The organism is Mesorhizobium sp. P2_D6, from assembly GCF_056404315.1.
Window position 1 is genome coordinate 1 of record NZ_JBFUEG010000011.1, and the last position, 57671, is coordinate 57671.

Consider the following 57671-nt stretch of genomic DNA (forward strand, 5'->3'; position numbering starts at 1 on the left):
CGTCCAGCCAATCCTTAGAAACATCAACTCCACAAATGATCCTGTTCACGGTAACCTGCCTTGTGCGTACGGTTGGAACCAAGCGACTGTTCGGTCGTGCGTGACGAAGGCGAAGATCCCAAGCTCTCCCGCGGCTGTAACCTCAGGTGGTACGGGCGACTTCGCCAAGCCAAGGTCCGGGCGGCCGCCCGGACCTTGGCTCAATCGCTTCAATCCCACGAAATCTCTCTCGTGTAGATACAAGGTGGCGCTAGCGATCTCTTCTCCCCTCGGGGAGAAGGTGGCCGCGAAGCGGCCGGTTGAGGGGGCCTTCAGTCCGGCCCAAACCCCGGTGACGTCGCGCTCCCATCATCCAGCTTCGACAGCCATTCCACCAGCGTCGGCCTGTACCGCGTCAGGCCCTTGTAGGTGGCGAGCTCTTCCGGCAGGTCGCGGATGACGCGGTGCAGGCGCCGCGCCCATTTCGGCTGCGTCACCAGTTCGTCCATCTTGATGAGGTAGCAGCGGATCGGGAAGACGATGCCGTTGGAGCGCGGCAGGCGCCAGAAACTCTGCAGCTCGACGCGCAGATGCACCTTGTCGCCGACATTTTCGGGCGTCACCGTGGTGCGGTCCGGTCCCCATTTGTGATAGTTTTCCGGGCTGGTGTCGAGGCGCGGATTGATGGTCATCGTCCAGTTCAGCCGCCGCGCCGGCTTGCCCTGCTGGATGTTGGTGAGGAATTTCAGCGCCCTGACGAAAATCCCCTTTTCATGCGCCAGCGGCACCGGCGCGTGCCACTCGAAGAAGTTCATGCCGATGTCGAAATCGAGCGACCAGTCGGCCTGGGTGGTGACCATGCCGGCGTCCATCCACAGATTGCCGTCGCGCTGGTCGAGGATGCAGAAATCGCCCTGGCTCTGGCGGGTGATGTATTCCATCGGCCCGTAAGGCAGCGTCGAGGTGTCGCCGAAGGTGAAGGTGTCGTCGATGCCGAGCGGCCGGTTGATCCAGCGCCAGCGGTCGCCGTCGCGCTCAAGCGTGAAATGCTCGGGGTAGCCCAGCGCCTGCTGCTCCATCAGGAGTTCGAGCAGGTCCCAGCCGGCCAGCGTCATATGCGGCAGCGACTGACAGCGCAGCGGATCCTCGGCCAGCACCAAAGCGCGGTCCTGCATCTCGGCGACATAGTGCTCGTCGACGTCGATCAGGTTTTCCAGCACTGAGCCTTTGGGACCGACGACATGCGGCTCGATATTGACCGCATACATGTAGCTGTCTTCGTGGAACGGAAACGGAAACCGCCTGATGTGCTCCGGGCTGTTCTTGAAGGTGAAATCGTCGCGGAACGTTTCCTTGCGAAAGGTGATGCCCAAGCTCGCCTCCTATCTTTCCAGGACCAAAGACTTGCCTTCGAAGCGCGACACGCACGGCATGATCTTGCAGCCCGAACGGTGGTCTTCCTCGCTCAGCCAGTGGTCGTTGTGGATGAACTTGCCGTCATACGAGATGACATTGGTCTCGCATTGGCCGCAGACGCCGCCACGGCAGAGATAGGGCGGATCGACGCTGGCGGCTTCGATCGCTTCGAGCAGGCTCTGCTGCTCGCCGACGCGGATAGTCTTGCCGCTGACGGCAAGTGTGACGTCGAACGGCAGGCCGGGTTGGGGTGCCGCGAAATGTTCGTAATGCACAGTCTCCGGCGGCCAGCCCAGTTCTGCCGCGCGCTCGCGCACCCAGTTGATCATGCCGGCCGGGCCGCAGACATAGAGATGGGTGCCGAGCGGTTGCGACGACAACAGCCGGTCGAGTTCGATTCGCTGGTCCAGATCGTCGTGGTAGAGCCGGATGCGGCGGCCATAGCGTTCCTGCAGGACATCGGCATAGGTGCCGAGCGACGCGGTGCGGCACGTATAGTGTAACTCGAAATTGCCGCCGGAGCCCGCGAGCTGCGCGGTCTGCGCCATGAACGGTGTGATGCCGATGCCGCCCGCAAGCATCAGGTGCTTCTTTGCCCGGAGGTCAAGCGAGAACAGATTGACCGGATAGCTGATGACCATATCCAGGCCGGCGTGGACCCTGCTGTGCATGAACAGCGAGCCGCCCCGGCCGACATCGTCGCGGCGCACGCTGATCGTGTATTCGCGCGTGTCGAGCGGCGAGCCCATCAGCGAATAGGGATTGAGCCTGGTGCGGTCGCCGTCGCGCATCTCGACCACGACATGGGCGCCGCCGGAGAACGTCGGCAGCAGTTCGCCATCGCGCCGGCGGAAATGGAAGCGGGTGACCAGTTCGTTGACCGGAACGACATCGCTGACCACGACATCGAGCTTGGTGGTGCCAGTGCTCATGGGAAGGCCTCCTCCATCGGAGGAATTTCCGAGCGATCCTCGGCGTTGATGCAGACGCCCTGGAAGGCGGCGAGGCGCCTTGAATAGTGGTCGCGCACCAGAAGCAGCAGGCCGCAATGCGAACAGGTCGCCGGCTGCGTCGTCACGTTTTCGGTGATGCCCTTGCAGTGCACGCACTGCATGCGCCGCGCCAGCGACCCGCGATGCTCGGTCTGCATGGAGGTGTGGTCGATGCCGGCTTCGAGTGCCACCTGCATGGCTTGGCCGATCAGTCCTTCGGTGCCGGCGAGATAGAGGCGCAGGCCCATATGAGCGTTGGCCAGCGTCTGCTTCAGCCTCGGCAAGAGGCTGGCGAAGGACGGCGCGACGTGAAACTGCGCCGGCTTCAGGGTTTCGAGCGCGGCAATGTGCTTGCCGTCAGGTCCCGGAATGAAGACGATCTCGGCGCCGTCGAAGAAACCGGGCGGGGCCGTCCTTGCCATATCAACGATCGCCAGCGCGCCTTCCGCATCCGCCAGAAAAAGATGATGCTTGCCGGGCTGCGGAGACAGGGTTCCGTAAATGGGTCGGCTGATGATCGTCTTGGCTGCCATTCTCTCTTTGTGCCCTAAATCCCTCGCTGTCGATTGTGCCTCAACCCTTGGCGGTGCGCTTGGTTTTCTTCGGATCGTCGAAGGGCAGCGGCTGCGCCGTCGCCTTGATCGAACCGCTCGTGTTGCGGATTTCGAGCTTGGTGTCCTTGACCGCGCAGTCGACGTCGAGGCGAGCGATGCCCATCGATTTCTCGACCAGCGGCGAATACATGGCGCAGGTCACCACGCCGACCTTTTTGCCGTCGCGATAGACCGTCGCGCCCTCGTCGGCCGGCTCCTTGCCGTCGAGCAGAACGCCATAGATCTTGAAGCGTTCCTTGCCTTTCAGCCGATAGTGCTCCTCCGCACCGCGGAAGCCGGTTTTCCCTGGGCTGACGGTGAAGTCGAGGCCGAGTTCCCACAGCGTATCGCCGGGGCCTTCATTCTCGAACGGATACTTTTGGGAATTATCGTAGGGATAGAACAAAAGGTAGCTTTCGACGCGCAGCATATCCAGCGTGGTGAAGCGGCAGGGAATGATGCCGGCGCTCTTGCCCTCGTCGAGAATCCTGTCCCAGATCGTGCCGGCATCCTGGCCGCGGCAGAAGATTTCGTAGCCGCGCTCGCCGGTGTAGCCGGTGCGCGAGATCATCACCGGGAAACCGAACAGCTGCGTCTGCATGTGATGGAAATAGGGCAGATCGCGAATGCCCGGCACGTGCTTGGCGAGGTAATCGACCGCCGTCGGCCCCTGCAGTGACAGATCGTGCAGATTGTCGTCGAAGCGCAGCGAGACGTCGCGGCCGACGGAAGCGCGCTGCAATTCCTCATGGCCGGTGCCGGAGCCGTGCACCACCATCCAGGCGTTCGGGCCGGTGCGGTAGAGGATGCAGTCGTCGGTGAATTTGCCGGCCTCGTTCAGCATGCAGGCATAGGCCGACTTGCCGGGATAGATCTTTTCGACGTCGCGCGTTGTGGCGAGATCGATGAGGTGCGAGGCATGCGGCCCGGTGATGTGAACCTTCTTTAGGCCCGACACATCCATCAGCCCGGCTTTGGTGCGGATGGCGGTGTATTCCTCGTCGGCATCCTTGTCATAGGTCCAGGCGGTGCCCATGCCGCTCCAGTCTTCGAGCTTCGAGCCGAGCGCGCGATGGCGATCCGCCAGGGTCGAAAATCTCCAGGATGCCGTCATCCGCTAATCCTCCGTTCGAAAATTCAATTGTGTTCCCTGCCCCCTGCGCTGCGGCGGGAGCTTTGAGCGAATATTGATCGCAAACGTTCGGGCGCCGCAATACCCGTAAGCAAATAATTTCATTGTCAGGCAAAATTTGCCACGCCAAATGACCGGTTAACCAAACGTAAATTCGTCTTGACAATTTCGCAAATCGGATTGAATTTATGAAAAAAATTTCACTCTCTTGAAAGAGGGCAGCGACCGGCCAATTCGGAAGCCGGCGTTAGAATAAAGGGGAAAACCGATGTCAGACCTGCAGCAGCGCATCGAAGCGCTGTACCGTTCCGACGTGCGCGGATCCGCGCTCCTGATCGTCTGCCTGTGGGCGACGATCCTCTTCGTGCTCATCATGACATGGCCCTACATCCCAGACACCGGGATCAAGATCGTCGTCGCCATCGCGGCGGCCGCCGTGCTGATCTTCAACACGGCCGCCATTCTAGCGATGATCGATCACTACAAGGAAGACAAGGACTTCATCTACGGTCTCGACATCAAGAACGCCGACGCGGCCCGCAACCGCAAGTCCTGAAAATAGAACGTCCTGAGGGGTAGAAGACATGTCGCGCTACACGCCGCCGGAACAAGGCAAGGCCGGGCAGATTTTCGATATCGTCGTCGTCGTCGTCGCCATTTTTGTGGCGCTGTGGCTGCCGCTGAAACTCGGGCTCGCCGGTGCTGCGAAGTCCATCGACGCGCTCGATGCCAAGACCTGGGAGGCGCTCGGGCAGAACCCGACCATGGCCTCGATCTGGGAAAAGCTCGGCTACACGCCCGAGACCGCGCACGACATCATCCAGAACCGCTTCCACTACATCATCGACTGGCCGACGCTGATCATCATGGCGGCGGTGCTGATCGGCTATTTCGTCTTCCTGTTCCGCGCCTCCGACCGCGAATACCGCGACGTCATCAACGAAAAATTCGACGACAAATAACGCCAGAGATTTGGGGAAGCACCATGTGGACGGCTCTGTCTTATGCATGCTGGGGCATCTCGGTCGTGCTTGCGCTGTGGATGCTCTACGACTGGTTCAAGATCGACACGACCTACTCCGAGGAGGTGCTGACCTCCTCGCGCGAAGGCGAGCTTGAAGCCGTTTCCGAAAAGCATCGGGTCTAGGGGAAAACAATGGCGGTCGCGGCTGAAACGATAATTACGGCAATCCACGGCGACAGGGTTTCGCTGCTCAGGGTGCTCGGCCCGGCCCATGTCTGGGCGCTCGGCGTCGGCATCGTGCTGGTCGGCGAATTCACCGGCTGGAATTTCTCGGCCGACAAGGGCGGCGCGCTGGCAGCACTCATCGTCTGCTGGGTGGTCGGGTTGCTCTACACCTCGGTCGCCATGATCGATTCCGAAGTGACATCGACGGTCGCCGCCGCCGGCGGCCAGTATGCTCAGGCCAAGCACATTGTCGGGCCGCTGATGGCCTTCAATGTTGCGCTGTTCCTGGTCTTTGCCTACACCATGCTTGAGGTCTCGGACGCCATCCTGCTCGGCGACACCATCGTCGCCAAGGCCGGCGTCGAGGGGCTCACCCACAATTCCTTCATTGCCGCCACCATCGTCGTGTTGGCGTGGCTGAACTATCGCGGCGTGCTGATGACGCTCAACGTCAATTTCGTCATCACCGCCATCGCCTATGTCTCGATCGTCATCCTGTTCTTCTCGGTCAGCCCGTGGACGCAAGGCGCGGTGCTGAAGCTCAACGAGCTGGTCACCCCCGGCAATGCGCTGCCTTACGGCTGGATCGGCGTCATCGCCGCCTTCCAGTTCGGCATCTGGTATTATCTCGGCATCGAAGGCACCACGCAGGCAGCCGAGGAAGTCCGCTCGCCGGCCCGTTCGCTGCCCTACGGCACCATGGCCGGAATGATCACGCTTTTGATCGCCGCCGCCATGACCTGGTATGTCTGCGCCTCGCTGATGCCCTGGGAATATCTGGGGATCACCTATTATCCGCTTTGGGATGCCGGCAAGCTGACGGGGAGTGCGCTGCTCGAGAACCTTTTGTTCATCGCCACGCTGCTGGCCGCGCTCGCTTCCGCCAATGGCTGCATCAACGATGCGGCCCGCGCCTGGTTCTCGCTCGGACGCGACCGCTATCTGCCGACCTGGTTCTCGGCCGTGCATCCGAAATACCGCACGCCTTACCGCTCGATCCTGTTCCTGCTGCCGATCGCGCTCGCCTTTGCCTTCATCGCCGACCTCAACCAAGCGATCACCTTCTCGATCCTGTCGGGCGTGCTGCAATACACCTTCATGAGCATCAACATCATGATGTTCCGGAAGAAATGGCCGCTGGGAACCATCCGCCGCGGCTACACGCATCCGTTCCATCCGCTGCCGGCGATCGTTTTGTTTTGCCTGTGCGTGGTGACCTTCTTTGCGATCTTCCTCGGCTTCGGTTCGCAGTTGATCGCGATGACCATCTTCTATTTCCTGATCTCGCTGTGGTTCCATTTCTACCGCTACCGCTATGTGCGCCGCGGCGACCAGTTCACCATGCCGTGGCCGAAGCCACAGGGTTATTGACAGGAGAGGGCCTGCCGGTTTGGGCAGGCATTGCGTGACGAGTGTCTGACGTGACGACAGCATTGCTGGCCGGGGCGATAGCCTTGGCTCTCGTCTTGCACCTCGCCTGGCTTGCGCGCGCCAGCCGCAACAGGGCCAAGGCTGCTCTTGCCGCCGAGGTTGCTAGCATCCGCACCGTCATCGCAGATGCCGTCGACATTTCAGATGGCACGGTTGGCGTCGTCACCTGGGTGGGTTCGTGGAACGAAAGGCGCGTGCAAGTGCGCACCATCGTCGACACGCTGGCGACGCGAAAACTGCCGGCGCGCTGGCTCAGCGTTTCGGTCACCGAACCGGTTGCGGTGCCGGCGACCTTCGACATGATGATGCGGCCGGGTTCGCCGACCACCTTCTCCAATTTCGATCACCTTCAGCACACGCTGCCGAAAGCTCCGGGTTTTCCGGCCGAAGCCGTGTTGCGAACAGACTTAAGGGGCGCGCGCTTTCCGCAGAACCTGATCGCCAGTCATCTGGACATCTTTGCCGAAGGCCGCGCCAAGGAACTTTTGATCACGCCTAACGGTGTGCGCATCGTCTGGCTGCTGGCCGAGGCCGAACGCGCCCGCTACGGTGTGTTCCGGCAGGCTGCCTTCGGCACAAGACTCGAACCGGCGCTGGTCGAAAGGTTGCTCGCCTCGGCGTCGACGCTGCGCGATGCCATCAACCGACAGGAAAGGCAGGTGGCATGAGCGCACCGACAAATCCCTATCTGGTGCTCGGCGCCGCTATCGTCCTGCCGGCAAGTGGCCATGTCATTCTGGGCGTCCCTGTGCGCGGCCTGCAGTTCCTTTTCTTCATGGTCATCCTGGCCTGGGTGACGGCCAAGATCGCGCCGACCGACGCCAGCTTTATCGGCCGCCATGCCGGCGGCTTCCTGATCTATGCGCTGTCGATCCTGGATGCCTACAAAATCGCCCGTGTCCGCACCGCCACATGGGTTCACAGTGCCCGCGCGGGCAGCGATAGTGCACAAAGTGGCATTGAGCCGCATACGTAACTAGAGGAAAATTTTTTTCATATGATTGAATTCGGACAGCGCATTCGATACATCATCTCTTAGCTGCAAACGCCGGGAGGCTGACATGTGTGGAATCGTCGGACTTTTTTTGAAGGACAAGTCGCTTGAGCCGCAACTCGGCTCGATGCTGTCGCAGATGCTCATCTCGCTCAGCGATCGCGGCCCCGACAGCGCCGGCATCGCCATCTATGGCGCCACTTCCAAAAACGAAGCCAAGATCACCATCCAGTCGGCCAAGCCCGAGCGCGATTTTCACGGCCTGGACGCCGAACTTGCCAAGGCCATCGGCGCACCGGTGAGCATCGCGGTGAAGTCGACGCACGCCGTACTCAGGACCGCGCCCTACAAGGTCGACGCCGCGCGCGAAGCGTTGCAGTCGATCCGGCCCGACGTGCGCATCATGGGCGCTGGCGAAGCGGTGGAGATATACAAGGAAGTCGGCCTGCCGGAAGCGGTGGTCGACCGCTTCGACGTCCGCTCGATGACCGGCACGCATGGCATCGGCCACACCCGCATGGCGACGGAATCGGCTGTTACCACGATGGGCGCGCATCCGTTCTCGACCGGCGCCGACCAGTGCCTGGTGCACAATGGCTCGCTGTCCAACCACAACAATGTGCGGCGCGAATTGCGGCGTGAAGGCATGACCTTCGAGACCGAGAACGACACCGAGGTGGCGGCCGCCTACCTCTCTTCGCAGATGGCGCATGGCAAGAATCTCGGCGAGGCGCTGGAAGGCACGCTTTCCGACCTCGACGGCTTCTTCACCTTCGTCGTCGGCACCAAGAACGGCTTCGGCGTGGTGCGCGACCCGATCGCCTGCAAGCCCGCCGTCATGGCCGAGACCGACCAGTATGTCGCCTTCGGCTCGGAATATCGCGCGCTGACCAAGCTGCCCGGCATAGACAATGCGAGGGTCTGGGAGCCAGAGCCCGCAACCGTCTATTTCTGGGAGCATTGAGCCCATGCCGGCAACCAAACTTTCGAAGGTGGCGCAAGACCACGCCTCCCGGGTCTTCGATCTCGATGTGTCGTCGCTGCGCGAGCTCAACCAGGCGCTGCACAATCTGACGCCCGGCTCCAACGAGACGGCGTGGGAAGTGCTGCACCCGAAGGGCAGCCATTCGGTCGCCGTCGGCGTCGACCAGCCTGTCACCATCGATGTGCGCGGCAGCGTCGGCTACTATTGCGCCGGCATGAATGACGGCGCCACGATCACCGTGCACGGCTCGGCCGGCCCCGGCGTCGGCGAGAACATGATGTCGGGCTCGATCGTCATCAAGGGCGATGCCAGCCAGTATGCCGGCGCCACCGGCAGAGGCGGGCTGCTGGTCATCGAAGGCAATGCCTCGTCGCGCTGCGGCATCTCGATGAAGGGCATCGACATCGTCGTCCATGGCAATATCGGCCACATGTCGGCCTTCATGGCGCAGTCCGGCAATCTGGTGGTGCTGGGCGATGCCGGCGATGCACTGGGCGATTCCATCTACGAGGCGCGGCTGTTCGTGCGCGGCAAGGTCGAAAGCTTAGGGGCCGACTGCATCGCCAAGGAGATGCGGGCCGAGCACATCGACCTGTTGCAGGGCCTACTCGACCGCGCCGGCGTGACCGGCGTCAAGCCGTCGGAGTTCAAGCGCTACGGCTCGGCGCGCACGCTCTACAATTTCAATATCGACAACGCCGACGCGTATTGAGGCAGCATGACCTACAAGAACCCGCCGACGACGCCGCGCAAATCCGCGACCTTCGACGACTACACGCTCTCCGAAATCCGGCGCGCAGCGGCGACCGGCATCTATGACATCCGCGGCGCCGGGGCCAAGCGCAAGCTGCCGCATTTCGACGACCTCCTGTTTCTTGGCGCCTCGATCTCGCGCTATCCGCTGGAAGGCTATCGCGAGCGCTGCGACACCAGCGTGGTGCTCGGCTCACGCCATGCCAAGAAGCCGATCGAGCTGAAAATCCCGATCACCATTGCCGGCATGAGCTTTGGATCGCTCTCCGGTCCCGCCAAGGAAGCATTGGGCCGAGGTGCTTCGCTTTCCGGCACCTCGACGACCACCGGCGACGGCGGCATGACCGAGGAAGAGCGCGGCCATTCGAAGACGTTGGTCTATCAATACCTGCCGTCGCGCTATGGCATGAACCCGCGCGACCTTCGTCGCGCCGACGCCATCGAAGTGGTGGTCGGCCAGGGCGCCAAGCCCGGCGGCGGCGGCATGCTGCTGGGACAGAAAATCTCCGACCGCGTCGCCGAAATGCGCACGCTGCCGAAAGGCATCGACCAGCGCTCGGCCTCGCGTCATCCCGACTGGACCGGACCGGACGATCTCGAGATCAAGATTCTCGAGTTGCGCGAAATCACCGACTGGGAAAAGCCGATCTACGTCAAGGTCGGCGGCGCCCGCCCCTATTACGACACGGCACTTGCGGTGAAGGCCGGCGCCGATGTTGTCGTCGTCGACGGCATGCAGGGCGGCACCGCGGCGACCCAGGAAGTGTTCATCGAAAATGTCGGCCAGCCGACGCTTGCCTGCATCAGGCCTGCGGTGCAGGCGCTGCAGGATCTCGGCATGCACCGCAAGGTGCAGCTGATCGTTTCCGGTGGCATCCGCAACGGCGCCGACGTCGCCAAGGCGCTGGCACTCGGCGTTGACGCTGTCTCGATCGGCACGGCGGCGCTGGTCGCGCTCGGCGACAACGACCCGCGCTGGGAGGCGGAGTACAATGCGCTTGGCACCACGGCCGGCGCCTATGACGACTGGCATGAGGGCCACGACCCCGCGGGCATCACCACGCAGGACCCGGAACTGATGAAGCGGGTGGATCCGATCGCCGCCGGGCGGCGTCTGGCCAACTACCTCAAGGTGATGACGCTGGAGGCCCAAACGATCGCGCGTGCGTGCGGCAAGAACAGCCTGCACAATCTCGAGCCCGAGGATCTCGTGGCGCTCACCATCGAAGCCGCCGCCATGGCCGGTGTGCCGCTGGCCGGCACCAACTGGATACCGGGGAAGAACGGCTTCTAAAAAATCACATCAAAATATGCGAGGAACTATAATGGGGAACGATCTCGCCGCATTCGCCAAAGAGAACGGCGTCAAATATTTCATGATTTCCTACACCGACCTGTTCGGCGGCCAGCGCGCCAAGCTGGTGCCGGCGCAGGCGATATCAGACATGCAGAAGGACGGGGCCGGCTTTGCCGGTTTCGCCACTTGGCTCGACTTGACGCCGGCGCATCCCGACATGCTGGCGGTGCCGGATCCGGATTCGGTCATCCAGCTGCCGTGGAAGCCCGATGTCGCATGGGTCGCCGCCAACTGCATCATGGACGACAAGGAGGTCGGGCAGGCGCCGCGCAACACGCTGCGCCGTCTGATTGCGGAAGCCGCCACCGACGGCATGCATGTCAAGACCGGCGTCGAGGCCGAGTTCTTCCTGATCTCGCCGGACGGCAGCGTCATTTCCGACAAATACGATACGGCCTCGAAGCCCTGCTACGACCAGCAGGCGGTGATGCGTCGCTACGATGTCATCGCCGAGATCTGCGACCATATGCTGGCGCTGGGCTGGAGCCCGTACCAGAACGACCATGAGGACGCCAACGGCCAGTTCGAGATGAACTGGGCGTTCGACGATGTGCTGGCGACCGCCGACAAGCACTCCTTCTTCAAGTTCATGGTCAAGTCTGTCGCCGAAAAGCACGGCCTGCGCGCCACCTTCATGCCGAAGCCCTTCCAGGGCCTGACCGGCAATGGCTGCCACGCCCACATCTCTGTGTGGGACAAGGCCGGCAAGACCAATGTCTTTGCCGACAGTGCGATGGAGCTTGGCCTGTCGGCCAAGGGCAAGAATTTCCTCGGCGGCATCATGAAACATGCCTCGGCGCTGGCCGCGATCACCAATCCGACGGTCAATTCCTACAAGCGCATCAACGCGCCGCGCACCATTTCGGGCGCCACCTGGGCGCCGAACACGGTGACCTGGACCGGCAACAACCGCACCCACATGGTGCGCGTGCCCGGCCCCGGCCGCTTCGAATTGCGGCTGCCGGACGGTGCCGCAAACCCCTATCTGCTGCAGGCCGTCATCATTGCCGCCGGTCTCGACGGCATCCGCTCCAAGGCCGATCCCGGCAAGCGCTACGACATCGACATGTACCAGAACGGCCACACGGTGAAGGGCGCGCCGAAGCTGCCGCTCAACCTGCTCGACGCGCTGCGCGAGTTCGACAAGGACAAATCGCTCAAGGCGGCGCTGGGTGAGGAATTCTCGTCGGCTTACCTAAAGCTGAAGCACCAGGAATGGAATTCCTATGCTTCGCACTTCACGCAATGGGAGCGCGACCACACGCTGGACATCTGATGTTCGGCGTGAGGCGAGCGACCTCGGAATGACCTGATGAAATACTCGATCTTCTCGCTCGCCCGTGCCGCCCTTTCCGGCCACAAGAACTGGCAGCGCACATGGCGTGATGCCAGCCCGAAAGACCACTACGATGTGGTGATCATCGGCGGCGGCGGCCATGGGCTCGCCACCGCCTGGTTCCTGGCCAGCGAGTTCGGCATCAGAAACGTCGCGGTGCTGGAAAAGGGCTGGATCGGCTCCGGCAATGCCGGCCGCAACACCACCATCATCCGCTCCAATTACGGCCTGCCCGGCAATACCGGCTTCTACGAATTGTCGATGAAGCTGTGGGAGCGGATGGAGCAGGACCTCAACTACAATTCGATGGTCAGCCAGCGCGGCGTTCTCAACCTCTACCATTCCGACGCGCAGCGCGACGCCTATGCGCGGCGCGGCAACACCATGCGCATCAACGGCATCGACGCCGAACTGCTCGACCAGGCGGCGCTGAAGAAGATGCTGCCGTTCCTGAATTTCGACCATGCGCGTTTCCCCGTGCAAGGCGGGCTTTTGCAGCGACGCGGCGGTACGGCGCGGCATGACGCGGTGGTCTGGGGCTACGCCCATGCGGCGAGCGAACTCGGCGTCGACATCATCCAGAATTGCGAGGTCACCGGCTTTGTCCGGGACGGCAATGGCAAGGTCACCGGCGTCGAGACCTCGCGCGGCATGATCGGCGCCGGCAAGGTCGGCATGGCAGTTGCCGGTTCCTCCTCGCGCGTCGCCGCGATGGCCGGCCTGCGCCTGCCGATCGAAAGCCACGTCCTGCAGGCCTTCGTTTCCGAGGCGATCAAGCCGCTCATTCCCGGCGTCATGACCTTCGGCGCCGGGCATTTCTATGTAAGCCAGTCGGACAAGGGCGGGCTGGTCTTCGGCGGCGACATCGATGGCTACAATTCCTATGCGCAGCGCGGCAACATGCCTGTGATGGAAGATGTCTGCGAAGGCGGCATGGCGCTGATCCCGATGATCGGCCGCGTGCGGCTTCTGCGCCAGTGGGGCGGCATCATGGACATGTCGATGGACGGCTCGCCGATCATCGACAAGACGCCGGTCGAAGGGCTCTACCTCAATGCCGGCTGGTGCTATGGCGGCTTCAAGGCGACGCCCGGCTCCGGCTTCGTCTTTGCCCATCTGTTGGCGCGCGACGAGTCGCACAAGGAGGCGGCGCTGTTTCGCCTCGACCGCTTCCGGCGCGGCGCCATGATCGACGAAAAGGGCCAGGGCGCCCAACCGAACCTGCACTGAGGACGGCTCGATGCGTATTGTCTGTCCCTTCTGCGGCGAACGCGAACTCGGGGAGTTCAGCTATCTCGGCGACGCCAAGCCGGTGCGGCCCGCCGCGGACGCCGGCGAAGAGGCCATCTACGAGTATGTCTATCTGCGCGACAACGTCGCCGGCGTGATGAGTGAGAACTGGTACCATGGCGGCGGCTGCCGGGCCTGGCTGAAAGTCACCCGCAACACGCTGACGCATGAGATTTCGGCGGTGGAGCCGGCGGCCGGCGCCGGTGCCAGGCAGGTTGCGAAATGAGCTACTCTGGCCACGTCAGCGCTGCCCCTCACCTGCCTGCCAGCATCCTCTCCCCGTATAGAGACGGGGAGAGGGGCGCTCTTGCCAACGGTTTCGCCAATCATCGGCGTAGCAAGAAGGAGGGCGGCGTTGCGGCCAGCCCACTTCTCCCCGTCACTATACGGGGAGAAGTGCCCGGCAGAGCGATGAGGGGCAGCGCTACCCTTCGCGATGACATCAAATCGAGAGGCTGGACATCGTGACCTCTCAATCCCATCGCCTCACCTCAGGCGGCCTCATCGACCGGTCCACGCCGCTCAACTTCCGCTTCGACGGCAAGACATTCTCCGGCTTCCAGGGCGACACGCTAGCGTCGGCGCTGGTCGCCAATGGCGTCAAGCTGGTCGGCCGCTCGTTCAAATATCATCGCCCGCGCGGCATTCTCACCGCAGGCTCGGAAGAACCCAACGCGTTGGTCGAACTGCGCACCGGCGCACGGCGCGAGGCCAACACCAAGGCGACGACGGCCGAACTCTATGAGGGGCTCGAAGCGGCCAGCCAGAACCGCTGGCCGTCGCTGCGCCACGATGTGATGTCGGTCAACCAGCTGTTCGCGCCGATCTTCGTCGCCGGCTTCTACTACAAGACCTTCATGTGGCCGGCGAAATTCTGGGAGATGATCTACGAGCCGGCGATCCGCCGCGCCGCCGGTCTCGGCCGCGCGGCGGTTACCGCCGATCCCGATCACTACGACAAGGCCTGGGCGCATTGCGATGTGGTGATCGCCGGCTCAGGTCCGGCAGGCTTGGCGGCTGCTTTAGCCGCCGGCCGCAGCGGTGCCCGCGTCATCCTGTGCGAAGAGGATTTTGTCCCTGGCGGCCGGCTGCTGGCTGATGGCGGCACGATCGACGGGCTGCCGGCAGCGGAGTGGACCCAGCGCACGCTGGCCGAACTCGGTTCGATGCCCGATGTCCGCCTCATGACGCGCACGACGCTGTTCGGCGTCTATGATGGCGGCACCTATGGCGCGATCGAACGCGTCAACGACCATCTGCCGACGCCGCCCGAGCATCAGGTGCGGCAGCGGCTGTGGCGGATCGTGGCCAAGCGTTGCGTCGTCGCCGCCGGCGCGATCGAACGACCCATCGTCTTTGCCGGCAACGACACGCCCGGCGTGATGATGGCCTCGGCCATGCGGACCTATGTCGCACGCTATGCCGCCACCCCGGCAAAACGGATCGCACTGTTCACCAACAATGAGGATGGCTGGCGCACAGTCGAGACCGCACTCGGCGCCGGATTGCAGGTCGCGGCGGTGATCGACGCGCGGCCGGATGTCTCCCCTGATCATCGCTCGCTGGCATCCCAAAACGGCTTCACCGTGCTGCATGGCTCCGTCAGCGGCGTCGACGGCGGCAAGGACGGCGTGCGCAAGATTTCGGTGTCGCTGACCGGCGGTGCACGCGCCGAAGTCGAAGCCGACGGGCTCGCCGTTTCCGGCGGCTGGAACCCGGCGGTCGGGCTCACCTCCTATCATCGCGGCCGGCCGAAATGGCGCGACAACATCGCCGCCTTCGTGCCGGATGGCGCGCCTCCCGGCATGGTTGCCGCAGGTGCGGCCAATGGCGATTTCGGTCTTGGCGCCTGCCTGCGTGACGGTTTTGAAGCGGGTGCGGCAGCCGCGCGTGATGCAGGGCGGATCGGCAATGCAGGATCGACGCCTGTCGCCGATAACGAGGCCTTTTCGCTGACCCCGCTCTGGCATGTCGTCGGCAAGGGCAAAGCCTTTGTCGACCAACAGCACGACGTCACCGCTTCCGACATCGAGCTGGCGCAGCGCGAGGGCTTTGAATCGGTCGAGCATCTGAAGCGCTACACCACGCTCGGCATGGCGACCGACCAGGGCAAGACCTCCAACGTTGCCGGCCTCGCCATCATGGCGGCTGTGACCGGCAAATCCATCCCCGAGACCGGCACGACGATCTACCGGCCGCCTTACGTGCCCGTCGCCATCGGCGCCTTTGCCGGCCATCATCGCGACGAGAATTTTCACTCGACGCGGCTGACGCCGTCGCATCACTGGGCCGCCGAACAGGGCGCGATCTTTGTCGACACCGGCCTGTGGAAGCGCGCGCAGTGGTATCCACGCGTCGGCGAGAAGGACTGGCTGGAATCCGTGACGCGCGAGGTCAAGGCGGTGCGCGGCGGCGTCGGCTTCTGCGATGTCTCGACGCTCGGCAAGATCGACGTGCATGGCCCGGATGCCGGCGCCTTCCTCGACCGCGTCTACATCAACACCTTTTCCAACCTCGCCGTCGGCAAGGCGCGCTACGGTCTGATGCTGCGCGAGGACGGCCTGGTCTATGATGACGGCACGACGTCGCGACTGGCCGAAGACCATTATTTCCTCACCACCACCACCGCCAAGGCCGGGCTGGTGATGCAGCATCTCGAATTCTGCCGGCAAGTGCTGTTCCCGGAACTCGATGTGCAGCTGACCTCGGTCTCCGACCAGTGGGCGCAGTTCTCCATCGCCGGGCCGAAGACACGCGATCTGCTGAAGGAAATCGTCGATCCGGCCGAGGACCTGTCCAACGAAGGTTTTCCGTTCATGGGGGCGCGCGAAGTAGCGCTGCGCGGCGGCATCAGGGCGCGGCTGTTCCGCATCTCCTTCTCCGGCGAGATGGCGTTCGAGATTTCGGTGCCGGCCCGCTACGGCGAGGCGATGGCGCGCAATCTGATGATTGCGGGAAAACCTTTCGGCGTGACGCCTTATGGCACCGAGGCGCTCGGCGTGATGCGCGTCGAAAAAGGCCATGTCGCCGGTCCGGAGCTGAGCGGCACCACGACGGCCGCCGATCTCGGCCTCGGCAAGATGATGTCGACCAAGAAGGATTTTATCGGTCGCGTCATGGCCGGCCGCGAGGCGCTGGTGGCGCCGGACCGGCAGGTCGTGGTCGGCATCAAGCCGGTCGACAAGGCAAGGCGCCTGCGCTCCGGCGCGCACATCATTCCGAAAGGGCAGACACCCGGCCCCGACAATGATCAGGGCTACGTCACCTCGGTCTGCTTCTCGCCGACACTCGACCAATGGATCGGGCTTGGCCTGATCGAACGTGGCCGCGAGCGCATCGGCGAGATCGTGCATGCGCACGACCCGCTGCGCGGCGAGGACTATGATGTCGAGCTCTGCAATCCCGTCTTCTACGATCCGGATGGAGGGCGCCAGCGTGGCTGAGTTTTCCTGGGATGTTCGAAGCCCGCTCGACCGGGCGCTTGTTGCCGGCGCTTATGGTGCACGGGGCGATGCCGGCGTGTCACTGACCGAGATCCGCAACTTCGACCTCGTCCAGGTGATGGCGCGACACGGCAAGGCGGCCGACATGGCCAAGGCGGCGAAGGCACGCTTCGGTGTGGCGGCTCCGCAAACACCGAAGGCGGTCGGCACGGCCGACGCGACGCTGATCTGGTCGGGACCGGATCAGTTCTTCGTGCTGTCGAAGGGTGGCAAGCATGGGACGGAGGCGCTCGCTCAGACGTTTGCATCTTCCGCGTCATTATCGGACCAGTCGCATGCGCGGGTGCTGATCAGCATCTCCGGCGCCAAGGCGCGGACGATGCTGGCGAAACTGTCGTCGATCGATTTGCATCCCGATGCGTTTCCGATTGGCGCGGCGGCCGCCACCTCGATGGATCACACCAGCGTCACGCTCTGGCGCGGGAAAGACCGTGACCGACAGGCGGTGTTCAACGTTCTGGTGTTTGCGACCTTTGCCGAGAGCCTGTGGCACACGATGCTGGATTCGGCTGCAGAGTACGGCGTGGCGATCGGGCATTCAGAGGAACTTTAGCGCGCCAATCGTAGATCTCAGCGCTGCCCCTCATTGCCCTGCCGGGCATTTCTCCCCGTAAACGGGGAGAAAGAAGCTGGCCGCAACCTTGGAGCTCGTTCAGCAACGTTGGCGATTGGCGAAACCGGCGAAGACAGCGTCCTTCGCCCCGTTTACGGGGAGAAGATGGCGGCAGCCAGATGAGGGGCGGTGCTGACGTTCGTGAGACAAGGCTGGTCAGCCACTTCAATCCGAAGCGACGCGTCCGAAACGTCACCTCCGCCTTGCCAAACGCAACCGCGCTGCTATTCTTACAGCTAAAATAATTTCACACACAGGCAAACTTGTTTCTCGAACCGCAAGCTGAGATGAGCCAGTCGCCCTACCCCACTATCGCAGCCGGACCGCCCCGACCGAGCCTCATCCTGCGGCCCGGCCAGATCGTGCTGCCGCCGGGCATGGAGCGGTATACGATCCAGGGCAACGGCGCGGTGCTGATCGAGGTCGAGGCTGGGGACACGTTCACCGTCCGCAATGTCGAGGGCGGACAGGCTTGCGAGCTTTTGGCCTGGGACACGTCGGGCGCCACCGACCCTTCCATCTTCGGCGAAAAATCCAACAGCAATGCTGCCGGCATCAAGGCGCTATTGGCCGAGGGCGATGACAGCCTCGCTTCCGTGCGCCGCGGCCTCGAGCGCCGCCAGGTGCAGCTTGACCAGGCGAAGGCCGTGCGCGTGTTCGGCGGCGCGACGCCTGCCGGCACCGAGCAGGCGTTCACTATCGCGCGTGACGGCGCGATGCTGATTGCCGCTCCGGGTGGTCCGATGCTGGTCGATGGCCATGACACGGCCACGCCGCTCACTGTCATCGTCCGCCGCGCCACGGTGCGCCTGAAGTCGAAGTCTGAGCTGGCCGATCCGCTCGCCGATCCGGTGCTCGATCTCAGGGTGCATTCGGCAACCGCCGAATCCTACTTCGTCAAGGCCGGCGACTATCTCCAGATCATCGATGTCGACGGTCGCCAGTGCACCGACTTCCAGTGCTTTTCGGCGCGCAAGCTGGACAAGGGCTACGACCACCCGCTCGACGTGACGACGACGCGCACGCTGATGGGGTCGAGCTATCCGATGCCCGGCCTGCATTCGAAATATTATGACCAGGACATGGAGCCGCTGGTCGAAGTGGTGCAGGACACGTGCGGCCGGCACGATGCCTTTGCGCTGGCGTGTGCGGCCAAATATTACGACGACATCGGCTATCCCGGCCACACCAACTGCTCGGAGAACTTCAATCGCGCGCTGGCCGACAAGGGCGTGACGCCTCGCGCGGGCTGGATGGCGATCAACTTCTTCTTCAACACGGCGATCGACGCGCATGGCGTCATGGTGTCCGATGAGCCATGGTCGCGGGCCGGCGACTATGTGCTGCTCAGGGCGCTGACCGACATCGTCTGTGTTTCCTCCGCCTGCCCCGACGACACCACGCCGGCCAATGGCTGGGATCTCACCGACATCCATGTGCGGACCTATTCCGGCCAGCACAAATTCTCGCGAGCGATCGCCAGACGCATGACGCCCGATTCGGAACCGAAAATGACCCGCGAGACCGCCTTTCATTCGAGCTTCGCCAAGCACAACCGCAACTTCGCCGAATACAGGGGCTATTGGCTCGCCAATTCCTTCGCCAAGGAGGGGCCGATTGCCGAGTACTGGGCCTGCCGGCAGGACGCGGTGATCATGGACTTGTCGCCGCTGCGCAAGTTCGAGGTTACCGGCCCGGACTCCGAAGCGCTGCTGCAATACACGCTGACCCGCGACGTCAAGAAACTCGGCGTCGGTCAAGTCGTCTACTCCGCCATGTGCTACGAGCATGGCGGTATGATCGACGACGGCACGCTGCTGCGGCTCGGCAAGGACAATTTTCGCTGGGTCGGCGGCGACGATCTGTCCGGCGAATGGCTGCGCGAGACGGCGAAGAAACTTGGCCTCAACGTGCTGGTGCGCTCCTCCACCGACCAGATGCACAATGTCGCCGTGCAGGGGCCGAAGAGCCGTGACATCTTGCGGGAAGTCATTTGGACCTCGCCGCTGCAGCCCTCCATCGACGAGCTCGAATGGTTCCGCTTTGCGGTGGCGCGCATCGGCGGCGGCAACGGCATCCCGGTCGTGGTGTCACGCACCGGCTACACCGGCGAGCTCGGCTATGAGGTCTGGTGCCATCCGCGCGACGCCGAGAAAGTGTTCGACGCCATCTGGGAAGCCGGCCAGCCGCATGGGCTGAAACCGATGGGCCTGCAGGCGCTCGACATGGTGCGCATCGAGGCCGGGCTGATCTTCGCCGGTTACGAGTTCTCCGACCAGACCGATCCGTTCGAGGCGGGCATCGGTTTCACCGTGCCTTTGAAGACCAAGACCGACGACTTCATCGGCCGCGAGGCCCTGATCCGGCGCAAGGAACATCCGCAGCACAAACTGGTCGGCCTCGACATCGACAGCAATGTCGCCGTCGGCCATGGCGACTGCGTCCATGTCGGCCGCGCCCAGATCGGCGTCGTCACTTCGGGCATGCGCTCGCCGGTGCTGAACAAGAACATCGCGCTGGCGAGACTCGACGTCACCCATGCCGCTGTCGGCACAGAGGTCGAGATCGGCAAGCTCGACGGCCACGCCAAGCGCCTGCCGGCGCGGGTGGTGGCCTTCGCCCATTACGATCCGCAGAAGACCAAACCGCGTTCCTGACGAGAGGCAATCGCTCCAGGTTTCGATTTTCCAAGCGTTTGCGCTGCCCCTCACCTGCCTGCCGGCATCCTCTCCCCGTATAGTGACGGGGAGAGGGGCGCTGTCTCGCCGATTTCGTCAACCATCGGCGTCGCAAGAAGAGTGCCAGCGTTGCGGCCAGCCCCCTTCTCCCCGTCACTATACGGGGAGAAGTGCCCGGCAGGGCGATGAGGGGCGGCGCCGACTTTCGATAATTAGTGGCCTCCAACACTGGCCGGAATCTCACCTTCGTCTGATGCGATGCCTTGGCTCATGACGGCGGCCTCAAAGTGATGCTGATACTGGGCCTGGCGCACACGCGCGCAAGCGTGATGTGCACGACATCACAAATCGCTTGACGTGAAAGCGCGCCGGATCAATCTTCACTGTTAAGAAAAAAATACGACTGAGTGGAAACACCGGAGTCGTGAAGGTCATTTGCCGGGGAACAAGCTTCGCGCAGTCGAGGCATCGCCGGCGGGAACAGCGAAAAAGGGGAATTCACAGACATGAGCTCCATTAGCACGGCCCTCGAGCAGCCTGCCGAAAGCAAGCTGCTCAGGCATATCGACTGGCGCGGCGCCTTCTGGGTGGCGAGCGGCGTTCCGGCCCTGGTCCTGTTTTCGATCGGCGGCATTGCCGGCACGACCGGAACGCTGGCCTTCCTCATCTGGACGGTGTCCATGATCATGGGCTTCCTGCAATCCTTCACCTATGCCGAGATCGCCGGCCTGTTCCCGAACAAGTCGGGCGGCGCCTCGATCTACGGCGCCACTGCCTGGCTGCGCTACTCCAAGCTCATCGCGCCGCTGTCGGTGTGGTGCAACTGGTTCGCCTGGTCGCCGGTGCTGTCGCTCGGCTGCTCGATCGCCGCCGCCTACATCCTCAACGCGCTGGCGCCGGTGCCGCTCGTCACCGAGGCGTCGCCCGATGTCGTCGCCTATATCGCAGCGCATGCCGGGACGGCGCCTGCCGATGCGATTGCCGCAGTGACCGCGGCGGCCACGCCGGCGATCCGCACCTGGACGCTGTGGAGCCACACGCTAGGCCCCGTCTCCTTCACCCTCAACGCAACCTTCTTCATCGGCGCGGTGCTGATGCTGATCATCTTCTCGATCCAGCATCGCGGCATTCTGGGCACCGCCAATGTGCAGAAGTATATCGGCCTGCTGGTCATCATCCCGATGCTTATCGTCGGCGTCGTGCCGATCGTCACTGGCCAGATCAACTGGGCGAATTTCTCGCCGCTGGTGCCGCTGGCCGCAGCCTACGCGCCGGAGCCTGGCTCATGGAACATCCCGGGCTGGACGCTGGTGCTGGGCGGCATGTTCATCGCCGCATGGTCGACCTACGGCTTTGAGACCGCGGTCTGCTACACCTCCGAGTTCAAGAACCCCGGCACCGACACCTTCAAGGCGATCTTCTATTCCGGCCTGCTCTGCATGCTTTTGTTCATCCTGGTGCCCTTCACCTTCCAGGGCGTACTGGGTTTGAACGGCATGCTGGCGACGCCGATCGTCGACGGCTCCGGCGTCGCCGATGCACTGGCCGGCATGGTCGGCGGCGGCGCGCTGATCCACAGCCTCCTGGTGATGCTGATGATCCTGGCGCTGGTGCTGTGCATCATGACGGCGATGGCCGGCTCCTCGCGCACGCTCTACCAGGGCTCGGTCGACGGCTGGCTGCCGCGCTATCTCAGCCACGTCAACGAGCATGGCGCGCCGACGCGGGCGATGTGGACCGACCTCGTCTTCAACCTGATCGTGCTGGCCATCGCTTCGGCCGACGCGACGAGCTTCTTCTTCATCCTCGCCGTGTCGAATTGCGGCTACATCATCTTCAACTTCCTCAACCTCAATGCCGGCTGGATCCACCGCATCGACAACGGCCACATCAACAGGCCTTGGAAGGCCCCGAGTTGGCTGCTCGGCGTCGGCGCCATCTTCGCCTATGTCAATGCCATCTTCATGGGCGCCGGCGCCAAGGTGTGGAACCCGATGGCGCTGTGGGCCGGCTTGATCACGGCTGCCTTGATCATCCCGGTGTTCTGCTACCGGCACTATGTCCAGGACAAGGGCAAGTTCCCCGACCACATGCTGGCCGATCTCGGCATGGCGGGCGCCGACCTCTCGGTCAAAAAGGCCGGCATGCTGCCCTACCTGACGCTGGTCGCCGGCGTGATCGTGATGCTGCTCGCCAACTGGTACTTCGTCATCTGAAAATGACGGTTTGAGAAGGAATGGGCGCGCTTCGGCGCGCCCATTCCTTTTTTGCACAAATGCATCGCATCTGAGAGTGTCTCGGCCAGCCTTGTCAGCCAGCCTTGCGGAAGCCTTCGAAGAACCGGTTCGGCGGCCGCTTCAGGCCGAGATTCTCGCGCAAGGTCGTGCCCTCATATTCGCGCCGGAAGAGCCTTCGACGCTGCAGTTCGGGCACCACCTTCTCGGCGAAGTCGTCGAGCCCGGCGGGAAGGTAGGGGAACATGACGTTGAAGCCGTCGGATCCCTCGGCAAGCAGCCATTCCTCCATCGCGTCGGCGATGGTCTTCGGCGTGCCGACAAAGGCAAGACCGGAGTAACCGCCGAGCCGCTGGGCCAGCTGGCGGACGGTCAGGTTTTCCCGGCGCGCCAATTCGATGACGCGCTCGCGGCTGCTCTTCGAGGCGTTGGTCTCGGGGATTTCAGGCAAGGGCGCATCGGGATCGAAGTGGGCCGCGTCATGGCCGAGCGCGATCGACAGCGAGGCGATGCCGCTCTCGTAATAGACCAGGCTGTCGAGCTTCGCCCGCTTGGCCTGCGCTTCCTCGATGCTGTCACCGACGATGACGAAAGCGCCGGGCAGGATCTTGATGTCGTCACGCGAACGGCCGAGCTTTTCAGCCCTGCCTTTGACATCGGCAAAGAAACGCTGTCCTGCCACGAGATCGGAATGCGCGGCGAAAATCACTTCCGCCGTTTCGGCCGCCAGTTGCCGTCCCGCCTCCGAGGCGCCGGCCTGGACGATAACCGGCCAGCCTTGCACCGGGCGGGCAATGTTGAGCGGGCCGCGCACCGAGAGGTTTTCGCCCTTGTGGTCCAGCACATGCAATTTGGCGGGGTCGAAATAGAGCCCGCTTTCGGCATCGCGGATGAAGGCATCATCGGCAAAGCTGTCCCACAGGCCGGTGACGACATCGTAGAATTCCCGTGCCTTGTGATAGCGCTCGTCATGCTCGACATGCTCGTCGAGGCCGAAATTCAGCGCGGCATCGGGATTGGATGTGGTGACGATGTTCCAGCCGGAGCGGCCGCCGCTGATATGGTCGAGCGAGGCGAAGCGCCGGGCGATGTGATAGGGCGCATCGAAGGTCGTCGACGCCGTGGCGACCAGGCCGATATGGTCGGTGACGGCAGCCAGCGCCGACAGCAGCGTGAACGGCTCGAATGAGGTCACCGTGTGGCTGCGCCGCAGCGCCTCGATCGGCATGTTGAGCACGGCCAGATGGTCGGCCATAAAGAAGGCATCGAACTTCGCCGCCTCCAGCGTCTGCGCGAAGCGCTTCAGATGGGCGAAGTTGAAATTGGCGTCGGGATAAGAACCGGGATAGCGCCAGGCGCCGGTGTGAAGACTGACCGGACGCATGAAGGCGCCGAGCCGCAATTGCTTGTTGTCTGCCATGGGATGATCACCTGAGGTGGACGAGCGCGATCCTTTGTTGGAGCATGATCTTTTCCAAAAACCGGTGCCCACTTTTTGGGATCATGCCCGCGCTCCGATATATCGCCAAGATCGGACGGCTTTGCCGTCCTGGAAAGGAATCCTGTTTTGCGAAACCCGCGTCGCGGAGCATTTTTGTGTGGGCTGCCGTTCAATCTATTTTGATGAACACGCCCTTGGTGTTGAGATATTCGCCGAGATGCTCTGCGCCGCCCTCGCGGCCGTAACCGCTCATCTTGTAGCCGCCGAAGGGCACCGCCGGATCAATGGCGTGATAGGTGTTGACCCAGACCGAGCCGGCGCGGATCTTTCGCGACAGCTGGTGCGCGGTGGCGACGTTCTGGGTGAAGACCCCGGAGGCAAGGCCGTAGGGTGTGTTGTTGGCGCGCTCGACGGCTTCGTCCAGCGTGTCGAAAGGCAGCGCCGAGATGACCGGACCGAAGATTTCCTCGCGGGCGATTTTCATCTCGTCGGAGACGCCGGCAAAGACGGTCGGCGCGACGAAATTGCCGGAGGCGAGCGCGCCCTGCGTCAGGCGGGTACCACCTGTGACCAGCTTGGCACCCTCGGCTGCTCCGGCTTCGAGATAACCCGTCACACGTTCGAGCTGCCGCACCGAAACCAGCGGGCCGATCTCGGTCGCCGGATCGATCCCGTCGCCGATCCTCAGCCCGTCCGCGTAAGCGGCGAGCCGCGCGACGAACTCGTCATGGATGGAGCGCTCGACGAACAGGCGCGAGCCGGCAATGCAGATCTGGCCGGAATTGGCGAAGACCGACATCGCCGCCACCGGCACGGCCTTGTCGAGGTCGGCATCGGCGCAGACGATGACCGGCGACTTGCCGCCAAGCTCCAGCGAGACACGTTTCAGATTGCCGGCCGAGGCGCGGACGATCGACCGGCCGGTCGCGGTCGAGCCGGTGAAGACGATCTTGTCGACGCCCATATGTTCGGCAAGTGGGGCACCCGCCTCAGCGCCGGTGCCGGTGACGATGTTGACGACGCCTGCCGGCACGCCGGCCTCGTTCATGATGTCGGCGATCAACAGCGGCGTCAGCGGCGCCTCTTCCGACGGTTTCAGCACAATGGTGCAGCCGGTCGCCAAGGCCGGGCCGATCTTCCAGATCGAGGCCGCGGTCGGCGCGTTCCACGGGATAATGGCGCCGACGACGCCGACCGGCTCCTTGCGCGTGAAGGAGACGATTTCGCCCGCCAGCGAATTGTCGATGGTCTCGCCATGCAGCACTGTGGCCATGCCGGCGTAGTAACGCAGCATGCCGATGACACGGTTGCGGTTGGCGCGGGTGCGCATGATCGGCATGCCCATATCTGTGGTGTCGGAGCGGCTGATTTCTTCCCAGTGCTTTTCGAAGAGATCGGCGATCTTCAGCAGCAGCACCTGCCGCTCATAGGGCTTGAACCGGCTCCAAGGACCGTCGAAGGCTTTTCGCGCCGCGGCCACCGCAATGTCTATGTCCTGACGGTCGCCGCGCGGCACCGTGGCGATGACCGCGCCGGTCGCCGGATTGCTGGTTTCCATGGTCTGGCCCGAGGCAGCATCGACCCAGGCGCCGTCGATGAACATCTGCCGATGGCGTCCGTCGATCGGCAGGCGCAGGGCGATCGAGGTCTGGGCCAGGGTCATGATCATCCTCCGCGCAACACACGGGGCATCATGGCCATCAGGACGCCACAACGCCGCACGTCAAACGTACGGCGTTGTAGCATTTTTCCAAGGGCGCATCCTATGCGCCAGCAGCGCTCACTCGGCTGCCAGGGCCAGTTGCGGCTGTTCATTGTCCTGGACCGCCTCGCCAGCCGGCTCCTTGGCCTTCTTCGGCTCACGACCGAAGAACAGCGCATAGCCTGCCGGCAGCACCAGGATGGTGAGCACGGTGGCGACCAGGATGCCGCCCATCATGGCGTAGGCAAGCGGGCCCCAGAACACGGCGCGCGAGATCGGGATCAGCGCCAGCACCGCCGTCATCGCCGTCAGCACGATCGGCCGGAAACGACGCACGGCCGAGCCGATGATGGCCTCCGATCGGTCCATGCCTCTCGCGATGTCCTGGTCGATCTGGTCGACCAGGATGATCGAGTTGCGCATGATGATGCCGAGGAGCGCGATGACGCCCAAGATAGCGACGAAGCCGAAGGGCGCACCGCTGATCAGCAATGCCGCCGCCGCACCGATGATGCCGAGCGGGCCGGTGGCCAGCACCAGCATCGCCTTGCCGAAATGCTGCAGCTGGATCATCAAAAGCACGACGATGACGGCCAGCATGACCGGCGCCTTGGCGGCGATCGAAGCCTGGCTCTCGGCAGAATCCTCAGCACCGCCCTGGATCTCGATCTTGTAGCCGGGCGCCAGGCTGGCGCGCATGCCCTGCATGTCGTTGTAGAGCTTGGTGACGACATCGTTCGACTGCACGCCGTCCGGAAGTGTGGCGCGCACCGAGATGGTCGGCAGGCGGTCGCGGCGCCATTCGACGCCCTGCTCGAGCACGGGCACCACCTTGGCCACCTGCGACAGCGGCACGAAGCCGCCGAAGTCGGTCGGGATATAGACCGAGTCGACCGAGGACAGCAGGTTGCGGCTGGCGTCCGGTTCGCGGGCGACGATGGACACCGTCTCCTCACCATCGCGGAAGTCGTCCAATGACGTGCCGGACATCGATGCCTGCAGCATCTGGCGGATGCGCTGCGAGGTGACCCCGAGCGCACGCGCCCGATCCTGGTCGATGACCAGCTTCATCGCCGGCACCGGCTCCAGCCAGTCGTCGTGGATGGCGCCGAGCAGCGGATTTTCGGCGAACTTCGCCTTCACCTGATCGGCGATGCGGCGCACCTCCTGGCGGTCCGGGCCCATGATGCGCAACTGCACCGGCCAGCCGGTCGGCGGCCCGAGGAACAGGCGGTCGACCTTGGAACGGATCGAGGGGAAATCCTGCGCCAGGATTGAGCGCAGCTTGAGGATCAGCCGCTCGCGCGCCGGCTCGTCATTGGCCATCACCAGCAGCTGGGCAAAGTTGGGATTGCGCAATTGCTGGTCGAGCGGCAGGAAGAAGCGCGGCGCGCCCTCGCCGATATAGGTGGCGATGAACCGCTTGTCCTTGTCGTCCATCATCCTCGATTCAAGCGCCTTGGCCTGGGTCTCGACCTCCTTGATCGAGGTTCCCTCAGGCAGCCAGAGATCGACCAGAATTTCGGGACGCGACGACTGCGGGAAGAAGTTCTGCGGGATGAACTGGAACGCCCACAGGCTGGTGGCGAAGGTGACCAGCGTCATCACCAGCACGATGATGCGGTGGCGTACCGCCCAGCCGACCGTGGCGCGCAGCCGCCGGTAGAAACTGGTGTCGAAGGCATCGTGATGATTGCCGGCATGCTTGCGCTGCTTGAGAATCATGTAGCCGAGCCACGGCGTGAAATAGACCGCAACGAACCAGGACACGACCAGCGCGATGCCGACGACGTAAAACAGCGTGCGCACATATTCGCCGGCCGTGGAGGCGGCGAAGCCGACCGGGATGAAGCCGGCGGTGGTGATCAGCGTTCCGGTCAGCATCGGAAAGGCGGTCGAGGAATAGGCGAAGCTCGCCGCTTCGATCTTGACCAGCCCCTCCTCCAGCTTGCGCTCCATCATCTCGACGACGATCATGGCGTCGTCGACGAGCAGGCCGAGCGCGATGATCAAGGCGCCGAGCGAAATGCGCTGCAGGTCGATGCCGAGCTCGTACATGATGGCGAAGGTTGCGGCCAGCACAAGCGGAATGGCGATGGCGATGACCAGGCCGGAGCGCCAGCCGATCGACAGCAGCGAGACGGCAAGCACGATCAGCAGCGCTTCGCCCAGTGCCTCCATGAACTCCTTCACTGCATCGCGCACGACCTCCGGCTGGTCGGAGATCTGGTCGACCGAAACACCGTAAGGCAGCGCGTCTTCGAAGCGCTTGTAGGTTGCTTCGACATCCTTGCCGACATCGGTGACGTTGAAGCCCTTGGCCATGACAACGCCGACCTGGACGCTTTCGTGACCGTTGAAGCGGTATTTGCGCTGATAGGGATCCTCAAGGCCGGAGGACACGGTGGCGATGTCGCCGAGACGCGTCACCTGGCCGCCGGCGCGCAGACGCAATTCCCTGATGTCGGCTGCCTTGGTGACGTCGCCTTCGACCGAGATGCGCACCGAGCGCAGGCCGGTGTCGACGGAGCCTGCCGGATCGACATTGTTCTGGCCCTTGATGGCGTTCTGCAGGTCGGTCAGCGTCAGGCCGCGTTCGGCCAGCGCCTTGGACGAAATGTCGATATAGATCTTCTCCGCCTGGTCGCCGATGATGACGGCCTTCTCGACACCCGGCGTCGTCAACAGCATGTCGCGCGCCTGGATGGCGAACTTCTTCAGCTCGGGATAGGAGTAGCCATCGCCGCTGATCGAATGCAGCGTGATGAAGGTGTCGCCGAACTCGTCGTTGAAGTAGGGGCCGAGCAGGCCTTGCGGCAGGTCGCCTGAGATGTCGCCGACCTTCTTGCGCACCTGATAGAAGGCGTCCTTCACCTCCTCGGCATTGGCGTCGCCCTTGATCTGGACGGTGATGATGGCGCTGCCGGCGCGCGTGTAGGAGCGGACGAAATCGAGATGCGGCGTTTCCTGCAGCTTGCGCTCGATCTTGTTGACGACCTGGTCCTCCATCTCCTGGATCGAGGAGCCCGGCCAGATCGCCTGGACGACCATGACGCGGAAGGTGAAATCGGGATCTTCCTTCTGGCCCATGCGCATCAGCCCGAGCCCGCCGGCGATGATGATCAGGCCGAACAGGAAGCGCGCAATGGAAGGATGGCCAATGGCCCAGCGCGAAAGATTGAAAGGCCGCTTTTCACTGCTGTCGTTGGTGGTGGTCATCGGCGTCAGTCCAATTCGTTGATCGTGAGCGCATACCCTTGGCATGCGGCTTCAGGGAATTCCGATGCTGGCTTCCGGGCGGCGAGGCTTTCCGAGCGGGAGAGACTCTCATCGCGGTGGGACGCGTGGATCGATGCGGGGGAACTCGACCTTGGCGTCTCGACCATCGGGCGCTCGCCGCCCGGAAACCATGAATGCTTCGCCAGCCTTTTCGCCAAAGCGACGATCAAGCCGGCTTCATGCGTCTGCCTTCAGCGCAGGGCCTTTGCGGCGTCGCCTTCCGCAGAGGCGGCCTGCACCGCGTCGCCGGTCAGCTTGACCTTGAGATTCTCGCTCATGAACTGAGTGCCGGCGGCAACGACGACATCACCCGGCTTGAGCCCGTCGGCGACACTGACGCCGTCGGCGGTAAATTCCGCAACCTTGACCGGGCGCTCGTGCACCGTCTCGCCGGCGCGGTCGACGGTCCAGACAATCTTGCGGCCATCCTTTTCCGCCAGCGCGCTGAGTGGGATCGACACCATCTCCTGCTTCTTGGCCACCGAAGCCTCGATGTTGGCGGTCATGCCGAGCAGCACGCGCGGATCGTCGGGCAGCGAGACACGCACGGCAAAGGTGCGCGACTGCTGGTCGGCGCTGCCGGCCACTTCGCGAACCTTGCCGGAGAGCTTCAGCGCATCGTCGGACCAGAAGCTGGCCGTGACGTCCTTGCCTGGCTTGAAGGCGGCTATGTCCATTTCAGGAACCGCGATTAGCACTTCCTTTTCGCCATCGACAGCAACCGTCATGACCGGCGTTCCGGCGCCGACCACCTGGCCGACATCAGCGGAAACCGCCGTGACGATGCCGTTCTCGCTTGCCTTGAGATCGGTGTAGACGACCTGGTTCTGCGCCTGTGAAAGGGTCGAACGGGCGGCATCGCGGCTCGCCACCGCCTGGTTGTAGCTCAGCGTCGCTTGCTCGAGTTGCGACTTGGAGGTGAAATTCTTGGCATAGAGCTGCTCGGCGCGCTTTCTGGTCAGGTCAACCGTCTCGACCTGCCGCTCAGCGGCATCGAGACTGGCCTTCGCGCTCTTGACCGAAAGCTCGTAGTCGGTGGGATCGATGCGGGCGAGCACATCGCCCGTGGTCACATGCTGGCCGATGTCGACCAGGCGCTCAGTGACCTTGCCATTGATCCGAAAGCCGAGATTCATTTCGGTGCGGGCGCGCACCGAGCCGGAATAGGCGAGTTCGCGGCTGTTTTGCGCCTGGCCGATCTCGACCACCTTGACCGGGCGGATAATGTCCTGGACTTCGGCCTTTTCCTGGCTGCAGGCGGCGAGCCCGAGCGTGGCGACGATCAGGCCGGCGACCGGCAGCTTGCGGAGGATGGAACTGGACAAAGACACTTTCTTACTCCCGACTGGAGATGAACGGTCGACACCGGCGCCCGGCGGGCGGTTATTTCAGGGCTTTGATTGCGTAATCGATGAGGTCGTCGGGCATCGCCCGGTTGGTCTTGGCAAGGCACTGTGCCACCATTTGCGGGTGGCACAGAATGACGGTGGCGGCGCCGAAGCAGCGCGATGCGATGACCGGATCCTGTTCTCTGAACTCACCGGCGGCGATGCCTTCGCGGATCACCTCGGCAAACAGGTCGTGAATGCTGTCGACATGCTTGTCGATGACACCCCAGTCGCGCTCGAGTGCGACGATCACCATCTCGTGCACCTTCTGGTCGTCGAGCATGACTTCCAGCGTCATCTTGTACTGCGCATGGATATAGCGACGCAGCCGCTCCTCGGCGCTGATCGGCAGGCGGCATATCGCGTAGGCCATATTGTAGCTAGCGAGGAGCATGCGGCCGCAAACGGCCTGGTGGATTTCGACCTTGGAGGCGAAGAAACGGTAGATGTTGGCCGGCGACATGCCGAGTTCGCGGGCGATATCGGCAACATTGGTCTTGCCGTACCCGTAGTGGCGGAAGAGGCGCTCGGCGCAGTCGAGAATGCGCGTGACATTCTCCTGGCGGGCGGCGTCGACCATGATGCTGGCGGCTTCGGACATTAGCTCTTTGTCAATTAACGAGTGACGAATTTCAATTTTTGTCAGTCGTAAATCCAAAAGAGCGGACTGTCAACGCTGAATCGACGTACGCGTATAATTGGTGACAGATGGTGACATGGGTTGCGGAGGCGGTGATGCCGGAGATTGGCGAATGACGCCCGTCCCGTCGTCATCCTAGGGCGAAGCAAGGAGCGAAGCGACGCGGCGCAGACCCCAGGATCCATGCCGTTATGCATGTCAAAGAATGAGGCGGATCAATAATTTATACTGGTAAGCGAGCTGTAGCCGCTCTCAGCCGCCAGAGCACTGCCGCAAAGTCACGGCATGGATTCCTAGGGTTTCCGCGACGTCGCTTCGCGACTGCTCCACCCTAGGATGACGAGTCGCGGACGGCACAGGCTAACCACGAATGTCGAAGCCAGAAGAGAGCCCCAATGCTGTTGGTCAAGCCCCCTTCGCCATTTCCCGCAGCCGAAACTTCTGGATCTTCCCCGTCGACGTCTTCGGGATCTCCGCAAAAATCACCGCCTTCGGCACCTTGAAGCGGGCGAGCAAGGCGCGGCAGTGCTCGATGATCTCGGCCTCGCTCGCCGCTTTGCCGGGCTTGAGCTCGACATAGGCGACCGGAACCTCGCCCCATTTGTCGTCGGCCCTGGCAACGACACCGCAGGACGCTACGGACGGGTGCTTGTAGAGCGCATCCTCGACCTCGATCGACGAAATATTCTCCCCGCCGGAGATGATGATGTCCTTGGAGCGGTCCTTGAGCTGGATGTAGCCGTCGGGATGCATGACGCCGAGGTCGCCGGAATGGAACCAGCCGCCGGCAAAGGCCTCGTCGGTTGCCTTCCTGTTTTTCAGATAGCCTTTCATGACGATGTTGCCGCGGAACATGACCTCGCCGATGGTCTCGCCGTCGGCCGGTGTCTCCTGCATTGTTTCCGGGTCCATGACCGTCAGGCCTTCGAGTGCGGCATAGCGCACGCCTTGCCTGGCCTTCTTCTGCGCCTTCGCTCCCTTGTCGAGATCGTCCCACGCGCCATGCCATTCGTTGACGACCGCCGGGCCATAGGTCTCGGTCAGGCCGTAGAGATGGGTGACGGCAAAGCCGGCATCGGCCATGCCCGACAGCACCGCTTCCGGCGGTGGTGCGGCCGCGGTGTTGAAGGTGACCGTCTGCGGGAAGTGGCGCTTGTCCTCATCCCTGGCGTTGATCAACACCGACATGACGACCGGCGCGCCACAAAGGTGGGTGACGCCGTGATCGGCGATGGCATCGTAGATCGCCTTCGGCCGCACCCAGCGCAGGCAGACATGGGTGCCGGCCTGGACGGCGAGCGTCCACGGAAAACACCAGCCATTGCAGTGGAACATCGGCAGCGTCCAGAGATAGACGGCGTGCTTGGCCATGCCGGCATGGATGGTGTTGGTGTAGGCCATCAGGGCGGCGCCGCGATGATGGTAGACGACGCCCTTCGGATTGCCGGTCGTGCCTGAGGTGTAGTTGAGCGAGATGGCGTCCCATTCGTCGTCGGGCATCGACCAGGCATAGTTCTCGTCGCCGCCGGCGACGAAATCCTCATAGTCGATCGAGCCGATGCGCTCGCCCTTCGGATAGGGTGCGTCGGCGGCATAGTCGGGATCGTCATAGTCGATGACCAGCGGCTTGACCTTTGCCAGCGCCAGCGCCTGTTTGACGACGGCGGCAAATTCGCGGTCGACGATCAGCACCTTGGTCTCGGCATGGTCGATCTGGAAGGCGATGACGGCGGCGTCGAGGCGGGTGTTGAGCGAATGCAGCACCGCCTTGGTCATCGGCGCGCCGAAATGCGCCTCCAGCATCGGCGGCGTGTTGGACAGCATGACGGTCACCGTATCGCCCTTGCCGATGCCGCGCTTCGACAGCGCCGAGGCGAGCTTCAGCGAGCGCAGCCAGAAGGTGCGATAGGTGCTGCGCTGGCTGCCATGGATGATGGCGACATGGTCGGGATAGGTGCTTGCCGCCCGCTCCAGATAGGTGAGCGGCGTCAGCGGCTGGTGGTTGGCGGCGTTCTTGCCGAGATCCTGATCGTAGGGATTGCCCATCCCACTCCTCCCCGAATGTTCTTTTGAGAACTTCTAACCACAGGTTCCCGCCCCGTCACCATCAGCAAATCCCGACCGGGCACATTTGGCGCAAAGATTATCCAGATTCGACGGGCAAGAAGGCATCGTGTACCCATGCCGGTTTGACTTTTGTCGAGAGCCGTGACTAATGTCAGCCGAGGAGACGGCATGGCGATCCGACCGGCAGAACAGCTAATTCACAAGGCCGCGTGGCTCTATTATGCCCATGGCCTGCGCCAGGACCAAGTGGCCAGCCAGCTTAACATTTCCCGCGCCTCGGTCGCCATGTATCTGCGCAAGGCGCGCGAGACCGGCATCGTCAATATCTCGACCTCGACGCAGCTGTTCACCGACGACGTGCTGGCGCGCCAGCTCGAGGACGCGCTCAAGCTCGACGCCGTCTGGATCGCGCCGGAGAACGACTATGTCCTCGATCCGTCAACCGACATTGCAGTGCTGGCGGCGAGCGTCTTTCTCGAACTGGTGAAGAAGGGCGACCGCATCGGCGTCGCCTGGGGCCGCACCGTCTACACCATCGCCGACGTCATGTCCTATGCCGATCTGCAGGACGTCACTGTGGTGCAGCTCTGCGGCAATCTCGGCGCGCCCTATTCCTACCGTCCCGACCAGTGCACGATGGAGATCGCCCGCCGACTCAACGCCAAGGGCCTGAATTTCTACGCGCCGCTGGTGCTGACGACGGAATTGCTGGCGCATGGGCTGCGCGCCGAGCCGGTGATCCGCGAGCAATTGGCCGATATCGGCAATTGCGATCTGGCGCTCTATTCGGTCGGCACCGTCGACGCCGACAGCCATGTCGTCAAATGCGGCGCGCTAAGCCCCGGCGAGATGGGGGTGTTGCGCGAGGCGGGGGCCGCCGGCGTCATCGCCGGCCAGATCATCGATGCCGCCGGCAAGGCGCTCGATTGCAGCTATAACCGCCGCGTCATCTCAGCCTCGCTGTCGTCGCTGCGCCAAATCGAAAAGCGCCTGATGGTGGTGCAGGAGGACAGCAAGTTCGAACCGCTGTTGGCCGCGCTCGCCGGCGGGCTCTGCACGCATCTGGTGGTCGGCGCGCGCATGGCGCAGCGGCTTCTCGACCATGCCGGAGCCAGTGCGGGGGCAAAAAAGGCTTCCTGACAAACGAAATCCTGCAGCCGGCGCATTGTCATCAAGGCGTCGTGGCATTCCTGTTCACAGCAACATCAAAGACAGCAAAGCGGACATAGCGACATGAAGAACCTTTGGAATGATGGCGAGGCGGAAAAGCTCGTTGCCGACTATGCGAAAAAGGGCGTTGCCCGCGACCTCGCGCTGCGCGTCTACACGACCCGGCTGCTCGGCGGCGAGCCGCGGCTGGTGCTGCATGGTGGCGGCAACACCTCCTGCAAGACCAAGGCGACCGACCTTGTCGGCGACGAGTGGGATGTGCTGTGCGTCAAGGGCAGCGGTTGGGACATGGGCGTCATCGAGCCGCAAGGACTGCCGGCGGTGAAGATGGGCGCGCTCTTGAAGGCGCGCTCTCTCGCCAGCCTCGCCGACGAGGACATGGTGGCGCTGCAGCGGGCGAACCTGATCGATCCTGCCTCGCCCAACCCTTCGGTCGAGACGCTGCTGCACGCCTTCCTGCCACACAAATTCGTCGACCACACCCATTCGACCGCGATCCTCGCCATCGTCGACCAGGAAGACAGCAAGGCTCTGATCAAGACGGTGTTCGGCGACAGAATGGGCTACGTGCCCTACATCAAGCCGGGCTTCGACCTCGCCAAGGTGGCGGCCGATGTCTACGACGCCGACCCGAGCGTCGAGGGCCTGATCCTCGACAAGCACGGCATCTTCACCTTCGGCGACGATGCGAAGCAGGCCTATGACCGCATGATCCACTATGTGAACGTCGCCGAGGATTATGTGGCGAAGAACGGCAAGCCGCAGCCTGCGAAGGCAGCGCTGCCGGCAAAGCTCGCAACGCCGGCTGCCATCGCACCGACGCTGCGCGGCGCGGTGGCGGTATCGCGTGGCGAAGGCCGCTTCGATCGCATGATCAGCGATTTCCGCACCTCGGACGCGATCGTCGATTTCATCAACTCGGCCGGCATTGCAGACTTCGCCGCGCGCGGTGTGTCGACCCCCGATCTGTCGATCCGCATCAAGACCGGGCCGATGGCGGTGCCGGCGCCGGACGCCGACAAGGCCGGCGACTACAAGGCCGTCATCAAGAGCCATGTCGACGCCTTCGCCAAGGAGTATCGCGCCTATTTCGAAACCAATGACGCGCTGGACGATGTCAAGCGCACCATGCTCGACCCGATGCCGCGGCTGACGCTGGTGCCGGGCCTCGGCATGTTCGGCCATGGCCGAACGCTGAAGGATGCGAAGATCGCGTCCGATGTCGGCGAGATGTGGATCGAGGCGGTGCGCGGCGCCGAGGCCGTAGGCAGCTTCCATCCGCTGTCCAAGGCCGACCTCTTCCCGCTCGAATACTGGTCGCTGGAACAAGCCAAGCTTGCCTCGAACAAACCGAAGCCGCTGACCGGCCAAGTGGTGCTGATCACCGGCGGCGCCGGCGCGATTGGCGCAGCGACGGCCAAGCTTTTCGCCGCCAATGGCGCGCATGCGGTCGTCGTCGATCTCGACGCGGCAAAGGCTGCAGAAGCTGCCAAGGCGGCCGGCAACAATTCGATCGGCGTCGGTGCCGACATCACCAACCCAGCCCAGATGCGCGCGGCCTTCGACAGAGCGGTCGCCGTCTATGGCGGCGTCGACATTCTGGTCTCCAACGCCGGCGCCGCCTGGGAAGGCCGCATCGGCGAACTCGACGATGCCCTGCTGCGCAAGAGCTTTGAGCTCAACTTCTTCGCCCACCAGTCGGCTGCGCAAAACGCGGTGCGCATCATGCTGGAACAGGGCACCGGCGGCGTGCTGCTGTTCAACACCTCCAAGCAGGCGGTCAATCCCGGCCCGAAATTCGGTGCCTATGGCGTGCCGAAGGCGGCGACGCTGTTCCTGTCCAGGCAGTATGCGCTCGACTATGGCGCCTACGGCATTCGGTCCAATGCGGTGAATGCCGACCGCATCCGCTCCGGCCTGTTGACCGACGCCATGATCGCCAGCCGTTCGGGCGCGCGCGGCGTGTCGGAGAAGGAATACATGTCCGGCAATCTGCTCGGACAGGAAGTGACGGCTGACGACGTGGCGCAAGCCTTCCTGCATCACGCGCTGGCCGAGCGCACCACCGCCGATGTGACGACGGTGGACGGCGGCAACATCGCGGCGGCTCTGCGCTGAACTTAGCCTTGGGGCGGTTCATCGTTTCCCCAAAACGGCGAACCGCTCCACCTTCCGGTCTTGACGGACGCGGAAAACCGCTTTCGCATTTCGTGCTGAAAAACTGCTTGAGCCGGTCAAAATCCCACTCCAATCCTTTGCTTATTGCTCAACCAGTTTAAGGGGCATTTCGTGTTTCGCACACGAGTTCCAACCCTGACCCTTGTGGAGATATCGATGGCAGCGAAAAGACTTCGTATCGGCGTGCTCTTTGGCGGGCGCTCCGCCGAACATGAGGTTTCGCTGCTTTCGGCAACCAATGTCATGCGTTCGCTGGAGCCGGCGAAATACGACGCCGTTCCCATCTTCGTCACCCGCGAAGGCCAATGGCTGCTGAGCGAATTCAAGGACGGCGCGCTGGCGACGCCGTCTGACGGCACAGAGCTCTGCCTGGTGCCCGGAGGACAAGGACGGATGCTGGCTATCCCTGCCAAGGACGCACCGCACGACCTGCCTGATATTGATATCCTGTTTCCCGTCCTGCACGGACTGCACGGCGAGGACGGCGCCGTGCAGGGGCTGGCCGAGGTGGCGCGCGTGCCGCTCGCCGGCTGCGGCATCTTCGGCTCGGCCGCCGCGCTCGACAAGGATGTCGCCAAGCGACTGCTGAAGGCGGCCGGCGTGCCTGTCGCGCGCTCGGTGACGATCGAGGACGGTGCAGTCCCTCCGCTCACGGCGCTTGAAGACCAACTCGGGCTGCCACTGTTCATCAAGCCGGCACGGCAGGGCTCGTCCGTCGGCGTCGCAAAGGTCAATGGTAGCCAGGAATTCGAGCGGGCGCTTGACGAAGCCTTCCAGCACGATCGTAAGCTGCTGGCGGAGGAATTCATTCGCGGCCGAGAGATTGAATTCAGCGTTCTGGAGAGCCTTGAAGGCGAGCTCTTCGTCTCCCGTCCGGGCGAGATCGTGCCGGCGGACAGCCACGGCTTCTACAACTACAATGCCAAATACCTCGACGAGAATGGCGCGGCATTGATGGTGCCGGCGCAGCTGCCGCCGGAGGTCGAGGCCGCCATGCGCGACATGGCGGCAAAGGCGTTCAGGGCCGTCGGCTGCGACGCGATGGCGCGCGTCGACTTTTTCCTGATGCCGGACATGACGTTCGTGATCAACGAACTCAACACCATCCCCGGCTTCACCGACATCAGCATGTACGCCAAGGCAATGGCGGCAAGCGGCGTCAGCTATGCCGAAGTCATCGACCGGCTGGTGGCGCACGGCCTGGCGCGCGCCAAGCGGACATGATGAAGGTCAGCTTTCAGTCCCGCTTGCAGTTGCCAAACTTTGTAGCTACATTGTGGCCTCATAAAAGGAGTCACGACATGGCTACTGATTCAGTAGTTCGCGCTCGGATAGATGCCGCGACAAAAGATCAGGCGACTGAGGCGTTGGCGGCGATGGGATTGTCCGTCTCCGATGCCATTCGCCTGCTTCTGGTGCGCGTAGCCGCTGACAAGGAATTTCCCTTTCCCGTGAAAGTGCCCAATGCAACCACGCGAAAGGCCATGGCCGAGTTGGAAAAAGGCAAAGGCAAGCGCTTCTCCTCAGCTGACGAGTTGTTCAAGGATCTTGGACTTTAGGTATGCCAGTTCCCATTCACTCCGGGCAATTTCGCCGGGATGTGAAGCGCATGGAAAAGCGCGGCAAGAACCTTGGCAAGTTGCGCGATCTGTTAGGGCTGCTCATCGCCGGGCATGACCTGCCCGCGGCGTATAAGGACCATCCTCTGAAAGGCGACTGGAAAGCCTTTCGGGACGCGCATATCGAACCGGACTGGCTGCTGATTTACCGCGTTGTCGGCGACGAATTGCAACTTGCTCGTACAGGTTCGCATTCCGACCTGTTCAACGAGTGAACCCTGCGGAAAAGCCGCCCGCAGCGTGCTGCTGCAAAGCGGCTTCGTATCAATCCCACCAGACGTAGAATGCCGAACGCTACTTCGCGTTCGGGTTCGGCATCCAGGCGGGCATCGCGACATCGGCATGGGCGAACTGCGGCAGCTTGGCCGACAGGTCTTCCATGTTCTTGATGTCCTTGTCGATCAGGTCCTTCTGGGTGATCAGCGTCGGCGGCACGATGACGTTGTGGCCGGGATCTTCACCGGCCAGCAGCTGCGCCAGCGCACGCACCGAGACCTGGCCGACGACGGCCGGGTTGGTGGCGGCGGTGGCGGCCCAGGCACTGTCGGTCTCGCGCATGGCGACAATATCCGAGGTCGAAATGTCGGCCGAGTAGATCTTGATCTTCTTGTTCAGCCCCGCCTCGTCGACGGCGATCTTCACACCCTTGGCGAATTCGTCATAAGGCGCGAACATCACATTGATATCGGGATGCGCCTGCAGCACCGAGCGCGCCTGGTTGGCGACCGAGTTGGCGATCGGATTGTCGAGCGTGCCGAACATCGCGACTTCCTTGATGCCGGCATACTTCTTCTTGACGTCGACCCAGGTCTCGTTGCGGCGGTCGAGCGGCGCGATGCCGGCGACATAGACGTAGCCGGCGTTCCAGCTCTCGCTATTGTCCTTGACCGCCTGTTCGAGCGCGAGCCTCGCAAGGTCCTTGTCGGACTGTTCGACTTGCGGGATTTTCGGGTTTTCGACATTGACGTCGAAGGCGACAACCTTGATGCCGGCATCGACCGCGCGCTGGGCGGCATCCTTCATCGATTCCGTCAGGCCGTGCTGGATGATGATGCCCTGCACGCCAAGCGCGATGGCCTGGTCGACCATGTCGGACTGAAGGGCGGCATCCTGGCGGCTGTCGAGCACGCGCAAATCGATGCCGAGCGCCTTCGACTGCGCCTCGACGCCCGAGAGATAGGCCTGGAAGAAATCGCCGGTCGAGAGATAGCGCACCAGCGCGATCTTGACGCCCGGCTTGTCGAACGGCGCCGGCTTGTCGGCGGCAAACGCCGGGACCTGCATCAGCATTGTTGCACCGGCGAGCCCGAGTGCGACCTTCCCCAGAAGTCTTCTTGTGATGTTCACTTTGTTTCCTCCACTTGTTGAACCCAAAACTGTTCCGGCCGCCGTTCTATCTCCTGCCCCGGCCGGAAAGGGCGAAGGTGAAGACAAGGGCGACGACGAGAACCACGCCCTTGACGAAATCCTGCGTGTAGTAAGGCGCGTTCATCATCGTCAGGCCTTGCAGCAAGATGCCGACGAACAGCGCGCCGACGGCGGTGCCGAAGGCGTTCGGCTTGGCGGCGCCGAGCACCGCGTAGCCGATCAGCGCCGCGGCAACCGCATCGAGCAGCAGATTATTACCCGAAGCGATGTCGCCGCGTCCAAGCCGTGCGGCGAGCAAAATACCGCCGATCGAGGCAAAAACTCCTGAAATGACGTAGGCCCAGATTTTGTATGCCTTGACAGGCGCGCCGGCGAGTTCGGCGGCGCGTTCATTGGAGCCGACGGCATACATCATGCGGCCGAAACGCGTGTATCCGAGGAAGAACCAGATCAGCACGGCAAGCACGATGAGCACGACCACCGAGACCGGGATGAGGTTCGGAATGAAGAAGTCGAAGCGGTGGCGGCCAAGCGCTAGGAAGGCGTCGGCAAATTTGCCGTTGGCGACGGAGCCGTCGGGCATGGTCATGCCGGTGGCAATGGAGCGGCCTTCGGTCGGGATGCGCTGCAGGCCGACGAGCAGGAACATCATGCCGAGCGTCGCCAGGAGATCGGGCACGCGCATATAGACGATCAGCCAGCCATTGATCAGGCCGACAATGGCGCCAATGAGCAGACAGACGACGACGGCGACGACGACGTTCTGCTCCAGCACGACCATGACATAGGCGGCCGCCATCATGGCTGAGGTCGCAACCGAGCCGATCGAGAGATCAAAGCCGCCGACAACCAGCGTGGCGGTAACGCCGAGCGCCAGCACGCCGGTGATGGCAACCGACTGGAAAATGAAGACAGCACTTTGCGGCGAGACGAACCCGTCGGCGGCGATGGCGAAATACGCGATCAACCCGAACAAAAGCACGATGAAACCATAGCGGATGGCGTAGTCGCGCAACGTCATTCAGCGCCCGCCGTCTTTACCCAACTCAAACCCATGCGCTCCATTCCAATTCCCATGGTTCTTTGCTCAGGCCGCGCTGTGCAGCGGCCCGCCCGCGACCTCGGCCAGCAGGCGATCGAGATCGACATCGGCGTTGCGGTGTTCACCGACGATAGTCTGCTCCGACATCACCAGGATACGGTCGGCGGTCTCCAACGCCTCGTCGAGCTCGGTGACAAACAACAGCGTGGCGCGGCCATTGGCGCTTGCCCGCAGCTTGGCAGCAATGTCGCGCCTGGCCGAGATATCGACACCCTGGAACGGCTCGTCGAGGATGAACAGTCTCGCGTCCTGCGCCATCCAGCGCGCCACCATCACCTTCTGCTGGTTGCCGCCCGACAGCGTGGTCATTTCATCCTTCTCGGAACGGCAGACGATGCCGAGGTCCTCGATCTGGCGGCGGGCCGTGGCACGCTCGAGGCCACGCTTGAGAACGGCGAAACGCGACATGCGTTTGTGGAAGGGCAGGCTGATGTTTTCCTGGATATTGAAGCCACCGACAATGCCGTTTTCGCCGCGATCCTTGGCGACCAGGAACACGCCCGCCGCGATGGCCTCGCCTGTCGACACCGGCGCGTAGGGCTTGCCGTTCAAATTCATAGTGCCGGCGAGCGGCTTGCGCAGGCCGAACAGCGTCTCGGCCAGTGCGGTCTTGCCGACGCCGACGAGGCCGGTGACGGCAACGACCTCGCCATCGCCAAGCGTCAGCGAGAATGGCCGGGCGCTCGGCGCGATGCGCAGGCCCTCGATGGTCAGGATCGGTTTGGCCGAATTCCTCGCTTCGATCCGGTCGAGATGGATCTTGCGGCCGAGCATGGCGTTGACCGCGCCTTCATAGTCGAGCGGCTTGGTATCGAAGACGCCGGAGATGACGCCATCGCGCATCGAGACGATGCGGTCGGCCAGCCGCCTGATATCCGACATGCGGTGCGAGATGTAGAGGATGGCGACGCCCTGCTCGCGCAGCCGATCGAGCAGCGAAAACAGCCTGTCGGCCTCGGCGCTGGACAGCGACGAGGTCGGCTCGTCGAGGATCAGCACTTTCGGCTGGTGCGCCATGGCGCGCGCGATCGCCACCATTTGGCGGTCGGCCAGCGACAGATCGCTGACGCGGGCCCTGAGGTCGATGGCGAGTCCCATGCGGTCGGCGACCGCCCTCGCCTCCCGGCGCACGCGGCCAGGGTTGAACAGCAGCGGCGCGCCTTTGCCACTCAACCGGTCGAGCGTCAGATTGGTGGCGACATCGAGATCGGCGACAACGCCGTCATTGATATTCTGGTGCACGGTGACGACACCGGCGCGGATCGCTTCGGCCGGCGTGTTCGGCGCGAAGTTATCGCCGGCAAGGTGCATGGTGCCGCCGGCATGGTCGTAGACGCCGCTGATGATTTTCACGAGGGTGGACTTACCGGCGCCGTTGGCGCCCATCAGCACGGTGATCTCACCGGCATGCAATTCGAGCGAGACGCCGCCAAGCACCTCGATATGGCCGAAGGACTTCCTCAGGCCGTCCACGCGGAACACGGCATCATTGCCCATTCGTTCCTCCCTGACGATGACGCTATGGGCTATGTCATCAATTGTCAACTCGATTGACAATTGCCAGACAGCTTCCTAGCTTGGCCCCACCGCCATCACTCCACTATGATCGGAGCGACCAAGCGCGAGGGTGAGGAATGACTGGGAAATTGCCGTTCGAAGCACTGTCGGTGGAGACGCTTGCCACGCGCCTCGGCACGAACGAAGCGCTGTGCGCCAGGATTGGCAAAGGCCCCTGGAAGGTGCGCGAGGTCGGCGACGGCAATCTGAACCTCGTCTTCATCGTCGAGGGCGCCTCGGGGGCGGCCGTGGTCAAGCAGGCCCTGCCCTATGTTCGCCTCGTCGGCGACAGCTGGCCATTGCCGCTGAAACGCTCTTTCTTCGAATACCACGCTCTGACTCGCCAGGAGGCGCGCGCGCCGGGCTCGGTGCCGGCGATCTACCATTTCGATGAAGGCCAGGCGCTGATCATCATGGAATATCTGGCGCCGCCACACATCATTCTGCGCCGCGCCCTGATCGATGGCCGCCAGCTTCCGAACATTGCCAAGGATATCGGCCTGTTCATGGCCCGCACTTTGTTCCGCGGCTCCGATCTCTCCATGCCGACCAAGGACCGCAAGGCCGATCTGGCGCTGTTCGCCGACAATGTCGAGCTCTGCGGCATCACCGAGGATCTGGTGTTTTCCGACCCCTATTTCGACGCCAAGCTGAACCGGCATACGTCACCGCAGCTTGATGGCCTGGTCACCGAGTTGCGCACCGACCGCGACTTGAAGGTCGAAGCGCAGCGGCTGAAGCATATCTTCGCCGCCAATGCCGAGACGCTGCTGCATGGCGATCTGCATTCCGGCTCGATCATGGTCACCGACACCGAGACAAGGATGATCGATCCGGAGTTCGCCTTCTATGGTCCGATGGCCTTCGATGTCGGCATGCTGCTCGCCAATTTCTGGATGTCCTTCTTCTCGCAGCGCGGCCACGAACAGAACGGCAAGCGCGATGCCATGCGCGCCTATCTGCTCGGGGTGACGGCAGAGACCTGGACGGTGTTCCGCGGCGAGTTCTCAGCTTTGTGGCGCACGGAGCGCACCGGCATGCTCTATCAGAAGAGCCTGTTCGAGGATCAGGGCGACATTCTCGCCTCGGAGCAGGCGCTCGACCATGTGCTGCACCAGATCTGGACCGACCTGCTCGGCTTTGCCGGCATCGAGGTGCACAGGCGCATCCTCGGCCTCGCCCACAATGCCGATTTCGAGACCATCGAAGACGAGGATCTGCGCGCCTCCTGCGAGGCCAAGGCGCTGAAATTCGGCCGCCACATCGCCGTCAACCGGCGCCAGATCCTAGGCATGGACGAGGTCAACAATTTGGCCGCGCTGATCGAACGGGAGAGCAGGATTTGAACGTTGGCGAGCGCCATTACCGCACCATCTGGCTGAGCGACGACAAGCGTTCGGTCGAGATCATCGACCAGCGCTGGCTGCCGCATGAGTTCCGCGTGGAGACGATCGGCACGGTCGACGGCATCGCCACCGCGATCCGTGACATGTGGGTGCGCGGTGCGCCGCTGATCGGCGTCACGGCGGCCTATGGCGTCGCCATCCAGATGGCGGACGATCCTTCGGACGCAGCGCTCGACACTGTGTGGGAGACGCTGCACAAGACGCGGCCGACGGCGATCAACCTGCGCTGGGCGCTGGACGAAATGCGGCGCTCCCTCAGGCCGATCGCACCCGAGCAACGCGCCGAAGCCGCCTACAAGCGCGCCGCCGAAATCGCCGATGAAGATGTCGGGCTGAACCGGGCCATTGGTGAGAACGGTCTGAAAATCATCAAGGAGATCGCGGCGCGCAAGAAGCCGGGCGAGCCGGTGAACATCCTCACCCATTGCAATGCCGGTTGGCTGGCGACGGTCGACTACGGCACCGCCACGTCACCGATCTATCTCGCCGTCGAGGCCGGCATTCCGGTCCACGTCTATGTCGACGAAACCAGGCCGCGCAACCAGGGCGCCCAACTCACTGCCTGGGAGATGGCCGGCCACGGCGTGCCGCACACGCTGATCGTCGACAATGCCGGCGGCCATCTGATGCAGCACGGCGAAGTCGACATAGTGATCGTCGGCACCGACCGCACCACGGCCAATGGCGATGTCTGCAACAAGATCGGCACCTACCTCAAGGCGCTTGCCGCCGCCGACAATGATGTTCCCTTCTATGTCGCCCTGCCGTCGCCCACCATCGACTGGACGGTGGGGGACGGGCTGGCCGAAATCCCGATCGAGGAACGTTCGGGCGACGAGGTGTCGCTGGTCTGGGGCAAGACGGCGGATGGCAAGATTGCGCAGGTGCGCGTGTCGCCGGAAGCGACGCCGGCGGCCAACCCGGCTTTCGATGTAACGCCGGCGAGGCTGGTGACAGGGCTGATTACCGAGCGCGGCGTGGCGAAAGCCTCGCGCGAGGGACTGAAGGCGATGTTTCCAGAACGTGGGTAATCTCCCCCCTCGAGGGGGAGATGTCGCCAAAGGCGACAGAGGGGGTCGGTGCGTCCTGACGCGACCTCCCAGCACCGACAGATGACGCTAGCACTCCACGCGAAACGACCCCCTCTGGCCTGCCGGCCATCTCCCCCTCAAGGGGGGAGATTAGCGCTCCGACGAATTGACAACACCACCCTCACCCCTCCATATCTCCCCCGTTAATGTTCTCAGGGCGGGGTGAAAGTCCCCACCGGCGGTAAGAGTCTCGGCTCAAGCCCGCGAGCGCCTCTTGGCAACAGGAGGGTCAGCAGATCCGGTGTGATTCCGGAGCCGACGGTCACAGTCCGGATGGAAGAGAACGAAACGGAAGACGGACCGCTCGTGCGGGCCGGATTTCGTATCGTGCGTCCTGATTCTGGTTCGAAACGGAAGGATGGACCCATGAATCAGCATACCACAAGACACCAAGAAACTGTTCGCATCGCCGTCATTCGCGCGCGCTGGCACGCCGATATCGTCGACCAGTGCGTACAGGCCTTCGAGGCGGAGCTTGCCGTGCTCGGCGGCGGGCGCTTCGCCGTCGATGTGTTCGACGTACCGGGCGCCTACGAAATCCCTCTGCACGCGAAGACACTGGCTACGACCGGCCGCTACGCCGCGATCCTCGGCACCGCCTTCGTCGTCAATGGCGGCATCTATCGCCATGATTTCGTGGCCGGCGCCGTGCTTGACGGCATGATGAATGTGCAGCTGTCGACCGGCGTGCCGGTGCTGTCGGCGGTGCTGACGCCGCACAATTATCATGACAGCGCCGAGCATCACCGCTTCTTCTTCGAGCACTTCACCGTCAAGGGCAAGGAAGCGGCCAATGCCTGCCTGCAGATCCTGGCGGCACAGGAGCTGAGCGCGGCGTGATCCAATGAAAATGGCCGGATTTCAGCCCTGCAACAAGAATTGCGGCCTCCACGGCCGCTGACGGTTGCGGTTCTGGCGAAATCCGGCCAGAAGCATCTGGGCCGGCAACCAGCCGGCCCGCGACGTTGCGCTTGAAACCAGATACGGGAGACTATTGGGTGGCTCGCATAACACTGAGACAATTGCTCGATCACGCCGCCGAATATGGCTACGGCGTACCCGCCTTCAACATGAACAATATGGAACAGGGCCTCGCCATCATGGAGGCCGCCGAGGAGACCAAGTCGCCGGTCATCCTGCAGGCAAGCCGCGGCGCCCGCGCCTACGCCAATGACGTGGTGCTGGCCAAGCTGATCGACGCGCTGGTCGAAATCCACCCCGACATTCCGGTCTGCATGCATCTCGACCATGGCAACAATGAAGCCACCTGCGTCACCGCCATCCAGTACGGCTTCACCTCGGTAATGATGGACGGCTCGCTCAAGGAAGACGGCAAGACGCCGGCCGACTACGCCTACAACTCCGGCATCACCAAGCGCGTCGTCGACATGGCGCATTGGGGCGGTGTTTCGGTCGAAGGCGAGATCGGCGTGCTCGGCTCGCTGGAAAGCGGCGGCGGCGAGCAGGAAGACGGCCACGGCGTCGAAGGCGCGATCAGCCACGACCAGTTGCTGACCGATCCGGAGCAGGCGGTCGAGTTCGTCAAGGACACCCATGTCGATGCGCTGGCTGTAGCCATGGGCACCAGCCACGGCGCCTACAAATTCTCGCGCAAGCCCGACGGCGCGGTGCTGGCGATGAACGTGATCGAGGAAATCCACCGCCGCCTGCCCAACATGCATCTGGTGATGCACGGCTCGTCCTCGGTGCCGGAGGATCTGCAGGAGATCATCAACAAATATGGCGGCCAGATGAAGCCGACCTGGGGCGTGCCGGTGGAAGAGATCCAGCGCGGCATCAAGCATGGCGTGCGCAAGATCAACATCGACACCGACAACCGCATGGCGCTGACCGGCGCCATCCGCAAGGTGCTGACCGAAAATCCGAGCGAGTTCGATCCGCGCAAATATCTGACGCCGGCCATGGCCGCCATGCGCAAGCTCTGCAAGGAGCGCTTCGAGCAGTTCGGCACCGCCGGCAACGCCCAGAAGATCAAGCCGCTGCCGGTTGCTGAGATGGCCAAGCGGTACAAGTCGGGCAGTCTCGATCCGAAGTTTGGGTGAGCTGACGTCCCCTTCCCTTCCCCCCTTGTGGGGTGAGCAGCCGGTTCGCCAAAGGCGAATTCATCGTGCCAGTGGCACGATGAAAGGCCGGCGAACGCCGGGACGCTGCGAAGCAGCGGGGACCCGGCAGGGCACTTTGGCCATTGACCACCCGGCCCTTCGCAGGCTCAGGGCGTTCGAAGCTCGAAAAGCCAAGCAATTGGCTTTTCGTCTGCTACGCAGACCGCTTCTCACCCCCGCGCAAAAACTCGATCACCATTGCCGCTGTCCAGGTGAAGCGACCGCCACCTAGTGGTTCGCCGGTAAGCGGGTCGTAATATTCGGCAAAGCCGCTTTCGCCGATCAGGTCGAGGCTGGACTGCGTGATGTGTTGCGCAACGTCGCCATGGCCGGCAGCAGTGAGCCCGTCGGCGATCATGTAATTGACCACCAGCCAGACCGGCCCGCGCCAGTAGCGCTTGGCGTCGAGGCGTGGATCGTCGGGATCGTGTGAGGGCACGACATAGCGCGCTCTGCCGGCAAGGCGCTCGACGCGTGCCGCGAGCGCCGCCACGCGGTGTACCGGGATGGCAGCGAAGGCGGCCAAAATGCCGCCGACGGAGGCGCTGTCGATCAGCCTGCCGGTGGTTCGGTCGAGACAGAGATACTGACCGTGCGCCTCGCTCCACAGCCGCTCCATCGCCGCCAGACCTTTTGCGGCACGCGCACGGTTGGCTTCGGCGATCCCACTCTCGCCGAGCGCCTCGGCGAGATCGGCAAGATCGGCGCAGGCGCGGATCAGAATGGCGTTAAAGCCGGGATCGACGACCTGAAATGGCGAGGCGTCGTGCAGCCTGGCATTGTCCCAGCCGAGTGCACGAAAATGCTGCAGCAGCCAGAGATAGCGGTCGTATTGAGCCTTGGTCGGGCGGTGCGCCGGATCGGCGTGCAGAATGTCGCGGCGTGTGTAGGGCTCGACGCCTTCGGTCGGCACACGCTCGAAGGCATCGTCCCAGTCGATCGAATTGTCGCGGCCGGATTCCCAAGGATGGATGATGGCGACCAGCCCGTCGCCTTTGGGGTCGCGGTTCTCATAGAACCAGCGATGCCAGGCGTCGATCTTCGGCAGCAGCGCATGCGCCCGTTCCGCCGCCAGCTTCTTGTCCGTGGCGCGGTCGAACAGGCGGCGCACGGCAAAGCCGGCGACGGCCGGCTGCGTGATGCCGGAGGTCGCGGTCGGGCGATTGGTTCGCCACACATCGGGCCCGGGAAAATAGCCGTCGCTCCAGACATGGAAGACAATGTGCGGCACCATGCCGTCCGGCCATTGGTGGGCGAACAAAGTGTCGATCTCGGTCCAGGCGCGCGCCTCGTCGTAGTGGGCAAGACCCAGTGCGGTCAGGCAGGAATCCCAATTCCACTGGAAGGGGTAGAGACCCCTGGTCGGGATGGTGTAGGCGCCTTGGTCGTTTTCCCTCAGCACCTCGACGGCGCGGGCGATGGTTTCGTCGACGGCTAGAGAAGTCATGGACGGCATTCGTTCCTTAGGGCGTTGGTGGTTTCGGGATCGAACCAGCGGATGCGATCGGGCTTGGGCGCCAGCCGCAGCTGCTCGCCAACCTTGACGTTGGCATTCGATTCCAGGACGGCGCGGAACAGGCCGCCCTCGACATCGCAGGTGACCAGCGTGTGTGGCCCGAGCGGCTCGATGACCCGCACGGTGGCATGCAGCCCTTCGCTGCCGGCATCGACATCCTCCGGGCGAATGGCGAATTCTATTCCTTGCTTGTCGGATTTCGGGCCGGGCAGCGTCAGCCCGGCGACGCTCCAGCTGCCGTTTGCCGCCTTGGTCGCCGGGATGAAATTCATCGGCGGATTGCCGATGAAGGAGCCGACAAAACGGGCAGCCGGGTTGCGGTAGACCTCGACCGGCGACGCGGCCTGGACGATGCGGCCCTGATGCATGACGGCGATGCGGTCGGCGAGGCTCATCGCCTCGACCTGGTCGTGGGTGACATAGATGGTGGTGGTCTTCGAGGCCGCCAGCACGCCCTTGAGCTCGGCGCGCATTTCGAGCCTGAGCAGCGCGTCGAGATTGGACAGCGGCTCGTCCATCAGGATGACGTCGGGCTCCATGGCGAGCGCGCGAGCAACGGCGACGCGCTGGCGCTGGCCGCCGGACAGCTGGCCGGAATAACGCTTCAACAGCTGCTCGATATGCATGAGTTCCGCGGTGCGGTTGACGCGGCGCTCGACGTCGGCCTGCGGCAGCTTCTTCATGCGCAGGCCGAAGGCGATGTTTTCGAACACGGTCAGATGCGGGAAGACGGCATAGTTCTGGAACACCATGGCGATGCCGCGCTCGCGCGGCGGCAGATGGTCGACGCGGCGGCCGCCGATCCAGACCTCGCCCTGGCTCGGTGTCTCCAGTCCGGCGACGATGCGCAGCAGCGTGGTCTTGCCGCAGCCGGAGGCGCCGAGCAGCACCATGAATTCCTGGTCAGCTATGGCGAGATCGACCTGATGCAGCGCGGTAAAGCCGCCGAAGCGCTTGGCGACGCCCTTGATCGCGATTTCAGCCATGAGCCCTCTCCGTGTCGCGTGTCATCGGTTGGCGATCCCCCACATGGCGAACAGATATTTGCGGACGGCGAAGATGAAGATCAGCGCCGGCACGACCAGCGCCGCACCGCCGGCGAATTTGAGATAGAGCGGCGACTCGCCGAGACTCTGCAAAAGGAAAGCGGTCAGCGTGCGGTTCTCGATGGTGAGCACGGCGGCGGCAAACACCTCGTTCCAGGAGATGGTGAAGGCAAACACCGCCGACGCCGCGATGCCGGGCAGCGCCAGCGGCAGGATCACCTTGCGAAACGCCTGCAGCCTGGTGCAGCCGAGCGTCCAGGCGGCCTCCTCGAGCTCAACCGGAATGCCGGAAAACAGCGAGAAGGTGATCAGCACGGCGAAGGGCAGTGCCAGCGTGGTGTGGACCAGCGCCAGGCCGATCGCGGTGTCGTCGAGGCCGGTGCGGATGAACATCACCGCCAGCGGCAGCGCCAGCAGCGGCAGCGGAAAAGCCCGCGTCATCAGCACCAGGAAACGGAACGTGCCCTTGCCCGGAAAATCGAAGCGCGACAGCGCGTAGCCAGCTGGAGCGCCGAAGCCGATCGACAGGATCATCGTCAGCGTGGCGACCAGAACCGAGTTCCACAGCGCCCTGGCGACGCCGGCGAAATTGATGAAGAACGACAGGCTGCCGGTATCGAAAGACGGGAAGAAGCGCTTGGGGAAGGCGGTCACTTGTTCGGGCGACGACAGCGCGTTGACGATCAGGAGATAGATCGGCAGCAGTACCCAGACGCCAAGCAGGATGACGGTGGCGATCAGCAGCCAGTCGCCGGCCTTGCGGGCATCGGCGCTTGCGGCGGCTGGGGTTTGCGTGACCGCACTCATATGCGCGCCTCCTTGGGCACGCGTAGCACCCTGAGGAAGAACAGCGTGAAGCCGATCGAGATGGCGAGAATGAGCAGTGCCGAAGCGGCGGCAACATTGCGGTCCTGCAGCGTGAATTGCCAATTGTAGGTTTCGCCCATCAGCACCGGCAGATTGGTGCCGCCAAGGGCGGCGACGACGGCGAAGACCTCGAAGGCGAGGATGACGCGCAGGATGATCGCCGTCTGCAGGCTCGGCCGCAGCAGCGGCAGCGTGATGCGGACAAAACGCTTCCACGGGCCGGCGCCGAACACTTCCGCGGCTTCGTAATATTCCTTGGGGATCAGCCCCATGCCGGCGACGAGGATGACCATCATGATGGCGGTGGCACGCCAGATCTCGGCCAGCGCCACGGCGATGAAGATGGTGAGCTTGCTCTGATAGCCGAGGAACATGATCGGTCTGTCGACGACGCCAAGATGGGAAAGCAGCGTGTTGAGGAAGCCCGACTGGTCGAAGATGGCGAGCCAGATCAGGCCGGCGGCGAGATCGGAAATGCCGAGCGGGATGGCGAAAATGTAAAGCGCTGCACTGCGCCCGGTCTCCAGCCGCGACACGACCGAGGCCATCAGCAGCGCCATGGCCAGTTGAATCGGCACGACGATGGCTGCCAGCAACAGCGTGTTGCGCACCGTGACCGGGAATTTCCAGCTGCCGGCCATGGCGCGGAAATTGTCGAGGGTGAAGGCACCGTCGCGGGTCAGCGCCTCGAAGGCGACCAGCACGAACGGGTAGAGGAAGAAGACGCACAGGAACAAGGTCGCCGGCATCAGCAGCAGATAGGGCAGAGCCTTGCCGTGCATGGTGGTGTCCTTTGCGGCGAAGTGGTGCGGTTTGGGCGCCCGGAGTGCAACAAACTCCGGACGCCCCGGCCCTCGGGAGGATTCAGTCTACCGGGCAAGCGCCTTCGGACGGCTTGTCGGGCGCCCAGCAGGGCGCCTTGGCCTGGTCGATGATCGCCTTGAGCGCTGTCGCCTGCCCTTCGAGCACGCCATGCACGTCCTCGCCGCCGAGCACGATGCGTTCGAAGGAGTCGGTGTAGACCTGGTTGAACTTGCCGCCGAGATCGCCAAGCCCCATCGGCAACAGCGCCGGCAGCGCATCGGGCGCGCCGGTCATGGTGGCGATCGCCGGGCCGAAGGCCTTGACCGAGGCCGGCATGTCGTCGGGCAGCTTGACGTCGACGACCGGGAAGAAATTGGTCGCCTTCAGCGTCGCGATCTGCGTCTCGGGCTTGAGCATATAGGCGACCAGCGCCTTCGCCTTGTCGACATCCGGCGAGGTCTTGGGGATGGCGACACCGGCAACCACCGGCATGAAGCCGCGACCGGCAGGACCCGCAGGCGCCGGGAAGGCGACAAACTCGTCCGGCTTCTGGTTGAAGGCATCGGCAAGCCGCGCAACATGGTCGAACGCCACCCACACTTCACCCGACAGCAACGGCTCCTGCATGAAGGCATAGTTGGTCGAATTCGGATTGGTGTACTGCCAGAGTTCCTTGAACTTGTTCCAGGCGGTCTCGGCCTCCGGCGAACGGAACTTGGTCACCATCGAGCCGGTGTAGGACGGATAGAGAAAGCCTTCGAAGAAGCGGTGCTTCAGCCCCTTCGGGCCGGCGGGAAAACCGAATTTCGGCGAGCCGGTTTTCTCGGCGATGTTCTTCGACCATTCGATCAACTGGTCGTAGGTGATGGTGTTGAGATCGACGCCTTGCGGCAGATATTGCAGCGCCTGCTTGTTGGCCGCCATCAGATAGGTGGCCTGCATCCACGGCATGTATTTCTGCTCACCGGTGCCGAGCGTGCCGAGCTTCTTGTAGGCCTCGTTGACCTTGACGCCGCCGACATCGACAGCGGACAGATCGACAAGGTTGGCGCCGACGGTGGAGAAGTCGCCATGCAGGCCGCCAAGCAACCCGATCGTGCCGGTGCCGGCCTGCAGTTCGGCCTGCAGGCGGGTAAGCCAGGGACCGTCCTCGGCGACCTGATAGTCGACGGCGCCGTCAAAGCCTTTCAGCACCGCGTCGCGCATCTTCTGGGTTTCCTCGACCGGGCGCGCCTGCGTCGACCAGAACAGCACCTGCTGCGCCTGTGCGCCGCCGGCGGCAAACGACAGCGCCAGCGCGGCGCCCGCCAATGTCCTCAACATCTTCATCATGGTCTTCCTCCCTGGGTATGCGCCGTCGTTGCGACGTCAGCTTCTTGTCTGCGGTGCTGGGCCGTGGCTCGCCCGCGACACCAGCGTCGGCCGGATCAGCCGCGTCAGCGGCGCGGCGGGCCGTTCGGCGATGACGGTGAGCAGCATGTCGGCGATCTCGCGCGCGCATTGGCGGATCGAGGCGTCGAAGGTGGTGAGGCCGGGCGGCGCGTAGGCGGAAGCCACGACATTGTCGAAGCCGATGACCGAGAGGTCGCGCGGCACGCTGAGACCGGCGCGGGCCGCCTCCTCCATCACTGTCAGCGCCAACTCGTCGAACAGAGCGATCACAGCTGTCGGCCGGTCCGTGCCTTGCAGCATGCGATTGATGGCCTGGATGCGGGCGCCGCGATCGAAGCGCGGCGCCGTCGCCACGTCGAGGCGCACCGACGGGTCGCCGCGGCGGCCGATGGCGGCGGCAAGGCCATCTTGCCGCAGATGCCGGAAGGTCATTGGCTCGGAAATCGTCACCAGGCCGAAATGGCGATGGCCGAGATCGTAGAGCATGTCGAAGGCCTCGCCGAAGGCGTGCGCGCCATCGGTGTCGAGCCAGTGGTAGGCAAAGTCGCTGTCGAGCAGGCGGCCGTGGGCGACGAAGGGAAAGCCACGCTCGCGCAGATAGGCGAGCCGTTCGTCGACCTCGGCGATGCGGGTGACGACGACGCCGTCGGCGCGTCCGGATTCGACGACATGGCGCAGCACCGACAGTTCGGAATGGCCAAGGGCCGCAGTGGCGAGGATGAGGTCGGCGCCATGCGACACCAGCCCTTCGCCGAGCCCGGTGACGAACTCGCCGAGGAAGGAATCGACCAGATTCGGGCCTCTGACCGGCAGCACCAGTCCGACGAAGCCGCTGCGGCCGGAGACAAGCGTGCGCGCTGCGGTGTTGGGGACATAGCCGGCCTGGCGTGCCGCCTGCGCGACCCGCTCGCGGGTTTTCAAAGCGATCTGCTCATGCCCGGCAAGCGCGCGCGACACCGTCGTGATCGACAGGTCGAGACTCGCCGCAAGCTCCTTCAGCGTGGTGACGCGCGGTGGCAATCGTTCCTCCCGAACGAAGTGTTTGAAACGTTTGTAATTGGCTTTCGCCAAAATGCAAACGTTTTAAATTTGACTGAAGAGACTGCCGCATCGTTCTCGAGCGACGATGCGTGTCGAACCCGGTTGTCGGCCGTTGAACAAAGAAAAAGGCCGGGCGCGAAAGCGGCCCGGCCAAAAAGAAGGTCAAGAACCTTCAGAGGGGAACACCGTCCAGCGGAATGGGAGGAGACCGCCGAACGATAATTCCTATATGCGCGCATTCGCAGCGGTTGACGACGAACGGCTTTCTAAAACAACGCGAGATTCAGAAATTTCGTTTCTCGTCTTCGACGATTTCAGCCGGCTGAGGCGCCTGTCTCCAACAGATCGGCATAGTGCCGGCGCGCCACGTCGGGATGCGAGCGCAGGCGGCTTTTCAGCACATTGGTGCCGACGTTGCGAAACAGCGGATTGTCGGGATCGCTGGCTGGCCCGCGCGCCTCAGCCGCCAGTTCCTCCGGCAGGTCGAGCAGCGGGATGGTGGCGTCGAGCCGGGCGCTGAAGAAGAACGGAACCGAAATCCGCTCGACACCGGCCGGCGGCGTCACCACACGGTGGACTGTCGCCCGGAGATAGCCGTTCGAGGCTAGTTCGAGCAGTTCGCCGATATTGACCACCAGCGTATGGGGGAGCGGATCGACATCGACCCAGCTGCCGTCATATTCGACCTGCAGGCCCTTGGTATCGTCCTGCAGCAGGAGCGTCAGGAAGCCGCCATCCTTGTGCGCGCCGACGCCCTGATCGTCACCGGTGGCGTTGCGGCCGGGATAGCGAACGATCTTCATGCGATGGTTGGGTTCATCGCGGTAGATCGGATCGAAGGCGTCCTCGGCCTGGTCGAGCGACAGAGCGAAGGCCCTGAGCAGGCGGATCGCCACGGCGGTCGCCTTGGTCTGCCACGCCAGCAGCGCCGGCTTCAGTTCGGGCAGTGCCGCCGGCCACTGGTTTGGCCCTTGCAGCCGCGTCCAGGCAGGCACGCCGGGGCCTTGCGGGATGGCCGGGCGTTCGACGCCGATGTCGAGCTGTTCGCGCCAATCGGCCTTGCCTTTGGTGAGCTCGCCGCCGGCGCGGGTGTAGCCGCGAAACTGCGAGGATTTGACCATTTCGATCGCCAGCTTGTCGGCTTCCGGCAAGGCAAAGAACCGTCGCGAGGCGTCGAGCACCTCGGCGGTGTCGGCAGCCGATATGCCGTGGCCGGTCAAATAGAAGAAGCCGACGTCGCGCGCGGCCGTGCGCAGATCGAACAGAAACGTTCGCTGCTCGGAAGCGCCCTGTTCGAGACGGCTGAGATCGAGCACGGGTACGATCCTGGGCATGGTCAAGCTCCTTGTTTGCCGGGCCCCGCTTTCACGGTGGCACGCAGGCTGGTCCAATCAAAGCAATGCGCAGTCCAATCTCGAGGCGAATGAAGAAAGCCGGCGCTGCCTTTGGCAGCCTGCCGGCAAACAATGTTCGCGGCCGCTCACCCGCGGCGGTCCAGCCTTGCGACCAGCCGATCGCCGACCCACTGGATGCCGCAGACCAGGATGATCAGCACGATGACCACGGCGATCATGACGCTGGTCTCGAAGCGTTGGTAGCCGTAGCGAATGGCGAGATCGCCAAGCCCGCCGGCGCCGATGGCGCCTGCCATGGCCGAGGCGCCGATCAGCGTCACCAGCGTTACTGTGAACCCGGCGACGATGCCGGGCAGCGCCTCCGGCACCAGCACCTCGCGGATGATCGTCCAGCGATTGCCGCCCATGGCGCGCGCCGCCTCGATCAGGCCGCGATCGACCTCGCGCAGCGAGACTTCGGCGATGCGGGCATAGTAGGGCGTGGCGGCGATCGACAGCGGCACGATGGCCGCCCAGGTGCCGATCGAGGTGCCGACGATCAGCCGCGTCACCGGGATCAATGCCACCAAGAGGATGATGAAGGGCACCGAGCGAAAGCCGTTGATGACGGCGCCGAGTGCGCGGTTCACCCAGATGTTTTCAGCAATGCCGCCGCGCTCGGTGGCAATCAATGCCAGACCGAGCGGCAGGCCGAAGACCAGCGAGATGAGACCGGAGGCGGCGGTCATCAGGACCGTCTCCCAGATCGAGCGCAGCAGAAGCTCAAACAGAACCGGCGACATGGCCAAGCACCTCCACCCGCGCTTCGCGGGCCTTCAGGAAAGCGATTACTTCAGCGAGATGGCGGGCATCATTGCCCGCCACTGCCACGAACAGCGTGCCGACAGGCTGCTGCTGGACATGGTCGATGCCGCCATGGACGAGGCGGAATGGACCTGGCACCGCAACAGCGAGATCTGATAGCAGTGGGCCCCGCGCGGCCTCGCCGGCAACGTCGATCCTGAGGATGAGCTCGGCACCGTCACCCGGAACAAGCCGACCGGCAATCTCGGCCGGCAGTTGCGGGCGGATGCCGCCGAGCAGGCTCCTGGTGATTTCGGAACGCGGCTCGGCAAAGACCGACCACACCGGGCCTTGCTCGACAATGCGGCCGGCATCGATCACGGCGACACGGTCGGCGATCGACCGGATCACCTCCATTTCGTGGGTGATGAGCAGGATCGTCAGGCCGAGCTGGCGGTTGATGTCTTTCAGCAAGGCCAGGATGGAGCGTGTCGTCTCCGGATCGAGCGCCGATGTCGCTTCGTCGGAGAGCAGCAGCGCCGGCCGTGCGGCCAGAGCCCTGGCGATGCCGACGCGCTGCTTCTGGCCGCCCGACAGCGAAGACGGGTAGGCTTTGGCCTTCTCCGACAGGCCGACGAGGTCGAGCAGTTCGGCAGCACGCGCCAGACGCTCTGCCTTGGGACGGCCCTCGATCTTCAGCGGCAGCGCGACATTGTCCTCGACTGTCTTGGCCGACAGCAGGTTGAAGTGCTGGAAGATCATGCCGATGCGCCGCCGCAGCGGCTGCAAATCACGCTCGCCGAGCCGGCCGATCTCGCGGCCCTCGATGAAGACATCGCCGGAATCCGGCCGCTCCAGCCCGTTGAGGCAACGGATCAGCGTCGACTTGCCGGCACCGCTGCGGCCGATGATGCCGAGGATCTCGCCCTTCTTCACCGTCAGCGAGACGCCGTCGAGCGCAGGCGTCGCGCCGAAGTGGCGCTTCAGGTCGACAAGGCGGACGACATCCTCCTGCCCGGCGGCAGATATGTGGACCGGATCGGCCGTTGCGGCCGTGACGTGCTGGTTCATCTCACTGTCCGTTTTCGAGCGTTTCACCGTTTTTATGAAAACGGCGAACCGTCTATCTCTTTGTTTTTACGCAATTCCGTCGGAAAACCGCGCACACTTTTCCTGGAATTGCTCTAGCGGCGCTCAAATGCGACAGCGGCCCGCTCAAAAGCGGGCCGCCTGCTCCTGAAAGCCAGGCGCCGATCAATAGGCGCTGATCCCGGTGCCCTTGTAGACCTTGTCGAACTCGGCCTTGACCGCCTCGTTCTGGTAGGACGCGACCAGCGTCTTCACCCAGGCCTCGTTCTCATTGCCTGACTTGACGGCGATGAAGTTGCGGTAGGGATTGTCGGCCACCGGCTCTTGGGCAATACGGTTGTCGGGGCCGAGACCGCTCTTCAGCGCCCAGTCGGTGTTGACGACGGCGGCGTCGAGGTCCTCGACCGAGCGCCCGACAATGCCGGCATCGAGCTCCTTGATGACGACCTTCTTCGGATTCTCGGCAATGTCGGCGGTCGTCGCCAGAATACCGGTGCCATCCTTCAGCTTGATCACGCCTTCATTCTGCAAGACGCGCAGCGCGCGGCCTTCATTGGAAGGGTCGTTGGGCAGGCCGATGACGGCGCCTTCGGGCAGGTCGGCAACCTTGATGTATTTCTTGGAATAGAGGCCGATCGGCCAGACGCCGGTGTAGCCGACGCGCACGATGTGATAGCCCTGCGTCTTGATCTGGTTGTCGAGATAGGGCTGGTGCTGGAAGGCGTTGGCGTCGATCTCGCCGCGCTCGAGCGCCTCGTTGGGCTGGGTGTAGTCGTTGAACACCACGGTCTCGACGGTCAGGCCCTTTTCGGCGGCCTGGGCGACGACGACGCGCCAGACATCCTCATCCTCACCGCTGATGATGCCGACCTTGATCGACTTCTTGTCCCCAGCGAAGGATGGCGTCGGCTGGGCGAGACTGACAAGTGTGACGGCAGAGGCGAAAAGTGCCGCAAGGGCAGCTCGCCGGCCGATGGCCGAAAAAAGAAGAGAATTGGAAGCGTTTCCGCGTTCGAACATTGTCGATCCCTCGTAATCCTGAAGTCATTGCGACTTGGTGGAATACCAAGCCTTGACGATATCATCGGCAATGCTCTCTGCCGGATCAAAGAATCGCATTTCTTCTCAAACACGAAGCCGGGAATATTCTCTCAAAGATTTCGCGTTCGCGA

General features: G+C 63.4%; 48 protein-coding genes and 1 riboswitch. Of the genes, 25 read left to right on the forward strand and 23 right to left on the reverse strand.

Annotated elements, in window-relative coordinates:
* Positions 1-311: 311 nt before the first annotated feature.
* Genes AC1D1L_RS22160 through AC1D1L_RS22175 form a run of 4 tightly spaced genes read right to left on the reverse strand, consistent with a single transcriptional unit; the run spans position 312 to position 4094 of the window.
* A complete protein-coding gene (locus AC1D1L_RS22160; RefSeq protein WP_352557273.1) occupies positions 312-1352 on the reverse strand; it encodes a heme-dependent oxidative N-demethylase family protein in 1041 nt (346 codons plus the stop codon).
* A 9-nt stretch (positions 1353-1361) separates the two neighbouring features.
* The gene (locus AC1D1L_RS22165) at positions 1362-2327 is read right to left on the reverse strand and encodes a PDR/VanB family oxidoreductase (protein WP_477343589.1); all 966 of its coding nucleotides are present in this window, start codon (positions 2325-2327) and stop codon (positions 1362-1364) included.
* Entirely contained in the window at positions 2324-2920 is a 597-nt protein-coding gene (locus AC1D1L_RS22170; protein WP_477343590.1) for a dimethylamine monooxygenase subunit DmmA family protein, read from the reverse strand. The genes AC1D1L_RS22165 and AC1D1L_RS22170 overlap by 4 nt, the downstream gene beginning before the upstream one ends.
* 40 nt (positions 2921-2960) lie before the next feature.
* The gene (locus tag AC1D1L_RS22175) at positions 2961-4094 is read right to left on the reverse strand and encodes an aminomethyl transferase family protein (protein ID WP_477343591.1); all 1134 of its coding nucleotides are present in this window, start codon (positions 4092-4094) and stop codon (positions 2961-2963) included.
* Positions 4095-4380: 286 nt separating this feature from the next.
* On the opposite strand from AC1D1L_RS22175, the gene AC1D1L_RS22180 reads away from it, so the two are divergent.
* From AC1D1L_RS22180 to AC1D1L_RS22255, 16 genes are all read left to right on the forward strand, one after another.
* On the forward strand, positions 4381-4668 hold the full coding sequence (locus tag AC1D1L_RS22180) for a hypothetical protein (RefSeq protein WP_477343592.1): 288 nt from the start codon (positions 4381-4383) through the stop codon (positions 4666-4668).
* Between the two features lie 28 nt (positions 4669-4696).
* Positions 4697-5074 (forward strand): hypothetical protein, encoded by a 378-nt coding sequence (locus AC1D1L_RS22185; protein ID WP_023668545.1) that lies wholly within the window; start codon positions 4697-4699, stop codon positions 5072-5074.
* 23 nt (positions 5075-5097) lie between these two features.
* A complete protein-coding gene (locus tag AC1D1L_RS22190) occupies positions 5098-5259 on the forward strand; it encodes a hypothetical protein (RefSeq protein WP_477343593.1) in 162 nt (53 codons plus the stop codon).
* 9 nt (positions 5260-5268) lie between these two features.
* Positions 5269-6672, forward strand: coding sequence for an APC family permease (locus tag AC1D1L_RS22195; RefSeq protein WP_192256113.1), 1404 nt, complete (start codon positions 5269-5271; stop codon positions 6670-6672).
* A 41-nt stretch (positions 6673-6713) separates the two neighbouring features.
* On the forward strand, positions 6714-7400 hold the full coding sequence (locus AC1D1L_RS22200; protein ID WP_477343595.1) for a hypothetical protein: 687 nt from the start codon (positions 6714-6716) through the stop codon (positions 7398-7400).
* A complete protein-coding gene (locus AC1D1L_RS22205) occupies positions 7397-7708 on the forward strand; it encodes a hypothetical protein (protein WP_477343596.1) in 312 nt (103 codons plus the stop codon). The genes AC1D1L_RS22200 and AC1D1L_RS22205 overlap by 4 nt, the downstream gene beginning before the upstream one ends.
* A gap of 85 nt (positions 7709-7793) precedes the next feature.
* Entirely contained in the window at positions 7794-8690 is an 897-nt protein-coding gene (locus tag AC1D1L_RS22210; protein ID WP_192256107.1) for a class II glutamine amidotransferase, read from the forward strand.
* 4 nt (positions 8691-8694) lie between these two features.
* On the forward strand, positions 8695-9423 hold the full coding sequence (locus AC1D1L_RS22215) for a GXGXG domain-containing protein (protein ID WP_352557259.1): 729 nt from the start codon (positions 8695-8697) through the stop codon (positions 9421-9423).
* A 6-nt stretch (positions 9424-9429) separates the two neighbouring features.
* The gene (locus AC1D1L_RS22220; RefSeq protein ID WP_477343597.1) at positions 9430-10758 is read left to right on the forward strand and encodes an FMN-binding glutamate synthase family protein; all 1329 of its coding nucleotides are present in this window, start codon (positions 9430-9432) and stop codon (positions 10756-10758) included.
* Positions 10759-10789: 31 nt separating this feature from the next.
* Complete coding sequence (gene glnT / locus AC1D1L_RS22225; RefSeq protein ID WP_477343598.1) at positions 10790-12097, forward strand: type III glutamate--ammonia ligase; 1308 nt, start codon at positions 10790-10792, stop codon at positions 12095-12097.
* Between the two features lie 36 nt (positions 12098-12133).
* A complete protein-coding gene (locus AC1D1L_RS22230) occupies positions 12134-13387 on the forward strand; it encodes a sarcosine oxidase subunit beta family protein (RefSeq protein ID WP_477343599.1) in 1254 nt (417 codons plus the stop codon).
* 10 nt (positions 13388-13397) lie between these two features.
* On the forward strand, positions 13398-13673 hold the full coding sequence (locus AC1D1L_RS22235) for a sarcosine oxidase subunit delta (RefSeq protein WP_477343600.1): 276 nt from the start codon (positions 13398-13400) through the stop codon (positions 13671-13673).
* A 238-nt stretch (positions 13674-13911) separates the two neighbouring features.
* Positions 13912-16890, forward strand: coding sequence for a sarcosine oxidase subunit alpha (locus tag AC1D1L_RS22240; RefSeq protein ID WP_477343601.1), 2979 nt, complete (start codon positions 13912-13914; stop codon positions 16888-16890).
* Positions 16883-17503, forward strand: a complete 621-nt coding sequence (locus tag AC1D1L_RS22245; protein WP_477343602.1) for a sarcosine oxidase subunit gamma — start codon at positions 16883-16885, stop codon at positions 17501-17503. Before AC1D1L_RS22240 ends, AC1D1L_RS22245 begins: the two co-directional genes overlap by 8 nt.
* A 347-nt stretch (positions 17504-17850) precedes the next feature.
* Positions 17851-20220: a DUF1989 domain-containing protein gene (locus AC1D1L_RS22250; RefSeq protein ID WP_477343603.1), complete on the forward strand. Its 2370-nt coding sequence runs from the start codon at positions 17851-17853 to the stop codon at positions 20218-20220.
* Between the two features lie 527 nt (positions 20221-20747).
* Positions 20748-22457: an APC family permease gene (locus tag AC1D1L_RS22255; RefSeq protein ID WP_477343604.1), complete on the forward strand. Its 1710-nt coding sequence runs from the start codon at positions 20748-20750 to the stop codon at positions 22455-22457.
* Between the two features lie 94 nt (positions 22458-22551).
* On the opposite strand, the gene AC1D1L_RS22260 is transcribed toward AC1D1L_RS22255, so the two are convergent.
* The 6 genes from AC1D1L_RS22260 to AC1D1L_RS22285 form a co-directional block, all read right to left on the reverse strand.
* Positions 22552-23895, reverse strand: coding sequence for an LLM class flavin-dependent oxidoreductase (locus AC1D1L_RS22260; RefSeq protein ID WP_477343605.1), 1344 nt, complete (start codon positions 23893-23895; stop codon positions 22552-22554).
* 190 nt (positions 23896-24085) lie between these two features.
* Entirely contained in the window at positions 24086-25579 is a 1494-nt protein-coding gene (locus AC1D1L_RS22265; protein WP_477343606.1) for an aldehyde dehydrogenase family protein, read from the reverse strand.
* 117 nt (positions 25580-25696) lie between these two features.
* On the reverse strand, positions 25697-28837 hold the full coding sequence (locus AC1D1L_RS22270; protein WP_477343607.1) for an efflux RND transporter permease subunit: 3141 nt from the start codon (positions 28835-28837) through the stop codon (positions 25697-25699).
* 251 nt (positions 28838-29088) lie between these two features.
* Positions 29089-30228 (reverse strand): efflux RND transporter periplasmic adaptor subunit, encoded by a 1140-nt coding sequence (locus tag AC1D1L_RS22275; protein WP_477343608.1) that lies wholly within the window; start codon positions 30226-30228, stop codon positions 29089-29091.
* A gap of 52 nt (positions 30229-30280) precedes the next feature.
* Entirely contained in the window at positions 30281-30886 is a 606-nt protein-coding gene (locus AC1D1L_RS22280; protein ID WP_477343609.1) for a TetR/AcrR family transcriptional regulator, read from the reverse strand.
* Between the two features lie 444 nt (positions 30887-31330).
* Positions 31331-32971, reverse strand: coding sequence for an acyl-CoA synthetase (locus AC1D1L_RS22285; RefSeq protein ID WP_477343610.1), 1641 nt, complete (start codon positions 32969-32971; stop codon positions 31331-31333).
* A gap of 189 nt (positions 32972-33160) precedes the next feature.
* On the opposite strand from AC1D1L_RS22285, the gene AC1D1L_RS22290 reads away from it, so the two are divergent.
* From AC1D1L_RS22290 to AC1D1L_RS22310, 5 genes are all read left to right on the forward strand, one after another.
* Positions 33161-34132: a sugar-binding transcriptional regulator gene (locus AC1D1L_RS22290; RefSeq protein ID WP_112565816.1), complete on the forward strand. Its 972-nt coding sequence runs from the start codon at positions 33161-33163 to the stop codon at positions 34130-34132.
* A gap of 93 nt (positions 34133-34225) precedes the next feature.
* Positions 34226-36280 (forward strand): bifunctional aldolase/short-chain dehydrogenase, encoded by a 2055-nt coding sequence (locus AC1D1L_RS22295; protein WP_477343611.1) that lies wholly within the window; start codon positions 34226-34228, stop codon positions 36278-36280.
* A gap of 216 nt (positions 36281-36496) precedes the next feature.
* A complete protein-coding gene (locus tag AC1D1L_RS22300) occupies positions 36497-37564 on the forward strand; it encodes a D-alanine--D-alanine ligase family protein (RefSeq protein WP_477343612.1) in 1068 nt (355 codons plus the stop codon).
* 77 nt (positions 37565-37641) lie between these two features.
* Entirely contained in the window at positions 37642-37899 is a 258-nt protein-coding gene (locus AC1D1L_RS22305; RefSeq protein ID WP_112565825.1) for a type II toxin-antitoxin system RelB/DinJ family antitoxin, read from the forward strand.
* 2 nt (positions 37900-37901) lie between these two features.
* Entirely contained in the window at positions 37902-38174 is a 273-nt protein-coding gene (locus AC1D1L_RS22310) for a type II toxin-antitoxin system YafQ family toxin (RefSeq protein WP_477343613.1), read from the forward strand.
* Between the two features lie 79 nt (positions 38175-38253).
* On the opposite strand, the gene AC1D1L_RS22315 is transcribed toward AC1D1L_RS22310, so the two are convergent.
* The 3 genes from AC1D1L_RS22315 to AC1D1L_RS22325 form a co-directional block, all read right to left on the reverse strand.
* On the reverse strand, positions 38254-39306 hold the full coding sequence (locus AC1D1L_RS22315) for a substrate-binding domain-containing protein (protein WP_477343614.1): 1053 nt from the start codon (positions 39304-39306) through the stop codon (positions 38254-38256).
* A gap of 46 nt (positions 39307-39352) precedes the next feature.
* The gene (locus tag AC1D1L_RS22320) at positions 39353-40348 is read right to left on the reverse strand and encodes an ABC transporter permease (protein ID WP_477343615.1); all 996 of its coding nucleotides are present in this window, start codon (positions 40346-40348) and stop codon (positions 39353-39355) included.
* A gap of 66 nt (positions 40349-40414) precedes the next feature.
* Positions 40415-41926, reverse strand: coding sequence for a sugar ABC transporter ATP-binding protein (locus tag AC1D1L_RS22325; RefSeq protein WP_477343616.1), 1512 nt, complete (start codon positions 41924-41926; stop codon positions 40415-40417).
* 137 nt (positions 41927-42063) lie between these two features.
* Between AC1D1L_RS22325 and mtnK the strand changes: the two genes are divergently transcribed.
* The 4 genes from mtnK to fba all read left to right on the forward strand — a co-directional run bounded on the left by mtnK (position 42064) and on the right by fba (position 46546).
* Positions 42064-43332 (forward strand): S-methyl-5-thioribose kinase, encoded by a 1269-nt coding sequence (mtnK, locus tag AC1D1L_RS22330; RefSeq protein WP_477343618.1) that lies wholly within the window; start codon positions 42064-42066, stop codon positions 43330-43332.
* On the forward strand, positions 43329-44423 hold the full coding sequence (gene mtnA, locus AC1D1L_RS22335; RefSeq protein ID WP_477343619.1) for an S-methyl-5-thioribose-1-phosphate isomerase: 1095 nt from the start codon (positions 43329-43331) through the stop codon (positions 44421-44423). The genes mtnK and mtnA overlap by 4 nt, the downstream gene beginning before the upstream one ends.
* Positions 44424-44627: 204 nt before the next feature.
* Positions 44628-44772, forward strand: a riboswitch (FMN riboswitch).
* Positions 44773-44849: 77 nt separating this feature from the next.
* Positions 44850-45323, forward strand: coding sequence for a 6,7-dimethyl-8-ribityllumazine synthase (locus tag AC1D1L_RS22340; protein WP_477343620.1), 474 nt, complete (start codon positions 44850-44852; stop codon positions 45321-45323).
* A gap of 158 nt (positions 45324-45481) precedes the next feature.
* Complete coding sequence (fba, locus tag AC1D1L_RS22345; protein WP_013532928.1) at positions 45482-46546, forward strand: class II fructose-bisphosphate aldolase; 1065 nt, start codon at positions 45482-45484, stop codon at positions 46544-46546.
* Positions 46547-46760: 214 nt separating this feature from the next.
* On the opposite strand, the gene AC1D1L_RS22350 is transcribed toward fba, so the two are convergent.
* From AC1D1L_RS22350 to AC1D1L_RS22395, 10 genes are all read right to left on the reverse strand, one after another.
* Positions 46761-48053: an amylo-alpha-1,6-glucosidase gene (locus tag AC1D1L_RS22350; RefSeq protein ID WP_477343621.1), complete on the reverse strand. Its 1293-nt coding sequence runs from the start codon at positions 48051-48053 to the stop codon at positions 46761-46763.
* Positions 48050-49108 carry an ABC transporter ATP-binding protein gene (locus AC1D1L_RS22355; protein ID WP_477343622.1) on the reverse strand — a complete coding sequence of 353 codons (1059 nt, stop codon included), beginning with the start codon at positions 49106-49108 and terminating at the stop codon, positions 48050-48052. The genes AC1D1L_RS22350 and AC1D1L_RS22355 overlap by 4 nt, the downstream gene beginning before the upstream one ends.
* 21 nt (positions 49109-49129) lie before the next feature.
* Complete coding sequence (locus tag AC1D1L_RS22360; RefSeq protein ID WP_352557226.1) at positions 49130-49975, reverse strand: carbohydrate ABC transporter permease; 846 nt, start codon at positions 49973-49975, stop codon at positions 49130-49132.
* On the reverse strand, positions 49972-50817 hold the full coding sequence (locus AC1D1L_RS22365; RefSeq protein ID WP_477343623.1) for a carbohydrate ABC transporter permease: 846 nt from the start codon (positions 50815-50817) through the stop codon (positions 49972-49974). The genes AC1D1L_RS22360 and AC1D1L_RS22365 overlap by 4 nt, the downstream gene beginning before the upstream one ends.
* 82 nt (positions 50818-50899) lie before the next feature.
* Complete coding sequence (locus AC1D1L_RS22370; RefSeq protein ID WP_477343624.1) at positions 50900-52171, reverse strand: ABC transporter substrate-binding protein; 1272 nt, start codon at positions 52169-52171, stop codon at positions 50900-50902.
* A gap of 36 nt (positions 52172-52207) precedes the next feature.
* The gene (locus AC1D1L_RS22375) at positions 52208-53251 is read right to left on the reverse strand and encodes a substrate-binding domain-containing protein (RefSeq protein WP_477343626.1); all 1044 of its coding nucleotides are present in this window, start codon (positions 53249-53251) and stop codon (positions 52208-52210) included.
* 335 nt (positions 53252-53586) lie between these two features.
* On the reverse strand, positions 53587-54606 hold the full coding sequence (locus tag AC1D1L_RS22380) for an isopenicillin N synthase family dioxygenase (protein WP_477343627.1): 1020 nt from the start codon (positions 54604-54606) through the stop codon (positions 53587-53589).
* A gap of 146 nt (positions 54607-54752) precedes the next feature.
* Positions 54753-55409 (reverse strand): methionine ABC transporter permease, encoded by a 657-nt coding sequence (locus AC1D1L_RS22385; RefSeq protein WP_477343628.1) that lies wholly within the window; start codon positions 55407-55409, stop codon positions 54753-54755.
* Positions 55390-56481, reverse strand: a complete 1092-nt coding sequence (locus AC1D1L_RS22390; RefSeq protein WP_477343629.1) for a methionine ABC transporter ATP-binding protein — start codon at positions 56479-56481, stop codon at positions 55390-55392. The genes AC1D1L_RS22385 and AC1D1L_RS22390 overlap by 20 nt, the downstream gene beginning before the upstream one ends.
* Positions 56482-56664: 183 nt before the next feature.
* Positions 56665-57519, reverse strand: a complete 855-nt coding sequence (locus AC1D1L_RS22395; RefSeq protein ID WP_477343630.1) for a MetQ/NlpA family lipoprotein — start codon at positions 57517-57519, stop codon at positions 56665-56667.
* Positions 57520-57671 lie beyond the last annotated feature (152 nt).

Bases quoted from the DNA above. Each gene is read 5' to 3' on its own strand.
- AC1D1L_RS22370 (WP_477343624.1), bottom strand. From the start codon at position 52,171: ATGATGAAGATGTTGAGGACATTGGCGGGCGCCGCGCTGGCGCTGTCG.
- AC1D1L_RS22205 (WP_477343596.1), top strand. From the start codon at position 7,397: ATGAGCGCACCGACAAATCCCTATCTGGTGCTCGGCGCCGCTATCGTC.
- AC1D1L_RS22185 (WP_023668545.1), top strand. From the start codon at position 4,697: ATGTCGCGCTACACGCCGCCGGAACAAGGCAAGGCCGGGCAGATTTTC.
- AC1D1L_RS22230 (WP_477343599.1), top strand. From the start codon at position 12,134: ATGAAATACTCGATCTTCTCGCTCGCCCGTGCCGCCCTTTCCGGCCAC.
- AC1D1L_RS22260 (WP_477343605.1), bottom strand. From the start codon at position 23,895: ATGGCAGACAACAAGCAATTGCGGCTCGGCGCCTTCATGCGTCCGGTC.
- AC1D1L_RS22380 (WP_477343627.1), bottom strand. From the start codon at position 54,606: ATGCCCAGGATCGTACCCGTGCTCGATCTCAGCCGTCTCGAACAGGGC.
- AC1D1L_RS22390 (WP_477343629.1), bottom strand. From the start codon at position 56,481: ATGAACCAGCACGTCACGGCCGCAACGGCCGATCCGGTCCACATATCT.
- glnT (WP_477343598.1), top strand. From the start codon at position 10,790: ATGGGGAACGATCTCGCCGCATTCGCCAAAGAGAACGGCGTCAAATAT.
- AC1D1L_RS22340 (WP_477343620.1), top strand. From the start codon at position 44,850: ATGAATCAGCATACCACAAGACACCAAGAAACTGTTCGCATCGCCGTC.
- AC1D1L_RS22385 (WP_477343628.1), bottom strand. From the start codon at position 55,409: ATGTCGCCGGTTCTGTTTGAGCTTCTGCTGCGCTCGATCTGGGAGACG.
- AC1D1L_RS22265 (WP_477343606.1), bottom strand. From the start codon at position 25,579: ATGACCCTGGCCCAGACCTCGATCGCCCTGCGCCTGCCGATCGACGGA.
- AC1D1L_RS22395 (WP_477343630.1), bottom strand. From the start codon at position 57,519: ATGTTCGAACGCGGAAACGCTTCCAATTCTCTTCTTTTTTCGGCCATC.
- AC1D1L_RS22210 (WP_192256107.1), top strand. From the start codon at position 7,794: ATGTGTGGAATCGTCGGACTTTTTTTGAAGGACAAGTCGCTTGAGCCG.
- mtnK (WP_477343618.1), top strand. From the start codon at position 42,064: ATGACTGGGAAATTGCCGTTCGAAGCACTGTCGGTGGAGACGCTTGCC.
- AC1D1L_RS22165 (WP_477343589.1), bottom strand. From the start codon at position 2,327: ATGAGCACTGGCACCACCAAGCTCGATGTCGTGGTCAGCGATGTCGTT.
- AC1D1L_RS22255 (WP_477343604.1), top strand. From the start codon at position 20,748: ATGAGCTCCATTAGCACGGCCCTCGAGCAGCCTGCCGAAAGCAAGCTG.
- AC1D1L_RS22290 (WP_112565816.1), top strand. From the start codon at position 33,161: ATGGCGATCCGACCGGCAGAACAGCTAATTCACAAGGCCGCGTGGCTC.
- AC1D1L_RS22195 (WP_192256113.1), top strand. From the start codon at position 5,269: ATGGCGGTCGCGGCTGAAACGATAATTACGGCAATCCACGGCGACAGG.
- AC1D1L_RS22350 (WP_477343621.1), bottom strand. From the start codon at position 48,053: ATGACTTCTCTAGCCGTCGACGAAACCATCGCCCGCGCCGTCGAGGTG.
- AC1D1L_RS22355 (WP_477343622.1), bottom strand. From the start codon at position 49,108: ATGGCTGAAATCGCGATCAAGGGCGTCGCCAAGCGCTTCGGCGGCTTT.
- AC1D1L_RS22310 (WP_477343613.1), top strand. From the start codon at position 37,902: ATGCCAGTTCCCATTCACTCCGGGCAATTTCGCCGGGATGTGAAGCGC.
- AC1D1L_RS22235 (WP_477343600.1), top strand. From the start codon at position 13,398: ATGCGTATTGTCTGTCCCTTCTGCGGCGAACGCGAACTCGGGGAGTTC.
- AC1D1L_RS22270 (WP_477343607.1), bottom strand. From the start codon at position 28,837: ATGACCACCACCAACGACAGCAGTGAAAAGCGGCCTTTCAATCTTTCG.
- AC1D1L_RS22250 (WP_477343603.1), top strand. From the start codon at position 17,851: ATGAGCCAGTCGCCCTACCCCACTATCGCAGCCGGACCGCCCCGACCG.
- AC1D1L_RS22220 (WP_477343597.1), top strand. From the start codon at position 9,430: ATGACCTACAAGAACCCGCCGACGACGCCGCGCAAATCCGCGACCTTC.
- AC1D1L_RS22365 (WP_477343623.1), bottom strand. From the start codon at position 50,817: ATGCACGGCAAGGCTCTGCCCTATCTGCTGCTGATGCCGGCGACCTTG.
- AC1D1L_RS22325 (WP_477343616.1), bottom strand. From the start codon at position 41,926: ATGGGCAATGATGCCGTGTTCCGCGTGGACGGCCTGAGGAAGTCCTTC.
- AC1D1L_RS22170 (WP_477343590.1), bottom strand. From the start codon at position 2,920: ATGGCAGCCAAGACGATCATCAGCCGACCCATTTACGGAACCCTGTCT.
- AC1D1L_RS22320 (WP_477343615.1), bottom strand. From the start codon at position 40,348: ATGACGTTGCGCGACTACGCCATCCGCTATGGTTTCATCGTGCTTTTG.
- AC1D1L_RS22175 (WP_477343591.1), bottom strand. From the start codon at position 4,094: ATGACGGCATCCTGGAGATTTTCGACCCTGGCGGATCGCCATCGCGCG.
- AC1D1L_RS22285 (WP_477343610.1), bottom strand. From the start codon at position 32,971: ATGGGCAATCCCTACGATCAGGATCTCGGCAAGAACGCCGCCAACCAC.
- AC1D1L_RS22280 (WP_477343609.1), bottom strand. From the start codon at position 30,886: ATGTCCGAAGCCGCCAGCATCATGGTCGACGCCGCCCGCCAGGAGAAT.
- AC1D1L_RS22295 (WP_477343611.1), top strand. From the start codon at position 34,226: ATGAAGAACCTTTGGAATGATGGCGAGGCGGAAAAGCTCGTTGCCGAC.
- AC1D1L_RS22215 (WP_352557259.1), top strand. From the start codon at position 8,695: ATGCCGGCAACCAAACTTTCGAAGGTGGCGCAAGACCACGCCTCCCGG.
- AC1D1L_RS22305 (WP_112565825.1), top strand. From the start codon at position 37,642: ATGGCTACTGATTCAGTAGTTCGCGCTCGGATAGATGCCGCGACAAAA.
- AC1D1L_RS22190 (WP_477343593.1), top strand. From the start codon at position 5,098: ATGTGGACGGCTCTGTCTTATGCATGCTGGGGCATCTCGGTCGTGCTT.
- AC1D1L_RS22360 (WP_352557226.1), bottom strand. From the start codon at position 49,975: ATGAGTGCGGTCACGCAAACCCCAGCCGCCGCAAGCGCCGATGCCCGC.
- AC1D1L_RS22300 (WP_477343612.1), top strand. From the start codon at position 36,497: ATGGCAGCGAAAAGACTTCGTATCGGCGTGCTCTTTGGCGGGCGCTCC.
- AC1D1L_RS22180 (WP_477343592.1), top strand. From the start codon at position 4,381: ATGTCAGACCTGCAGCAGCGCATCGAAGCGCTGTACCGTTCCGACGTG.